Below are 55402 nucleotides of genomic sequence, written 5' to 3' on the forward strand. Positions count from 1 at the left end.
CCGGCGGCCCTTGGCCGCCGGCTTCTCCTGCGTTCGGGGCCGGGATTGCCAGCAGGGCCTCCGGCAGGGCGGGCGCCCTCCGAAAGCCCTGTGGGTCCCCGCGGGGGCCGTTCGGGGCCCAAATGGCACCTAATTGCGCCCGATAAAGGCGCAGGAGCGGCGCAGTTCAGGGTTTTTTCCGCCCAAGCTGGTAAGTTTTCCGACAGGGGCTTTCCGAATACCCCGAAAGCTCGTTTCAATAACCATGTCCAGGAGGACCTAAATTGGCTAAAAACCGTAGTGAACTTGTTGCCGAGGTAGCTGCCAAGGCTGACACCAGCCAGGCTGCAGTCAACAGCGTGCTTGACGCCCTGTTCGACGTCTTCGCAGAGTCCGTTGCTAAGGACGAGAAGATCAGCATCCCGGGCTGGCTCGCCGTAGAGCGCACGAGCCGCGCCGCCCGCACCGGCCGCAACCCCCAGACCGGCGAAACCATCCAGATTGCTGCCGGCCACGGCGTCAAGCTGACCGCGGGTTCGAAGCTGAAGGCCTCCGCCAAGTAACCTCCGCAGGATTCAGGACCGCTGCCGACCATCGGCAGCGGTCCTTTCCGCTTTAACCGGGCCCGCGATTGGCCCTTGTTCTACCGGGGGTAGACAATGGAACACGTGTCAACACTTGCGAAGGGCCCCCGGACGAGCGCGGAGCGCACGAAGAGCGGGACCGGCCCGGGCTTCCTTGCTGCGGCCGGAGTCCTCGTCGTCCTGGCCCTGCTGGCCGCGCTGCTGTTCTCCGGCGCCGCCGCGGCCCGCCAGCTGGGCGACCCCGGCGCGCTGACCCGCTGGGGGCTTCCCTTCGCCAAGGCGGCGAACAACCTTGGAGCCGCCGGAACCATCGGTGCCCTCGTCTTCGCCGTCGTGATCCTGCCCCGGACCGTCGGCGGCGGCCGTCCCGGCCGCACCGGCGCCGCACGGGCCGAGCATCCCGCGTTCACCCGGGCACTGGCGCTCGCCTCGGCCGCGGCGGTGCTGTGGACCCTCGGCGCCCTTGGGGTGCTCGTGTTCACCTACTCGGACGCCGCGGGGCTCCCGCTGAGCTCGGGAGAGACCTTCACGCAGGGCCTTGGCTCCTTCATCACCGATTTCGCGGCCGGCCGGGCCTGGACCGTCACCACCATTGTCGCCGCGGTGGTGGCAACGCTGACCTTCGGCGTGCGCTCCTCCGCGGGGCTCGGGGTGGCCACCGTCCTGGCGCTGCTCGGGCTGCTTCCGGCGGCGCTCGTCGGACACGCGGCCAGCGGCGACGACCACAACGCGGCGGTGAACTCCATCGCCCTGCACCTCGTCGGGGTGTGCCTGTGGTTCGGCGGCATCATCGTCCTTGCCGTCGTCGGCGGGCGCCTCGGCGGCTCCACCCTGCCGGTCCTCAAGCGGTTCTCGGCGCTGGCCGGGTTCGCCTTCGCCCTGGTGTTCCTCTCCGGGATCGTCAACGCCAGCCTGCGCATCACCGAACTGTCCCAGCTGAGCTCGCAGTGGGGGCTGCTCGTCACCTTCAAGGCGGTCGCCACGCTCCTGCTCGGGGGCGTCGGCTGGATGCACCGGCAGTGGGTCATCCCGCAGCTCGAGGACCGGACGGGTTCGGCGGGGTCGCGGCTGAGCGCACGCCGGGTGCTGTGGCAGCTGGTCACCGTCGAACTGCTCATCATGGCGGCGGTGTCCGGCGTGGCCGCGGCCCTGGGCCGGACCGCCCCGCCCCGCGGCGAGGAACTCGAGCCCAACGCCTCACCGGCACGCATCCTCACCGGATACGACCTGCCGCCCGCCCCGACGGTGGCCCGCTGGTTCACCGAGTGGAGGCCGGACTGGCTGTGGATCGCCGTCGCCCTCACCCTCGCCACGGCCTACGTCCTCGGGATGGCCAAGCTGCGACGCCGCGGGGACCGGTGGCCGGCGCTGCGGCTCGCCTGCTGGCTGATGGGCCTTCTCCTCCTGACCTACTTCACCTCCGGCGCGCCGGCCGTCTACGGCATGGTGCTCTTCAGCGCCCACATGGTCGACCACATGGCCCTCACCATGGTGGTTCCGCTGTTCCTGGTGCTCGGGTCGCCGGTCACCTTGGCCCTGAAGGCCCTGACCCCGCGCGGGGACGGCAGCCGGGGCATCCGGGAGTGGATCCTCGTGCTGATCCACTCGCGCTTCTCGCAGCTGGTCACCCACCCGCTGTTCGCCGCCGCGAACTTCGCCGGGTCAATTGTGATCTTCTACTACTCGCCGCTGTTCGGATTCGCCCTGCGCGAGCACGTCGGCCACGAGCTGATGATCACCCACTTCCTCATCACCGGATACATCTTCGTCCTGACGATGGTGGGCACCGACCCCCTGCCCCGGCGGGCGCCCTTCCCGCTGCGCCTGCTGCTCCTGTTCGCCACGATGGCCTTCCACGCCTTCTTCGGCGTCGCGCTCACGGGCTCGGACTCGCTGCTCCAGGCGTCGTGGTTCGGCAGCATGGGCCGGGAGTGGGGCCCCTCGGCCCTCGAGGACCAAGCGATCGGCGGCGCAGTGACCTGGGGCATTGGGGAGGTGCCGACGCTGCTGCTGGCCATCGGCGTCGCGATCATGTGGTCACGGACCGACGCGCGCGACACCCGGCGCAAGGACCGGGCGGCTGACCGGAATAACGACGCCGACCTCGCCGCTTATAACAGTATGTTCGCCGACCTCGCGGCGCGTGATACGGGCGGCCGTGCCGCCGGCACCTCCACTCCCACCTCGCCCAGCCCCGCATCCCGACCGACGCCAGGAGCCACTGAATGACCGAAACCCCGATCCGTACTTCCTACCGCGTGCGGGCCTCGGAACTGGCCGGCCGCAACTGGCTCAACACCGGAGGCAGGCAGCTGCGCCTTGCGGACCTGCGCGGCAAGATCGTCCTGCTCGATTTCTGCGAGTCCTGACAGAAAAGACTAACTCCCGGCTACAGTGGCGGCATGAACGAAATCCCCGTCGGCCCCGCGACTGCCGCCTCCATCTATGTCCGGCGCTCCTCCAGACAGGATCTCGGCAAGAACCAGTCGCTCCAGGAGCAGGAAACTGACTGTCGTCGACTCGCGGCGAGCCTCGGCCTCTCAGTAGTAGAGGTGTACTTGGAGCGTGAGGGGACAGGCGCGTCCCGGCGGTCGGCGAAGGCTCGCCCAGAATGGAAGCGCGCCCTGCACGACCTCGATTCCGGCGAGCGGTTTCACACCTTGATCGTCTGGAGTTTGGATCGGGCCGACCGAAGAGGCGCGGACACGCTCGCCGCACTACTGACTAAACATGCTGCAACCGGTCGCCGCATACTAGGGCTAGACGGCACCGACACCAGCGATGAACGGCAGCGCCTCGTCACGATCATTCGAGGGGAAATCGCCCGAGAGGAGGCTGAGAACACCGCCAAGCGAGTCCTTCGGACCAAGGCCTCGCGACGGGCAGAGGGATCCTGGCTGGGAGGTAGCCCGCCCTACGGGCTTATGATCGCCGACGGCAAGGTCGCTCCTGATCCGGTGACGGCCCCTACGGCTCGATTCATCGCAGAGCAGGCCCTCGCGGGAAGATCACTATGGGCCTTGGCTCGGGAGCTGCAGAAACAGGGGATTCCTTCACCGAAGGGAGGAACCTGGACCGTTGGTTCCCTTTCCGCACTCCTCCGTTCACCAGCCTTTGCCGGGCTTCAGTCAGTCCGACGTCGCTCTGCCTCCGGCGCTTGGCCTGCGATCGCTGACGTCTACTTGGACCCCGACAGCCGCCAACCGGTCAGCGTGGGGGAGGGCATTATCAGTCCCACCGAGAGATCGCTGATCCTTGCCACACTCGCCTCGCGGAGCAGCGAGTACGAGCGAGGCGTGGTGCGCGGGCGGAAGGGGAGCTCGACGATCACCGGAGGGCTGCTGCGGTGCGATGCCTGCGGCTCCCGGTCCTCTGCTTCAAGCTCCAGCAATGGCGGCTCCTACCGCTGCGCCGCCATGGCCCGGGGCCTCGACTGCGACTCTCCATTCACCGCTCCACGCGTCGGCGTGGACGAATATGTCGCCCGTCGGTTCTTGAGCTACCTTGCTGCCCTTGAGCCCGGCGACGGACGCCTGGATCGCATTGCGGAGCGGTGGGCCGTACATGTCGACCCTACAAGCGCCGCTGAGCGGGCTGAGGCTCAGAGTGCCGTCGACGCCGTCGAGGCTGACCTCGCGCGCGCGCGGCGCCTCGCCGTCTCCGGCGTCCTGACGGAGGAGGAGGCCGCTGCCGAGATCAGCCGCCTTCGGACCCTCCTGAAGCGTGCCGGTGAGGCCTTGGGTGCCCTGCCTAGGCCCGAGGTTGACGTGTCGCCGCTGCTCGACCTCGTCGAGTCAGCGGAGGCCTGGGAGGCGCTCCCAGGCCAGGACCGTCGGGATCTCCTCACCCTTGCAATTCGCGAGGTGCGCGTGAGCCGGGCTTCTGGCCGCGGTGTCAGATTTGACCCGTCGAGTCGCGTCTCAATTGCCTGGATTGACTAGTCTGGGCCGCTACATCCGAGTAGCTAGCTGTCTACTGGCCCTCTCCTAAGGCATGACGGCTGCACCCACACACGCCCAGCGAATCAATGCTGTTGCCCTTCGATACGGAGCCACTGCGGAGGACGCTGCATTTCTGGCGCAGCAAGTGCTCGCACGCCGAGCGTACCGGCTTCGGCGTTCGGGTAAGTCCTGCTCAAGATGTGCCTTGGATAAGCCGCTCGCTGCCTTCTCACGGGACCAGCGCGAGCCGGACGGGCTTCGGCGCTACTGCCGGGGGTGCGCCGCCAAGGCCCACGCGGAACGCACCAACAAGCGTTCGGCGTAACCGCGGCCCTCTCCTCTATTAGGGGAGAAGACAAATCCTTAGTGCCGGCGACACGCGCCCCACCTCATGCTCGCGCAGAGTCCCGGTGCTACTGATTGAAACTCATCCCGAAGGGGCATTTGGGAGGCTCATTTCTCGATAGGGAAATGAGCCTGCCCCACCTATTCCGAGCGCTCACCGTTGACCGGTGGGCGCTTTTATTTTGCCCACGATCCGAACGAACGGAAGGAGAGGCCGATGGCCGGACTCAGTACGAGGTGCGCCCTCTGCGGCAGCGTCTTCGAAGCAAGCAGGAGCGACGCCCGCTATTGTTCCGATGCTCATCGCGCCAGGGCACATCGCGAGGCGGCCGACTCGCGCCGGAAAACCGTCACGGAGCTACTCAGCCGCGCAGCAATGATTCGGGACGGCGACGAGACGGCTATCGCCGCCTTACGCCGAGACGCCGAGAGGCTTCTGGCGGCGTAGCCCGGTGCGCCGGGCTCAACACACGCCGGAGTGACGGAGTGACAGTTCTTTCGTCACTTCTGTATCTCCTCTCTAGTAGCTCTCTCTCTTAAGTACGGATACGAAAGTGACGCTAGAACTGTCACTTCGTCACTGAAATGTCACCGCTTGCCCTTCCGGCGCGCTCCTGGCGCGCGAAAACGGGCACCGCCCCCCTCCCGATGAAAGGTCCGCCGAATTATGCCTGTAACTGTTCACACGAGTGCAGCGACTCGCGCCGAGCGTGAAGCCCGCGCCCGCCAGTCCGACCTCGCCGCCTGTCGGCCCATCCTTGCCCACTGGATTTCAGGCTTACCCTCCGGTCGTCACGAGCTCGGCAGCGTTTGGGACGCCTGGTGCGTCGCCGTGCGGAACTCATCCAAGCTGCGCGAGGACCGCCACCCAGCGATGAGGCTCGGCCGGACGAGCTTTTATGGCCTACTCACCGCCGACTACTCCGTCGTCTCACTTGGCTCACGCCGCCGGGCGCTCGTCGTCGAGTAGCGCCCTCACCCCGTCTCGTCGCGTGACGCGCTTCGGCGCAACCCAACACCCCTCAACTGAAAGGCCCACGATGAACACCGACTACCCACAATGGCTCCTCGACGCCACACCCGGCGCCGCTGAGGCAGTCGCGGATATCGACTCGACGACCTCAGCCGTAGCCGAGGCTGCGCGGGAAATGAGCGCCGCTCGAAGGGTCTCGTCTCCTCTCGGGCACTGGATCGGCTCCGGCCCTGCCGATCGCCAGTACGTGAAGAAGGATGATGTCGCGACCGAGGATTACGAGGCCGCCATGAGGCGTACCCGCGAGGCTGAAGCCGCCTATCAGCGGGCAGACAAAGCCCGCGAGCGCGCGACCAAGCGGCTGACCGAACTCATGCGCGCCAGTTCCGCCGAAGACCGGCGTAAGCTGGCCGCCCGTCAGGCCCTCATTCAGCACGAGGTTGTCCGGGCTGCATGGACACTGCTCCAGACGGCCATGGTCGACCGTGATCGGGCCGTGCACTACGCCGGCGCGCCGGGCGCACCCTGGGACGTGCAGGTCCTCAACCCCCGCAGTAAGCGGACCGAGACCGAACAGTTCATGGGCGCCTACATCGACCGTCTCGACCGCCGAGCACTGGAGCTTGTTGCCGACGGCGAGGACGTGCCGGATTACGCCGCCGAGGCACAGAAGGCCATAGACGCGCATAACTCCTGCGTCGCCGAGTTGACCCGTCAGCGCAGCCGCCGCGAACAGAGGGGGCAGGCATGAGTAGCGAACGTGTTCGGAACCTCGTAGCTGACACGCTCTCGGCGATGCCGGTGCCCGAATCCCTCGGTGACGTGAGTCCTCGCACTCAGGCAGTGATCGCCCGCGACGCCGCCTCCCAGGGAGTCGAACCTGAGGCTCTTTGGGCCGCTGTCCGCGCCCAGCACGCGCGGCAGGTCCAGGTGCTCGACGCCGGGGCCGAAGCGCGCGCAGTAGCCCTCCGAGTCCGGCGGGGCAACTGATGGACGAGACCTTGGCCCCAGCGCGTGCGACCTCGCCGCAGCGGGCGGCCCGCCGGCTGATAGGCGCCGCCGTGCGGCGGCAGCTCGCCACCTTAGGCCGGTTCACGGAGGACGCCAACGCGGCGGTCTGCCCCGTCCGTCTCCGCCGCCCCTACTCGGCGGAACAGTGGGTGGGCCTCTCGCACGACGAGAGGCACGCGCATGTAAGGGAGCTTTTCGCCAAGGAGGCCACGCCAGACATTCTGTCGGGCATCGCGCATGACCCACCCGCCAGGGTCCGGGCCTACCTGGCGCTGACTGAGGAGGACCGCGCCCGCGTCGATGCCTACGAAGCGAACCCGGCAGGGCAGGACTTCCCGGTCCTGTCGGCGCCCAAGCGGGATAGCGCTCCCGCGCCCATCCCGTCGGGTGTGCCCTCTTCGGTCTCCTATGTGATTGCATGTGCCGGTTGCGGGGCGTGGCTCCCGGCGGCCTCCCGCCGTCCGGCCGTGCGCTTCTGCTCCCGCAAGGGTGGAGCAGTCGTGCGGAAGCCAAGGATCGTGATCGGCGCTGAGGATCTGGCACGCCGGCCCACACGAAAGCCCAAGCGCCCGCGCGCCGAGGCCTCGTGTGCAGGTTGGACGGCTCAGTCCGTCGCGTGAGTGTATGAGTGGCGGTGCCGAACCGCGCGTCGGTGCCGCCGCTCGTCACTACCCCCCCCTGGCCCCTGACCCCCTCCCCGGCGGTGCCTGCTTCCTCGGTCCGGCAATCCAATCGCCCCTGCCAGCCGGCAGGCTCCCATTTTTAGAAGCACGGGCCCACCGCCCCATTTACACGCTCCAGGAAGGAGCTTCCGTGACCGAAGCACCCCCCGATTGGGATATTCCGGAGGACTGGACCGCTGGCGCCCGCGACGCCTTCCTCAACGTCGTGGAGCAGCGCCCGGACCTCTCCGGCGCCGAACTGGCAGGCCTCGAACAGGCCGCTGCCCTGATCTCGATCGCCGAGAAGCTCGACGAAGCGGCGCAGGGGGCGGGCCTCTTGGTCCTTGGCTCGACGAAACAGCTCGTTGTTAATCCAGGTGTGATCGAAGCAAGGCTCGCCCGCACTTCGGCCGCGTCAATCCTCGCTCGCCTCGTCCCGGTCTCCGCCGGCGCGAAGACCAACTCACAGCGCGGCCGGGAGGCGGCCCGAGCACGCTACTCGGCAAAGTGAGACGTCCAGACAGCGTCCGACTGGCGGACACCGAGCTCCTCCTGCGGCCTTTCTCCGTCAGCGGCCGCCTTCCCGACTGGTCGCCGCAGTCGCCGCCCTCCGACTGGTCACCGGCGGACGCTTGGGCCGCCGCCCTGGCGTACGCCGAGGACGCTGCACCACGCCACACCCGAAGCGTCGCGAAGAGCGCGTACCAGTGCCTCCTTGCCGCCGTTCCGGGCCTGAAGCGCGCCGAGATTGACGAGCGCCTCGCCGGCATCAATCACTTCGTGACCGCCTTCGCACACCCTCGCGAGTACCTCGACGAGGACCCTCCCCCATTCTGAACAACCTCGACAGGAGAGCCCGATGATTGTCGTTTACGGGACCCCAAGACCAATGAAGCAGTGCGTTCAATGCGGCCCTCGGCTGGCTTCCCAGTTCCGGAAGCGACCCGGAAAGAGCATCTGCCGACGCTGCACAAAGCTCAACGGGCGCATCAGGCGCCGCGAAGAACGCCTCGCCGCCGCGGCGGCCCTCACCCCCACATCTTCCAGCCCGAACGAATAGGAATCCTCCATGGCCTTCACATACGACCAGATCTTCGCCGCCGACCCGTCCGACCCGGGCAACGTCGCCCGCAACGGAGGGATAACCATCTTCGCGCCCGGCGACCCCACCCAGACGCCTATCGAGATCACGACCCCGGACGGGACTCCGCTGCCTAACCCGGTCCCTGTGAACGAAAACGGCTTTGGCGAGGCTTTCATGCACGAGACCCTCGATCGCGTCGCCTGGGCTGGCGGAGGCTTCGAGGGCTTCTTCACTTCCTACGAGGGACTGAAGAACGTCGCCGTCGAGGCCCTCGCCGGCGTCCAGGGCATCGCCGCAGACGCAGCGGCCTCCGCTGCCGCTGCCGAAGCCGCAGCGGCCCTCGTCGACGCGCCCGCCGATAGCGCGATCAGCACGGCCATAAACGGGACCGACACGCAGACCCGCGCCGCGCTGGATACCTTCGTCGACGCGGAGCTCGACAGCCGCGACTACGCGACGGCGACCGAGCTGGAGAGCCAGGTCTCGAACCGGGTCGTCGAGGTCCGGACCCTGGAGGAGCTCCAGGAGGCCGTCGCGGTCGGCGGAACAATCCGGGTCGGCTCAGCACCGATTGAACTCACCGCCACTGTGAATGTCTCGAAGCCCTGCCGCATCATCGGCGGGCGATTCACGATGCCGGCCGACGCTAGCCGGTACGGGTTCAGGATCAGTTCTGGCTCGGTCACCCTGGACGGTTTGGATATTACCGGCCCCGGTACGGCGGCGACCCTTTACAACGCGGCGGCCCCTAGTACCTTCGTGTACGCGCTCGGGACGCAGGCCGCGCCGCTGCGGAACGTCAACGTCGTCAACTGCACCATGAGGGGCAGCCAGGCTGACGGCGTGCGGCTGGAGTGGGTGAGCGACTCCATCGTCTCCGAAAACATCGTGGATGACTTCCTTTACGCCGGCGTGATGCTCCTCTCCGTGGATAACGTGACGGTCGCAAACAACTCCGTAACTAACGCCGTGATGAAGGGAAGCGTCGTCAATGTTTACGGCATCGCGGCGACGGACTGGCCCAACACGGTAGCGGCCCGCTCGAAGAATGTCCGGGTTATCGGCAACATGGTGAAGAACATTCCGTGGGAGGGGATCGAGTGCCACGGCGCGGAACGGTTCCAGGTGATCGGAAATACCGTGGTCAACTGCCCGCGCGCTATCGCGCTGGTGGTCGGAAACGCTACCCGGCTGACCTCGCCCATTGACTGCCTAGTGCAGGGCAACATTGTGGACCGAGCCGGGGCCACCTACAACGGAAACGAGCGGGAGGGGATCAGCCTGTACGGGCTGGCCTCCAACCTGGCCGACGCGCATATCCTCGGGAACACAATCCGGGGGTACACGGCCCAGCCGATTGTCCTCTCCGGCTACGCTCCGCTGAAAACCTTGGTCCAGGGCAATTCCCACCCTCACCTGCCATGGACGGACCTGACGGTGTCCTCGCCCTGGGCGGCCAACGCGTCGTTCAAACCTCAGTACATGGTTGAGGGCCGTATGGTCTACCTGCGCGGAATGGTCCAGCAGACAACTGGCGCGACCGGCGATTCCATCGTAGGTACACTGCCGGAAGTCTGCCGGTCGGACCGCAACATCGTCCATTACGGCACCTCCCACGGCGCAGCGATCACCGGCGGAGTCGCCACGCTAAGCGTCGGCAGCCCCGACGGGACGATCAACAACCTCGTCATTCGATCCAAGACGACGACGGACACGTCCTCCTACCCGATCGACGGCAGCTACAGCCGGGCCTTCGCGGGATAGCGAGCCGCCGGAGTCCCCGCCCTCCGCGTGGGGCGGGGCACTGGGCCCACACATGTATGCTCTAATTCTCTGCTCGCTTATTGAGCATGAATGGGGATATGGGGATATGGGGAGTGCATGACCGAAGTAGACCATGCTATTTCGAACGACGGCATTGCCGGGGAAAGCAGGCGGCTCTCTCCGGGCCGACACCGCTGGACTATGGAAGAAATCGTCGCCCTATACTGCCCTGAGCCGGAATTCGGGCAGACGCAGAGACAAATTGTCTGGCAACATTTTGAGCTAGCCACACGATCCCTTCGATCCATTGTCCCTGTTGCGGCGGTTTGGATCGGGGGATCATTCCTGTCGGAGAAGGAACGCCCGGGCGACGTCGATGCCGTCTACATCGTCAGAGGCAAGGCGTACGATAACTTGAGCGACGAGATGAAACAGGCTGTGTCCGTCTTCGCTGGATCTGGAATCCTCAAGGATAACGGCTATGCGGTTGACTCCTACCTATTCGCCTGGCGTCCTCGGCCAAGCTACTCGGCAGACACCGACGGCGAGAGAGAAGAACTACGGTCCCGCGGGTACTGGGATGACTGGCTTCAAAGAGAGAAGATCGACAGGAGCGCTCCTCTTGTCGATGAAGATTCCTTTCCCGTTCGAGGTTACGTGGAGGTGATACTAGATGGTTTCGCTACCGACTAGCCCCGAAGGATTCCTTGCGCTTCTCGCGAAGGAGTCGCCCAATCAGCCGGTCCTGTCCAGTGCAGACCTTGGACGGGTCAGCCGCGAGAGGCACCAAGGCCAGGAAAGCCTGACTCGCGACGCCCCTTCCGTTGGCGCGTTGCGCCTGTCCGGCGCCGGAGTCACAGGGCATGTGGCCGCCTTGGACGATGTCACCCTCCTAGGCTTGTCGCTGCAACGCTTGATCACCGCGATCGGCGCCGCACTGAAGGGCTTCAAGAATGTAAGAGGCCGCGTGCCTAAGGAACTTTCGACCTACACCACATTGGGTTTGCGGGCAGCGCCTCGTCCCGGGTCTCTCATCCTTGACTTGTCACCGAGGATTTCCCCGTCCGAGGAACTCCGAGGTAAAGGCGAAGTGTTCAGTGAATCGGACACACAACTCGTGGACGCCGTCATTGAGAGGCTGAGCCGCTTACTTCAGGCAGCACGCGAACATCAGGGAGGGGCCGACGAGACGGCGTTCAGCTCGGAGATTCGAGAACTTGGACCGCGCGCGGCGAGCGCCCTTCGCGGGTTTGCCCAAGCGACTTCGGCCAGCAACTTCAACGTTGACTTGACTTGGGCGCAGCCTTTACATGAGACGGTGGAATGCAGCCTCACCCCCAGAGACGCACTATGGCTAGAGAAGGTGATTGCGGGCCGAAAGCTTGACGCTGAGCCCATAGTCATCCACGGCGCATTGCAGACCGTCAGCCATGGAAAGAAATGGGATCTGCTCAATTCAGAGTTCGGGAACGTCAGCATTGATGTGACTGATATTGAGGGCCGGCCTTGGTCTGAGTGGAACCCTGACGACCTGGTCGAGGTCGATGCATCTATTACCATTACTCAGTCGCCCGGTCGGGCTATCACAAGGTCAATCGTCGCTCGCACCATTCGCCCTTGGAGCGGTTCGCTGGCTGATATCCAGATACAAGCCGACGACACTGCCGAAACGGACATGCTCCCAATACAGTCAGAAGGACCTTTAGAGGGTCCTTGATTAACCAGAAAAGCCCCGGAGAGCCCAGAGCTCATCGGGGCTTTTCTGTGCCCTTAGATCGGCTCCTGGCGCCTCCCGCGCAACGCCTCACGCGCCGCGGCTACGGTCTTTCAAACCGATCGCCGCGCCGGGCAGCGGCCAGAGCTGCCTCCCTTATCCAGGTCGCCACCGGCCGGCCATCGGCGCCTGCTGCGGCCTCCAGCTCGGCGTCCTCGTCCGGCCGAAAGGCCACGTTCCTTACCTTGTCCCGTGGTTGTTCTACCACTGGGCGGCCACGCTTCTTCTGAGTCGTCATGGTCGGAGTTTAGCAATACGGATTAAATACTTGCATCGCACGAATTTAGCTGTATGGTTTAAATCATCAAGCCGCTAGATGAAGGAGCGAAACCCATGTTCGTACTTCCCGACCTCGCCGAAGGCGCCGAGTTTGTCATCGTCCCCGTCCCCAACGATCCGGGCGAGTTCATTGCGGTGTCCCGAGACGGCACCTACACGCGCTGGACGCCCGACTCCGCTAACGAGACCTACTACGACGTCCCCGCCGAATACACGCTACGCCCAATTCCAGGCGAGGCCGGCGCCTACTTCTCCGTGTTCGCCGACGGCTCCTACACCCGCTGGCAGCCGCCCTACCCCGCGACGGCCGCCGCATGAGGCGCGAGACACCCGTCGTCGGACGCTTCCGCTCCGGCCGCCAGCTCGACGGGCGCGCAGTCGCGTCGAAGGAGTGGCGCATCACGACCGGCGACCCCGAGGTAGCCGACAAGGTCTACGACCTGCTCGGCGGAGACAAGCCCCAGGAATGGGCAGCGAAGGGCGAGGACAACCTCGAAGTCTTCACCGCGACGAGCGAGGTCGAGATCATCCTCGACGGCCCGAAGTCGCTGCGGCAGAAGATGGTCCTCTGGTCCCGCGCCGGCAAGCTCGTCCAGTCCGGCGACGGCCAGGTCCTCGACGACGGCACCCCGGACCCCGACGCCGCGCTCTCCTTCCAGGAGCGCAAGGCGAAGGCCCGCGACGGCATCGGCGCCGAGCCGCAGATCGAGGTCTACTTCCGCATCGCCGGCGAGGAAGAGCTCGGTCTCTTCAAGTTCCAGACGGGCTCCTGGAGCCTCGCCTCGGACCTCGTCTACAACAAGACGGAGGAGGAGATCGAGGACTACGCCGCCGACTCCGAGTCCGGCAAGGTGAAGGCGATCCTGAAGCTGGAGCCGGTCGAGTTCACGGCGAAGAACGGCCCCCGCGCGGGCCAGCTCGTCTCCTACGTGAAGCCGAGCCTCATTATCCGGGGCGCAGCGTGAAGGGCTCGTTACGCCCGTCGTAGCGCGATTGGCGCTCGTGGGGGCGGGCGGCGGAGAATTGCAGTATGACGACAACCGTATCCCGCACCCCGTACCGAGTTCGTGCCTCAGAGCTGAGGGGCCGTGCCTGGCTGAATACGGGTGGGAAAGATCTGACGTTAGAGTCGCTTCGGGGGAAGATTTTGATCCTCGACTTCTGGACCTTCTGCTGCATCAACTGCCTCCACGTCATCGACGAGCTGCGGCCCCTCGAGGATCGGTACTCCGACGTCCTCGTCACGGTCGGCGTGCACTCGCCGAAATTCGAGCATGAGGCCGACCCGGTGGCGCTGGCGGCGGCCGTTGAGCGCTACGACATCCACCACCCGATCCTCGACGACCCGGACCTGCTCACCTGGCAGGCTTACACGGCCCGTGCCTGGCCCACCCTCGTCGTGATCGACCCCGAGGGCTACATCGTCGCCCACCTCTCCGGTGAGGGGCACGCGGCGGGCCTCGACTCGCTCGTCAGCGAACTCGTCGAGGAGCACACAGCCAAGGGAACCCTGCACCGCGGCGACGGGCCCTACGTGCCGGCCGAAAGCACCGCGGGCACCCTGAAGTTCCCGGGCAAGCTCCTGCCCCTGCCCGCCAGCGGGACCTACCTCGCCGCGGATACCGGGCACCACCGCCTCGTCGAACTCGAAGCGGACCTCACGACGGTGCGCCGCGTCATCGGCGCCGGCGCCAGGGGCGCCGCCGACGGCGACGCCGAGACCGCCCAGTTCAACGAACCGCAGGGCCTGGCCCTCCTGCCCGCGGACGCCGCGGAGCGCGCCGGCTACGACGTGGTCGTCGCCGACACCGTCAACCACCGCCTCCGCGGTGTCTCCCTCAGCGACGGGACGGTCCGCACCCTGGCCGGGAACGGCGTGCAGCGGCTCCTCGACTCCGGAAACCACACCAAGCCGGGCCCGGAGCACGCGGCGGCCGAAGCGGACCAGGACGACACGCCGCGGCTGCTCGACGCCCACCTCGGCACCGACGCCCTGAACATCTCGCTGTCCTCCCCCTGGGACGTCGTCTACTCAAGCGCCCTGGGCAGGGTGGTCATCGCGATGGCCGGCACCCACCAGATCTTCACCTTCGACCCGGACACCTCCAGCGTTGACATCCTCGCCGGCACCGGCCTCGAAGGCCTGCTCGACGGCGACGGGTCCACCGCCTGGTTCGCCCAGTCCTCCGGGCTGGCCGAGGACCGCGACGGCAACCTCTGGGTGGCCGACTCGGAAACCTCCTCCCTGCGCAGGCTGAGCGTCAGCCTGACGGGCGGCCGGCCCGCGGTCACGGTCGACACCCCCATCGGCACCGGCCTGTTCGACTTCGGGTTCCGGGACGGCGACGCCGGCCAGGCGCGCCTCCAGCACCCCCTCGGCGTCACGGCCCTTCCTGACGGTTCGGTGGCCATCGCCGACACCTACAACGGTGCCGTGCGCCGGTACGACCCGGCGACCGGGACGGTCTCCACCCTCACCCGCGGGCTGGCCGAACCGTCCGACGTCGTCATCGACCCCGCCCCTGACGGGGGCGAGCCGCTGCTGATCGTGGTCGAGTCCAACAAGCACCAGCTGGTGCGGCTGCCCATCCCCAAGGAGGCCCTGGCCGTCAACGAGGGCGCCTCGCAGAGCCAGCGCCCCAAGACCGCCGTCTCCAGCGGGCCGCTGGCGCTCACCGTGCGCTTCGCCGCGCCCAAGGGGCAGAAGCTTGACGACCGGTGGGGGGATCCTTCCCAGCTGAAGATCTCCGCCTCGCCCGAGACCCTCCTGGTGGCCGGGGCCGGAACCTCGGCGGGACTGACCCGGGAACTGCACTTCTCGGAGGAGGTCCGCGAAGGGGTGCTCCACATCAGTGCCCGGGCCGCCGCGTGCGACGGCGAGCCGGGGGGGACGATCCCGGACCACGCCGCCTGCCATCTGTACCAGCAGGACTGGGGCATCCCGGTGGTGCTCGACGCCGCCGGTGACGCCGAACTGGTGCTGGACCTGCGCGGGGTTAACTGAGCGCGGCCTCCGGCGGGCCGGACGGCCCGCCGGAGGACTCAGTACTCGATCACGGGGGTGACGGTGACCGTCGATCCGTCGATCCGCAGCCGGGCCAGGAACTCGAACGGGCGCTTCTCCGTGACGTCGGAAATGGCGCCGCTGAACAGGTCCTGCAGCCGGGTCGACAGGGTGGCCGAGCCGGCCAGGGGCGCGATGACCCACTCGCCGTCGTGCGGGTCGATCCGGACCGCCGGGTAGTCGGTGATCGACCAGGAGATCTCCCCGGCCAGCCGCTGGCTGGTCTGGAAGTTGAACGGGCAGTTGGTGGGCTGGAAGACGGTCTGGGCAGCGCAGGCGTCGAGGAAGGCCCGGATTTCGGTGTCCACCGCCTCCACGAGCTTCTCCGTGGCCGCGGCCGGCAGCGCCAGCTTCGGTGCCGCGGCCCGGTCGGTCACCGCGACGGCCTTCGCCGGCGCGGTGAAGAACTCGCCCTCGAAGCCCCCTTCGACCCGCACCGGGTACAGGGACGCGAAACGGCCGCTGCCCCCGGGCAGCGCCACCCGGGCACCATTCAGCTTGGCCTCGGTGAGGTTGGCAACCGAGAAATCGACGGTGGGAAGGGTGGACGGAACGAACTCCCAGGTCGAGAAGAAGAACCACTGCGTCCCGGTCTGCTTAAGGGGGAACCGGGTGGTGTGGTCGCTTCCGTCGATGCTGTAGGTCACCGGCACATCGACATGCCCGTTCGTGGTCTCCACCGGGTCCTGCACCCGCACGTCCTCCACCGCCGCCGCGCCGCGGGCCAGGGCCGGTCCGTCGAGCAGTGCAGCATCGGCCGTGGGCGCCGACCCGTTGAGGATGCCCAGGGCCAGGCCGCCGTCCCCCTCCTTGAGCGCCGCAAGGTAGTCCCTCACCTGCTGCTGCGGCCCGTACACTCCGGCGTTGAGCACCACCACGGCCACGAAAAAACCCGCAACCGTCAGCAGGAGCGCCAGCAGCCAGGCTGCCAAGACTCGGACGACGCGGGGGGTCTGCACGCTACAACGTTACCCGCTGCCGGTGCAGGACCCCGCGGCGGTTAAGCGGTTGCGGACGGCAGGACGCCGCCCCACCGGTGGCGGGGCGGCGTCCTTTCATGGTTTGGCGGCCGGGCCGGTCCGGCTCAGCCGGTGGTGTGCTTGCCGCCCGCCGCAGTGGCGCCGCCACGGGAGCTGCTGCCGGCGGGCGCCCCCGCCGGGGAACCACCGTCGTTGTTGCGGCTGGAGAAGCCGGAAGCCGTGCTGTCCCCGTCGCCGGCCTGGGCGTTGGCGATCTCCTCGGCCCGTTCCTGGTTGGCCTCCTCGGTCAGGGCCGCGCCGGCGGCCTCATCGCGGGTGAGGTTGTCGCCGGTTTCGGGGTCAAAGAGGTGCAGCTTGCGGGTGTCCAGCCAGATTTCCGCCTCCCGGCCGCCGCGGATGCGGCTGGCGGCGTCGAGGGTGACGACGACCTGGGGCCGCAGTTCGTCGGCGTCCATCTCCTTGGCCAGGTTGTTCAGCAGTTCCCGGACCTCGGGTGCGGGGTCGAAGTTGATGTACCCGTACTGCTCGTTGCCCAGCCACTCGGTGTGGGAGAGAACGGCATGGAAGGTCGAGCCGTGGCCCCGCTTGGAGTCCTCGACGAGCTTGGCGTCCTCGAAGAACTCAGGCCGCACCCCCACCAGCACTACCTTCTTGCCGGCCGCCTTCCCCGCCTTCTCCGCCGGGATGGCGAGGTCTCCCAGCGCGGTGCGCAGCACGTTGCCCTCGACGGTGGCGGGCAGGAAGTTCATCGACGGGGAGCCGATGAACCCGGCCACGAACAGGTTGCGGGGCTGTTCGTAAAGCTCCCGCGGCGAGGCGATCTGCTGCAGTTCGCCCTTCTTGAGCACGGCGACGCGGTCTCCGAGGGTCATTGCCTCGGTCTGGTCGTGCGTGACGTACACGGAGGTGACTCCGAGCCGACGCTGCATCTGCGAGATCTCCGCACGCATCTGCCCGCGGAGCTTCGCGTCAAGGTTGGACAGCGGCTCATCAAAGAGGAACGCGTCGGCCTGGCGGACGATCGCCCGCCCCATCGCCACGCGCTGGCGCTGGCCACCGGAAAGGTTTGCCGGTTTCCGCTGCAGGTGGTCCGTCAGCTCCAGCGTCGCGGCCGCCTCGCTTACCAGCTTATCGACCTCCTCCTCGCTGTGCTTGCCCTTGGCAAGCCGCAGCGGGAAGGCGATGTTCTCGTAGACGGTGAGGTGCGGGTACAGGGCGTAGTTCTGGAACACCATCGCCAGGTTGCGGTCGCGGGGCGCCTTGTCGTTGACCCGGTTCCCGTCGATCAGCAGGTCGCCGTCGGTGATGTCCTCGAGGCCGACGATCATGCGCAGCAGTGTCGACTTCCCGCAGCCGGAGGGGCCGACGAGGATGATGAACTCGCCGTCGGCGATGTCGATGCTGATGTCGTTGACGGCGGGGAACCCGTCGCCGTACTTCTTGACGAGGTGGTTGAGGGTGATTGAAGCCATGGGAGGAAATCCTTTTCTTGATCCGGGGCGTCAGCCCTTGACGGCGCCCGAGGTCAGGCCTGAGACGATTTGACGCTGGAACGCCAGTACCAGCACGACGACGGGGATGGTGACGATGATGGCCGCCGCGGAAATCGCCCCGGTCGGCTCCTCGAACTGCGAGGCGCCGGTGAAAAACGCCAGCGCCGCCGGCACCGGCCGCGCCACCTCCGTGGAGGTCAGTGAGATGCCGTACACGAAGTCGTTCCAGGCGATGAAGAAGGCGATGATTGCCGTTGTGAAGACGCCCGGTGCGGCGAGGGGAACGATCGCCTTCCGGAACGCCTGCCAGGTGGTGGCGCCGTCGACCTGCGCCGCCTGCTCCAGCTCCCAGGGGATCTGCCGGAAGAACGCGGCGAGGGTCCAGATGGAGATGGGAAGGGTCAGCGAGAGGTAGGGAATGATCAGCCCCGGCCACGTGTCGTACAGGCCGATGGACCGCCACAGGTTGAACAGCGGTGTCACGATCGAGATGACGGGGAAGATCGAGACCGCCAGCGCGGTGGTCAGCACGAGCTTCTTGCCGGGGAAGTCAAGACGGGCAATCGCATAAGCGCACAGGGTGGCCAGCACGACGGCGATGAAGGTGGAAATCAGGCAGATGCCAATCGAGTTGCGCAGGGCGCTCAGGAACAGCCCCTGGGCGTCGCCGACCAGGATCTGCTCGTAGTTGCCGGTGGTTGCCTGCCCTGCCGAGGGCAGGAACTTCCGGTTCGTCAGGTCACTGGGCGCCTTGAACGAGGTGGCGAGGATGGACGCCACGGGGAACAGGGCGTAGACAGCGACGAGCACGCTGACGATGCCCCATAGAACCTTCGATTTTGTACTTGTCATCACTTACCTCCCTGGGCCCCGGCGAGGTCCACCTTGAACAGCTTGATGGCGACGAAGCAGATGATCAGGACGCACAGGAACAGAAGTACGGACACCGCCGAGCCGAGGCCGATCTCCAGCCTGCTGATCGACTGCCGGTAGGCCAGCAGCGAGAGCACCTCTGTGCCGTAGGCGCCGTTGGTCATGATGAACACGTTGTCGAAGATGCGGAAAGCGTCCAACGCCCGGAACAGCACAGCGACCATGATCGCGGCCTTCATGTTCGGGATGATGACCTTGCGCATCTGCTCCCACCAGGTCGCGCCGTCGACCTTGGCCGCCTCGGTCAGCTCATCGGGAACCTGGGCCAGCCCGGCCAGCAGGAGCAGCGAGATGAACGGGGTGGTCTTCCAGATCTCCGAGGCCATGATCACGAACAGTGCCGTGGGCCCCTGGGCGAACCAGTTGAGGTCGGCGTCGATGCCCGGAAGCCAGGCGAACCAGCTGTTCACGTAGCCCGAGTTGATGTCGAAGGCGTAGAACCAGGCGAAGGCCGAGACCACGGTGATGATGCCGTAGGGCACCAGGATCGCCGTGCGCAGCGGACCGCGCACCGCCTTCAGGGCCTTGTGCATCACCAGGGCGAGGGCGAACCCGAGGACGAGTTCGACCGCGACGGTGATAACGGTGATCAGGAGGGTGACGCCGAGGTCCGTCCACCACACGTTATCGGTCAGGATGACCGCGTAGTTGCCCAGTCCAATGAACTCCCGCTCGCCGGGAGCGGTGAGGCGGAACTGGAACAGGGACTCGTAGATGGCCTGGAGGATGGGATACAGGGTCACCGCCAGCATGACAATGAACGCCGGTCCGGCGAGCATCCAGCCGAGCCGGCGCTCGGCGCGGACGCGGTCGCTGTACTGGGCAGTGGCCTTCTTGTCGGAGGGTCCGCCTGGCCCGACGCCCGGTGATGTGTCCGGCTCAAGGTCGGGGCTGACGGGTCTTGCCGGTATTGCAGAAGTCACAGCAGTTGCTCCCCTCGGAGGACGGAGATGATGAATTCGGTTGAATTTTCCGGGGTCGTCTCAGGATTGACGCCGGACGGCGGGGCCCAGGTCTGCTGGATGCCCGTGGAGACCTCGTTGTAGAACGGGGTCTGAGGGCGCGGAGCCGACTGTTCAAGGGACTCCCTGATGGTGTCCGCCATGGGGAAGGTCTCCTCAATCCGTGGATCCTCGTAGGCTTCGGTGTTGGCCGGCGGGTTGCCGTTGGTGACGAAGTATTCGGCCTGATTCTCCGGTGAAACGATGCATTCGATCGCCTCGTAGGCGAGCTCCGGGCTGTCGCTGGCAGCCCCGACGCCGAGGCTGATGCCGCCCAGCGGCGGAGCTGATTCCTCGCCCTCGGTGACCTGGGGGTAGACGCCCCAGCCGATGTCCTCGATCAGTGATGCGTCAAGGGTTCCTGCCTCGACCGCGCCGTTGGTGGCGGGCCAGACGAAGGGCCAGTTCACCATGAACGAGCCGTTGTCTCCCTGGAAGTTGATCATTGAGGTGTTCTCGTCCTGGGTTGCCAGACCGGGACCGCCGAGTCCCTCGTCGCCGATCGTGGAGACGATCCGGGCCGCTTCGACCCCCGCGGGGGAGGTGAGGGCAAGCTCGATCTCGTCGGAGGTCGCCTCCGGGTCGACGATGATCGACTGCCCGCCGGATTCGATTAGGGCGTTCACCCAGACGGTCATCGACTCGGCTTGCGCGCCCTGGACGCCGAGGTATTTGTCCTGCTCGGCGGCGGCGTCGATCAGCTGATCCCAGGTGACCGGCTTGGACATGTCCAGGCCGGCAGCCTCGGCCACCGACTTGCGGTACCAGAGGATCTGGGTGTTGGCCCAGAAGGGAATGGCGACCAGCTCGTCCTTCCAGGTGGCTCCCGCGAGGGCCCCCTCGACAACGTTCTGCGTGGTGCTCTCTGCGACGTCATCGGGCACAGGAGCAAGAAAGCCCGGCTCCGCGAGTTCGGGGATGAACGGCGGGTCCAGGCTCATGATGTCGAGGGAGGAGTCTCCGGCTGCGAGGCGCCGGGCGAGCTGTTCGCGCTGGGAGGCGGCGTCGCTGGGGAGGAGGGAGGTCTCGATCCGGTAGGCGCCCTCGGCCTCCTCGGTGCAGCGCTCCGCGATGTCGGCCTGACCGCCGGCGTCCGGGTTGATGTACCAGGTCAGGGTCTTGGTGCCGTCCGCGGGGCCACATCCGCTCAGGAGCAGCGTGCCTGCCAGCACCGACGCCACGGTGCCGGCGCGCGATCGATTGCGGGTGGAATTTCGTTTCCTTGTCGGCATACCTACCGAGCCTCCACATCTTTGTAGACAACCCAGCCGACGCTTCAAGCGAGGCGTCAGCCCAGACAACCAGCGTGCTTTTTGACCATAAGCCCCGAGCGCGGAATGCGCTAGACAGGAGGCTTATGAATCAAAGTCAGCGGGACGGGTGTGTCAGGGGATGCGGAAAGCGATCGTCAGTGACGGGGGGATAACAGAGGCATAACGGGGTCGGTCCGGCGGCAGCGGCGCGTAGCGGGCGGCGGCGTCCACGGCGTGCATCGCCGCTTAGCGGGCGGCGGCGTCCACGGCGTGCGGCGGGCGCTGCAGGCCTGCGGTCACGGCTTCGGCAGGATCGGTGCCCTGCTGGAGAATCCGGTTGTCGGCGTCGACATGGACCACCGATGGGACGTAGGCCCGGGCTTCCTCGTCAGTCATCGACGCGTAGGTGATGAGGATGACGAGGTCCCCCCGGTGAACCAGGTGGGCTGCTGCCCCGTTGATGCCAATAACCCCGGAGCCGCGCTCGCCGGCGATGGTGTAGGTCTCAAGGCGTGCACCGTTGGTGATGTCGACGATCGACACGAGCTCGCCGGGGAGAATATCGGCGGCATCGAGAAGATCGAGGTCGACGGTCACCGAGCCGACGTAGTGAAGGTCGGCGTGCGTCACCGTGGCCCGGTGGATCTTGGATTTAAACATTGTCCGGTTCATCAGGATCAAGGATACTGCCGCCGGTGAGGCGCCAAGGACGGGATCGCTCACAGCGCACAAGGCACGGGCTGCGGAGGGCCGCGGCAGGGGAAGGGAGAGCGGGCGACGGGAATCGAACCCGCGTATCGAGCTTGGGAAGCTAGCGCTCTACCATTGAGCTACGCCCGCACTGCGGTTGAACCGCTCCATAACCCTACAACATTTCGGCGGGGCCGGCCGCGACCGCCGCACTCCGGCGCGGCAGGCCCGGTTCCGGCGGGGAACGGGCGGTGCCTGCACCTGCACCTGCGCCTGCGCCGGGCGGTCGACCCGCGGTCAGCCGGTCGACCCGCGGCGGGCGAAGCCCACGGTTCGGGCGGTCAGCCGGTCGACCCGCGCCGGGCGCGTTCGATCAGTTCCTTCCACGGCTCATCGAGCCGGCTCTCCGGCAGGGTCACCTCCTGGTACCCGATCACGATGTGATAGACGTAACGGTCGCGCTGGTCCCGGTCCGGCCGGGATTCCTCCTGCTGAGGCGCCTCCGCCGCCCGGCCGGCCAGCGGGAGCCACCGCTCCTCGGCCTCGGCGGGGCTCACCTCAAGGCTCCAGGTCCGGGTCATGCCGGCGAAGCCCCCCGACCGGGAGATCTCGATCCTCACCCGGTCACCTCCACCTTCGCCCACGCCTGCCTCACCGCTTCGTGCTCCTCCGAGTCCTGCCCGAACCGAGCACGGGCCGCTTCCTGCGTCACATCGGCGAAGAGCCGGAAGCCGCTGTTGGCCTGGATTCCGCCGCCGACCGCGGCGTCGAACCAGATCCTGCCCGCCCGCTCCCACGCGAAGCCGCCCAGCTGCAGCGCCGTGAGGTAGAAGGCGTGGTTGGGGATGCCGGAGTTGATGTGGACGCCGCCGTTGTCGGAGGTGGTGATCACGAAATCCGACATGGTCGCGGGCTGGGGATCCCGGCCAAGCACGTCGTCGTCGTAGGCGGTTCCCGGGGCGGCCAGGGACCGCAGGGCCCGGCCCTGCACCTGGTCGGTGAAGATGCCCTCGCCCACGAGCCAGCTTGCCTGCTCCACGGTCTGTCCGAGGTGGTGCTGTTCGACGAGCACGCCGAAGACGTCCGAGAGGGATTCATTGAGCGCCCCCGACTGGCCCTCGTACACCAGGTTGGTCGAGTACTGGGTGAAGCCGTGGGTCAGTTCGTGGCTGATCACCGTCAGCGACCGGGTGAAGCGGCCGAAGACGTCGCCGTCGCCGTCGCCGAACACCATGCGTTCGCCGTCCCAGAACGCGTTGTCGTACAGCTCCCCGTAGTGCACCGTCGCCTCCAGGGGCAGGCCGGCGCCGTCGATGGACGCCCTTCCGAACACCTGGCGGAAGAGGGCATCGGTGGCACCCAGGCCGTCGTAGGCCTCATCGGTGGCCTCGTCCCCGGTTGCACCGTCGCCCTCGCCCCGAACCAGTGTGCCGGGCAGGATTTCCTGCCTTCCGGCGTCGGAGATCCGGCGCTCCAGCGGCCCGCCCACCGCGGTCCGCGGCGGAACCGGCGCCGCGAAAGCCTCCTCCCGGTCGGCCAGCAGGGGGTCGAGCTGCACGAGGGCCCTGCGGGCGGCCCGCGCCGCCACCGCGTGCCGGGGGTCATCCACCGCCGCCAGATGGGCCAGCAGGTGGGGCGGGACGATGCTGCAGTGCGGATGCGGGTGCATGGGCCTCCTCGGTTGGTCCCAACCTAGACCCCGGCACCGACGCCCATCAATGACCCGCCGCCGCGACACCCTCTCCCGTGGCGGTGGACCGCGGTGGAGCTGGTCGTACTGTTGAGCCATGAGTGTCGAGAAGAACACCCGCAGCCTCGAGGCCGGGATCGAACGGGATTTCGCGGACAAGATGAGCTACGGCTCCTACCTGCGCCTTGACCTGCTGCTCGCCGCACAGCAGCCGGTCAGCCGGCCCGAGCACCACGACGAAATGCTCTTCATCATCCAGCACCAGACCTCGGAACTGTGGCTCAAGCTCGTCCTTCACGAACTCGGCGCGGTCCGCCGGTTCCTGCGCGCCGACGACCTGCGCGCCGCCATGAAGGGCATCGCCCGGATCAAGCACATCCAGCGCTCGCTCACCGAACAGTGGTCGGTGCTGGCAACCCTGACCCCTTCGGAGTACGCCGAATTCCGTGGCGACCTTGGCTCGGCGAGCGGCTTCCAGTCCTACCAGTACCGGGCGGTGGAGTTCCTGCTCGGCAACAAGAACGAGGCGATGCTGGCGGTGTTCGCCGACGACGAGGCCGCGCACTCACTGCTCTCGGGCCTGCTCACCGAAAGCAGCATCTACGACGAGTTCATCGCCTACCTCGCCCGGCGCGGCTACGCGGTTCCGGAGGAACTGCTGCACCGCGACGTGAGCACCGCCCACGTCTTCACCCCCGCGCTCGTCCAGGTGTACAAGGAGGTGTACGAGAACGCGGCGGCCAACTGGGATGTCTACGAGGCCTGCGAGGAGCTCGTCGACCTCGAGGACAATTTCCAGCTGTGGCGGTTCCGGCACCTGAAGACCGTTGCCCGCACCATCGGCTTCAAGCAGGGCACCGGCGGCTCCTCCGGCGTCGGCTTCCTGCAGCGGGCGCTGGAGCTGACCTTCTTCCCGGAGCTGTTCGCCGTGCGCACCGAGATCGGCCGCTGACTCCTGTAGTTTTGTAGCGTGCTGTTCTCCGACCGTGATATTCGTGCCGAAATTTCCGCCTCCCGCATCGAGCTGGATCCCTACGACCCGGCGATGGTCCAGCCGTCCAGCGTCGACGTGCGGATCGATCGGTACTTCAGGTTGTTCGATAACCACAAGTACGCCCACATCGACCCGGCCGAGGACCAGCCGGACCTGACCCGGCTCGTCGAGGTCGCCCCGGACGAGCCGTTCATCCTCCACCCGGGCGAGTTCGTGCTGGGGTCGACCTACGAAGCGGTGACCCTGCCCGACGACGTCGCGGCGCGGCTCGAGGGCAAGTCCTCCCTGGGGCGCCTGGGCCTGCTCACCCACTCCACGGCCGGGTTCATCGATCCGGGATTCTCCGGCCATGTCACCCTCGAGCTCTCCAATATGGCGACCCTGCCGATCAAGCTCTGGCCGGGCTCCAAGATCGGCCAGCTGTGCTTCTTCCGGCTGACCTCCCCGGCGGAGCACGCGTACGGGTCGGGCGAGTACGGCAACCGGTACCAGGGCCAGCGCGGCCCCACCGCCTCCCGCAGCCACCTCAACTTCCACAGGACGTCGATCTAGCCCTGTCCTGGGCACCTTCCACCGGGCCCCTTCCACCGGGCCCCTTTCGCCCGGCCGCGCCCTCAATGCGCCGAGTGTGCAGATAACCACCCTCCGGGGCACGTAGAGCGTGGTGATCTACAGTTTCGGTGGGGAGCACGGGCGTCGGTGCCCGCTCCCGGCATCCACATAGCGCGGATCCGACGTCGATGGCCCCGGCATCTTCCGGACACTGGCCGCATGCGCTCTCCACAACCCCTGCCACGGGCCCTCTCCGGCCGCTCCTTCACCCTCGAGGAGGCGAGGTTGACCGGTGTCTCACGACGGCGGACCGAATCCTCCGACCTCACCACACCCAGCCGGGGGATACGGGTGCCGTGGGGCGCAACCCAGGCGCTCGCCGACTCCTTGCGCCCGCTGCTCGCAGTGACCCCGGGGGCGGTTGTCGGGTTTTCGACGGCCGCACGTCTGTGGGGGTTTCCCCTGCCGGGTGACCTCGGGCCCGGCTTTGCCGTCCATCTCATCTGTCCGCACGGGACGTCGGCCCCTCGCCGAAAGGGCGTGCGGGGCCATTCGATGACGCTTCCGCCGACGGAGACGACAACGCTCGACGGTATTGCGGTCACCACCCCGGCCCGGACCTGGTTCGACCTTGCACAGCTCATTCCAGTCGATGCCCTGGTAGCGGCCGGGGACCACGTGGTGAACCGGAACAACAGGATCTTCGCGGAGAAGCGGGACGCCATGGCTTCCGTCGAAGAGTTGTCGCAGCTGCTGACGACCCATCGAGGGACACGGGGAGTGCGCACTGCGCGGGAGGCGTTGCCGCTGCTCCGGGTGGGATGTGATTCCGCACCCGAGACTCTGCTCCGTCTTGCCCTCGTCCGGGCGGAGCTTCCAGAACCTGTGCTGGGATGGGTCATCACCGACGAAGCCGGAGGTCACGTCGTATGGCCAGATCTCGCGTACCCGAAGTACAAGGTCGCCATCCAGTACGACGGCGCACACCACTTCGAGCGGGAGCGACAGGAGCTGGACATCGCGCGCAATGAAGCGACGGTCCGGGCCGGGTGGACCCAGGTCATCATCACCGCACGCCTCATGGACGCTTTCGGTTCAGCAGCGGCGGTGGTGAAGGTGCGGGACGCCCTGATGCGAAACGGCTGGGACGGACGCCGCCTGGTCGAGTGAGTGAAAATCCACGGCGGCCGTTCCGCGGGCGGCGCTGTCCGCGCTGTCTCGCCGTCGTCGTCCTCAGGTTGAAACGGCAGCTCACCACGTTCTGGGCGCTTCGAAGCGTGGTGTGCTGCGGTTTCGGCGGAGTGCCGCCGAAGGCGGTGGCGTGCAGTTTCGGTGCCGGGGAGCAGCGAGCGGACGCTCCGGATGGCGAACGACGGGCGCCTCAGGCCTCCGGGACGACGGCCGGAGCCACCTGCGCCGGAGGCTTCACCGGCAGCAGCAGGAGCAGGCCCACCAGCAGCACGACCAGGATCCCGAGGATGCCGTACCGCTGCGCGCCGAAGATGCCGATCGACAGGGCGAACAGGGTCGGGGCGAGGAAACTGACGGCGCGCCCGGTCGTGGCGTACAGCCCGAACAGCTCCCCCTCGCCTCCCTCCGGGGCCAGCCGGGCAAGGTACGCCCGCGAGGATGCCTGGGCGGGACCGACGAACAGGGTCAGCAGGAGGCCGAACACCCAGAAGGTGGTGTCGCCCGACCACGCCATGCCGAAGAAGGAATACGTCTCGGCACCGAGGATCAGGACCGCGGAGCCGGCGACCAGCAGGCCGATCAGCGAGGCCGCGATCACCCGCTTGGGCCCGACCCGGTCATCGAAGTACCCGCCGACGACGGCGCCCAGCGCGGCGACCACATTGCCTGCGATGGCGAAGACGATCACCTGGCTCAGCTCGAAGCCGAAGGTGCCGGCAGCGATGATCCCGCCGAAGGTGAAGACGGCGGCGAGGCCATCGCGGAAGACCGCGCTGGCCAGCAGGAAGAAAATGGTGTGGGGGCTGGTCCGGTAGATGGCCTTCACCCGCCGGATCAGCAGCCCGTAGGAGGCGAAGAAGCCGAGCTGCGCCGCTTTCGGCTGCCGGGGCACCTCGGGCACGGCGAACATAACGGGCAGGGCGAAGGCGAGGAACCACAGGGCGGAGAAGACCGCCACCAGGCGGATGTTGAGGGCGTCCTCGGTCGAGGACCCGGCCCAATCCACCACCGGCTGGACGAAGGCTACGAGGACGATGACCAGGGCGATGATGCCGCCCACGTACCCCATGGCCCAGCCGAAGCCGCTGATCCGGCCGACGCTGGCCGGAGTGGAGATCTGGGAGAGCATGGCGTTGTAGTTCACGCCGGCGAACTCGAAGAAGATATTCGCGGCGGCGATCAGGGCCACGCCGAGGAGAAGCAGTTCGGGCCGGGGGAAGACGAAGAAGCACAGCCCTGTGAGCAGGGCCACGACCAGGCTGTTCACGCCGAGCCAGAGCTTCCGGCGGCCCCCGTTGTCCGACCGCTGGCCGGTGACCGGCGCGAGAAGGGCGATCAGCAGGCCGGCGGCGGCGAGTCCCCAGCCCAGGGTGGAGGAGGCCCGTTCCTCCCCGCCGAAGGCGTCGGAGGTCAGGTACACGGTGAACACGAACGTGGTCATCACCGCGTTGAAGGCCGCGGAGCCCCAGTCCCACGAGGCCCAGGACAGGACCTGCCGCGAGAGGATCGGAGCGGGCCGGTCCGGTGGCGCCGGATCAGCGCTCTTCACGGGCATCGGCAGCTGCTGGTCCTTCGTCATAGGGTGAATGCTACCGGCGCCCCGACCCGACGCCCGGCCGGCGCGTTCGGCGGGTTTCCGTGCAGCTTACCCCGGGCTCAGGTGAGGTCGCGGGTCTTCTCGAACCGCTCGATCGCCTTCTGCATGGTGCGGTTGGTGAACACCTGGATGGTGGTTCTGATGGCACCTGAGATCAGGGCGAAAGCCAGTGCGGAACGTACGGTGTTCTCAAGTCCCTCGGTGCCCTTGGGTGAGGCCTCCCCGGTGATCTTCTCCCACAGGAAGTCGACAAGCTTGCTGGCGACAATCCCAGCGCCGAGGCCCATTCCGGTACCGAGCAGTTTAATCAGCAGGTGCATTGCGTCTCCTTGAGTTGGCTGAATCTGAAACAAGCGTAGCGGTGCCGGGCCCGGGCGGCACCGCGGCGGAGAACCGCTCGGGCGCCCCTGCCCGGCCCGGGTGTAGACTCGGTCGCGCAAACATACGACAGGGGAGCGCCGACCGGACGCAGCAGAGCTGCCGACGGAACCGGGCGCTGAGAGTGCGGACCACCGCAGACCCTCGAACCTGATCCGGTTAGTACCGGCGAAGGGAGTCGAGTTCTCAGGGCGAACGCCGCCGGCACGCGTGCCGTGGGCGGAGCGCCCTCCCCTCCTGTACCTCAGGAGGATTCCACCATGGCTCTCACCAAGGCCACCACCGGCACGGGCACGTCCCCGCGCCGCTTCCAATGGCGCGTTGTCGACATCGTCGTCGCGTCTGTCCTCGGCGTCGCCGTCGGCGTCATCTTTTTCGCCTGGTCCGCCGGCTACAGCGGCGTCCAGCTGCTGACCAGCGCGTTCCCTCCGCTTACCGGGCTCTACACCGGGGGCTGGCTGATCGCCGGGGTGCTCGGCGGCCTGATCATCCGCAAGCCGGGCGCCGCCATCTACTGCGAGGTCCTCGCCGCCGCCGTTTCGGCCCTGCTCGGCACCCAGTTCGGGCTGTCGGTGCTGCTCTCGGGCTTCGTCCAGGGCCTCGGCGCGGAACTGGTGTTCCTGCTGTTCCTGTACCGGAGGTGGAACCTTGGGGTGGCCCTGCTGGCCGGGCTCGGCGCCGGCATCGCCCTGGCCATGAGCGAGAACATCCTCTACAACGCCCTCTGGTCCGTGGAGTATCAGCTGCTGTACGTGCTGTTCGCCTCGGTCTCGGGCATCCTCATCGCCGGCCTGCTGTCCTGGTTTGCCGTGCGCGGGCTGGCGAAGACCGGGGTGCTTTCCTCCTTCGCCGCCGGACGCACGGCGGACCGGTGACCCCGGGCTCCACCCGCCCGGTCGCCGCCACCGCCGAGGGGTGGGGGTGGCGGCACGCCGGGCGGCCGGGCTTCGCGGTGCGGGGCGTCGACCTGCACGTCGAACCCGGCGAGCGGGTGCTGCTGCTGGGCGCGTCGGGATCGGGCAAATCGACCCTGCTCTCCGCGCTCGCCGGCGTCCTGGGCGACGCCGAGGAGGGCGAGCAGGAGGGCAGGATCCTGCTCGACGGCGAACCGCCCGCGGCCCGCCGCGGCCGGGCCGGGCTGGTGCTTCAGGACCCGGACTCCCAGATCGTGCTCGCCCGGGTCGGGGACGAGGTGGCCTTCGGGGCCGAGAACCTTTCGGTGCCGCGCCCGGAGATCTGGCGGCGCGTCCGGGAGTCCCTCGACGACGTCGGTCTCGACGTTCCGCTCGACCGCTCCACCTCCGCGCTCTCGGGAGGGCAGAAACAGCGGCTCGCCCTCGCGGCGGTCCTTGCCATGCGGCCGGGGCTGCTGCTCCTCGACGAGCCGACGGCCAACCTGGACCCGCAGGGCATCACCGAGGTGCGCGACGCGGTGGTGCGCACCCTCGACCGGACGAACGCGACCCTGGTCGTCGTCGAACACCGGGTGGCGGTATGGGCCGACGTCGTCGACCGGGTTGTGGTCCTCGGTGCGGGCGGCGGCATTCTCGCCGACGGCCCGCCCGCAGCGGTGCTGGGAGACCCGGCCACCCGCTCGGTGCTCGCGGCTGCCGGGGTGTGGATCCCCGGCTGGCGTCCGCCGCTGGCGGAGGTACCGGGAACGCGGACTCCGGGACCGGAGCTGCTGGCCGCCCGCGGGCTCTCCGTGGCGCGCACCCGGCGGGGCCCGGTGGTCCTTGAGGGGGTGGACCTGTCCCTGCCGGAGGGCTCGGCGCTCAGCATTGTCGGGGCGAACGGGTCGGGCAAGTCCACGCTGGCCCTGACCCTCGCCGGCCTGCTGCGCGCCCGCGCGGGAACCGTCACCGCCGCCGATACGCTGGCCCGCGGCGCCGGGCCGGACCCGGCGCGGTGGAAGTCCGCCCAGCTGGTGCAGCGCATCGGATCCGTCTTCCAGGACCCCGAGCACCAGTTCCTCACAGGCACCGTCGCGCAGGAGCTTGAATTCGGGCCACGCTCGGCCCGGATCTCCGCCGCCGAATACGGTCCCCGGATCGAGGCCCTGGCCGAGCGGCTGCGGCTGACCCACCTGCTGCGCGCCAACCCGTTCACGCTCTCCGGCGGGGAGAAACGGAGGCTGTCGGTGGCGACCGTGCTCGCCACCCGGCCCGCTGTCCTGGTGCTCGATGAGCCGACATTCGGCCAGGACGCCGGAACCTGGGCCGAACTGGTGGGCCTGCTGCGCGGGCTCGTCGCGGAGGGACGCATCGTGGTGTCAGTGACCCACGACGATGACTTCACCCGGGCCCTCGGCGGCGGCATCCTCGAGGTGCGCGCCGGCAGCGCCGGGCTGACGGCGGCGGCATGAGCGCGGACCTCTCGGCGCCCGTTCTCAGCGGGGCGGTGCTGCTGCGGGCCAACCCGCTCTCGAAGCTGTTCGCCGCGGCAATCGTGACGGTGGCGGTCATGCTCAGCATCGACTGGGTCAGCGCCGCCGTCGTGCTCTCCGGGGAACTGCTGCTGATGCCCCTGCTGGGGATCAGTGTCCGCAGGCTTCTGCTGCGGATCTGGCCGCTGGTGGCCGCGGCGGCGGTAGGCGGGTACGGCACGGCTCTGCTGGCCGAGAAGACGGGACGCGTGCTCCTTGACGCCGGACCCTTTCTCTTCACCGAGGGCTCGGTGGGCGCCGGCATCGCGGTGGCCCTGCGCGGGCTGGCCGTGGCCCTGCCCGGCATCTTCCTCCTGATCTCGACCGACCCGACCGACCTCGCCGATGCCCTGGGGCAGAAGCTGCGCCTGCCGCACCGGTTCGTCCTGAGCGCGCTAGCCGCGATGCGGCTCGCCGGTCTCCTGCTCGATCAGTGGCGCATGCTCGGTCTGGCCCGCCACGCCCGCGGCGCCGGACCGGATGGGAGCCCTCTCGCCCGCGTGCGGGACTTCCTGGGCCAGTCCTTCGGGCTGCTGGTCCAGGCGATCCGCCGGGCCACCCGCCTCGCCGTGGCCATGGAGGCCCGCGGCTTCGGAGCCGGTCCGCGGACCTGGGCGCGGCAGAGCACGTTCAGTGCCGTCGATCTCTGGGTTGCCGCCGCAGGTACCGCGCTCGCCGCGGCCGCGGTGACCGCCGCGGTGGCGGCCGGGACCTGGAGCCTGCTCCTGACCTGAGGTCCGGAGCCCAGAGCCGGTGCAGGGGAGCCGCGGTCAGAGGAACCGGTCGACCAGCGCCGCGAGTTCCGCGGTGAGCTCCGGTGCCGTGGGGATGGCCGTACCGTCAATTGCCGTCACTGGCGTCAGCAGCCGGATGCTCGAAATCAGCCAGACGGCGTCAGCCTCCAGCAGGTCCTTCGGCTCCAGCGGGCCGTAACCGAGCTGCCAGCCGGTCTCGGCCGCCGCCTTGAACAACGCACCCTGGGAGGTTCCGGGCAGGATTCCGCTCTCTAGCTGGGGCGTCACGAGCGTCTTGACGCCGCCGCGGTGGCGGGCGGTCAGCACCGTGGAGGTGGGCCCCTCGAGGACCTTCCCGTCGGAGGAGGTGAAGATGACGTCGTCGGCGCCGTGTTCCTTCGCGTGGCGGATGGCCGCCATGTTCACCGCGTAGGAGAGGGTCTTGGCGCCCAGCAGCAGCCAGGGGGCGTGCTGGGCGGCGGTGCTGTCATAGCCGCGGTCGAGCAGCAGCACCGAAACGCCGGTTTCCCGCTGCCGGCGCGTGGCGGCCGGGACGGGGGAGACGGAAACCCATGCCGTGGGCCCTGCGCCCTCTAGCCCGCGGGTGGCGATCAGCTTCACCACGGCCTCGGGCTGGCCGGGGGCTGACGCGGCGTACTCCGTGAGCGCGGTGCGGATGGCCCGGCTCCACACTTCCGCGCCAGGAATCTCCAGGCGCAGGGCCTCGGCCGACGACGCCAGCCGTGCAAGGTGCGCCTGTTCCTTGCGGACGCCTCCGTCGACGGCGAGCAGGGATTCGAAGACGCCGTCGCCGCGCGTCGCGCCCTGGTCGGTGGCCATGAGCTGGGGCTGGGACGCATCGACGACGCGGCCGTGCTCGAAGGCTGGATCAAGGAACACCAGAACTGTCATGCCGCCAGCATAACGACCGCGGCGGGTCTCAGTCGGGGAAGCGGGACCCGAGGGCCGACAGCACGCCGAAGGCCTTGGTGCGCACTTCCTCCCATTCCTCCTCGGGCACGGAGTCGGCGGTGATCGCCCCGCCGACGCCGAGCGAGACCCGGGTGGCCCGGCCGTCGTCCTCGAGGACGAGGGTGCGGATGACGACGGCGAGGTCCGCCGCGCCGGTCAGGGAGAAGTAGCCGGCCGCCCCGGAATAGGCGCCCCGCGGAGCCCCCTCCAGCCGGTCGAGCAGGGCCATGGTGCTGATCTTCGGCGCCCCGGTCATCGACCCGGCGGGGAACGCCGCGGAGACGGCCTCCGCGCGTGAGGACCCCGGCCGCAGCCGGGCGTCGATGGTGCTGACCATCTGGTGCACGGTGGCGTAGCTTTCAATGGCGCACAGGCGGCTGACCGTCACGGAACCCGGGACGGCGAAGTGCGAGAGGTCGTTGCGCAGCAGGTCGACGATCATGATGTTCTCCGCGCGGTCCTTCAGCGACGTAGCGAGGTCCCGCCGGAGGGCTTCGTCCTCCGCCGGGTCGGCGGAGCGGCGCCGGGTGCCCTTGATGGGCTCGGCGCGCAGGAACCCGTCGGCGTCGAGCCGCAGGAACCGCTCGGGGGAGGTGCTGGCGAGCACGGCGCCGGGGAAGCGCAGCAGGTGGGCGAAGGGCGCGGGGTTGGCCTCCCGCAGCGCCAGGTACAGCGGCAGCGGGTCGACGGCGTCTTCGAGCCGGGCCTCCAGCACGGTGGTCAGGCAGACCTCGTAGGTGTTGCCCTCCCCGATCTCGGCCTGGGATTCCTGAACCTTGCCGAGATACCCGGCGCGGGTGTCGCGGGCGGTGAAGACGGGGGCCGGTCCGGCCGGCGCGGTGTTCCGGGTGGCGCGGCTTCCCGGGGCCGGGGCGCCGAGCACCGCGGCCCGGGCGGCCTCGAGCCAGCGTCCGCACTCCGGGTCGGCCGTGCCGTCGCCGAGGGTGAGCAGGAAGGTGCACCGCTGCTGGTGGTCGACGACGACGGCGCGCCCGGCGAAGATCAGCGCCGCGTCGGGAAGCGGAGCCGCCGGCAGGGACGTTCCTCCAGTCTCCCGCTTCAGTTCGTAGCCGAGGTAGCCCAGCCAGCCGAGGGCGAAGCCGCACTCATAGCCGGCGGGCGCGCGCATGCTGCCGCGGCCCCAGACGCCGTCGAGCCAGCGGAAGAACTGCCCGGAGATGCGCGCCGTGACGGCACCCGCGGTGACCTCGCTGAGGCCGGCGCGGTGGCGGACCGACTGGCCGTACCGGCCGCCGTCGTCGGCCAGGATGGTGAACCGGCTGCGCTCCGGTGCGGTGGTTAACCCGGCGTCGGAGCTGTCGAGCCACACCGCCGAGGGCGATGAGCCGTACAGTTCGGCGAACACCTCCGGGGTCGAGGGTTCATGCTCCAGGCGCTCGGCGTGGACCCGCAGGCCGCGGCGCCCGGCGCGCTCCGGGGACATGGGGGCGGCCCAGCGCGGCAGCCCGGACAGGGCCAGCCGGACCTCGTGCGGGGTGCCTCTGCCGCTGTGGCCTTGCACGATGAGGTCCGCGTTGCCGGCCGGGTCGTCCTGGGCGAGCCAGGCGAGTTCCTGCTCGGCCCAGCGCTGCCAGAACGGGGCGAACGTGTCGCCGTCCCGGGTGAGGGCGCTGTTGCGGCGGGCGTCGTCGGGCGCCTCGACCCACAGGGCGGCGTCGAGGTATGGCCGGGCGGCGGCGCAGGAGGCCCCGACGCCTTCCACGAGAACGATCTCGGCCGGTTCGGTGCTCCGCAGCGGGCCGTCGGTTCCGTGCTCCCAGTCCCAGGCGTGCCAGGTGGCCGTGCCCCCGGCGGCCAGGGGGCGCAGGACCGACTCGACGTAGCGGTCCAGGCCCCCGGCGAGTCCGTCCCAGCCGGGGTAGATCTCCTCGAGGTGGAACAGGCTCACGCGGTGGTGTTCGCGCAGCAGCGCCGCGAGTTCCACGGCCAGGGTGGTCTTGCCCGCGCCGGAACGCCCGTCCACGGCGAGGATGAGGGGGACGCCGGCGCGGCCGGAATGGGCTTCCATTGCTACTTCCACCGGGTGCCGGGGGGCCGGCGGGGGATGGCGCAGGGAGGGGCATCAGGCGAAGGCAAGGAGCACCCCCACGGTGACGAAAAGGGAGCCGAAGACCCGGTTGAGGGCCTTCTGCCCGCGGTGGCTGCGGGTGTAGCGCTGGAAGGAGCGTGCCGCGGCGGCGTAGAAGAACCACATCACCAGCACGTCGATGGCCACCACCGTTCCCGCAAGCACGCCGTACTGGCCCAGCAGCGGCTTCTGGGGTTCGATGAACTGCGGGATGAATGCCAGGAAGAAGACGACCGCCTTCGGGTTGAGCAGGTTCACCCACAGCCCGCGCCGGAACATGGAGAGCGGGCCCTCCAGACGGCGGGTGGAGGCGGTTTCCTCGGGCTCCGGTGCCGCCAGGAACTTCCGGACGCCGAGATAGATCAGGTACGCGGCGCCCGCATAGCGGATGATGCTGAAGGCCACCGGGGAGCTGGCGACGAGCAGCCCGAGCCCGGCCGCGACGACGAGAATGTGGATCAGGAGCCCGGCCTGCTGGCCGGCGATGCCCCAGATCGCCCGGCGGAAGCCGACAGTGAGCGCGTTGCTCATGGTGTTCACCGCGCCGGCGCCGGGGGTGAAGCTGATGAGGGTGCCGGCGCCCAGGAGCGCGAGCCAGACCGAGGGGTTCACCTGTTCATAGTAATTCGTGGCCGCTGCCGGCCCCGCCTTCGGGCCCGGGTCAGGGGCGGGCTAGGATCTCCGTGCTCGGCATGAGGAAGGTGGCCTCCGGCGCGCGCCCCCACGCGAGCCACCCGGCCGAGATGCGTTCGAGGTCGTCCCGGTCTGCAAGTCCCCGTTCCAGCGCCTGGTCGGCGAACGCCGAGTGAAGCACCCGTGCGGCCCAGGACTCCGAGTGAGCGCGGCGGCGTTCGTCGGTGGCGTAGAGCCAGTTCGAGGAGGAAACCTCGACGTCCTGGAACCCGGCGTCCTGCGCCCAGCCGAGCAGGCGGCGTCCGGCGTCGGGTTCGGCACCGTTGCCGCGGGCGATCCGCTGGTAGAGCTCCATCCACTCGTCCAGCTCCGGAAGCCGGGGGTACCAGGTCATGGCGGCGTAGTCGGCGTCGCGTACCGCCACCAGTCCGCCGGGGCGGGCGACCCGGCGCATCTCGCGCAGGGCCGCCACCGGATCGGCAAGGTGGTGCAGGACCTGGTGGGCGTGGACGAGGTCGAAGCTCTCATCGGGGAAGTCGAGGTCGTAGACGTTCCCGGTCTGGAAGCGCACAGTGGGCAGGTCCGCGGCGAGGCCGGCGGCCTCGGCCACCACCTCGGGCGAGCGGTCGAGGCCCGTCACGGTACCGGGGGCAACGGCGCGCGCCAGGTCGGCGGTGATGCTCCCGGGCCCGCAGCCCACATCGAGCACGTCCATGCCCGGCCGCAGGTGCCCGATCAGGTAGGCGCCGGAATCCGCGAGGGTGCGGGCGGCGTGTGCCTGGGTGACGCTGGGGTGGTGGCCGTGGGAGTACACCTCGCTGTTCATGGTCCGAGGGTAGCGCCCGGTGCCGGTCCGGGCAGCCTCCCGGCGTCATTCTTCGCAGTAATCGTTGCCGCGGTGATGCGCTCCAGCATCGTGCTCAGCAGGGCGAGCTCGTCGTCGCTGAACTGATCGAGCGCCGCCGAAATGTGCTGCGCGAGGGGCGCGAAGAGCCGTGACCCGGCAGCCTGCGCCTTCTCGGTCATCTCCAGGTGCACCTGCCGGCGGTCGATGTCGCTGCGGGCGCGGGTGACGTGCCCGGCGGTGGTGAGCCGGTCGATCAGGGCCGTCGTCGCGGGGGAACTGAGGTTCAGTTCCTCACGCAGCCTGCCCGGAGTGACAGTTGTCCCCGACCGGGCCGCCCCGACGAGGATGCCCAGGGCGTGCAGGTCGGTCCGGTGCAGGGCGTCCTTGGCGCTGACCACATCGACATAGCGCTCGGTCTCCGCCGTGAACTGCTGCAGGAGGGCCAGGATGGCCGCCCGGTTGTCCTTACCCACTGTTGCACCTCGCTTCCCGTTCCTACTCTAGGCCCCTTCCGCATTTATCTCCATCATGGATATACTCGACCGCAGAGATAATTACTTTGGAAGGCCCATCATGAAAAGCACCTGGCTGCGCGTCCTGCTCCCGGCCCTCATCGTCCTGGTCTGGCTGGTCGGCGCCGGCTTCGGCGGCCCCACCTTCGGCCGGCTCGAGGAGGTCTCGAGCAACGACCAGGCGTCCTTCCTGCCCGCAAGCGCCGAGTCCACTGCCGCCGGCGAATTCGAGGAGCAGTTCCGGGACTCCGACGCGGTGCCGGCCGTTCTCGTCGCCGAGTCCGCGCAGGACATCGCGCCCGGTGAGCTCGGCGCCTACGCCGCCGTCGCAGGGCAGCTCGCCGAGGTCGAGGGCCTCGAGGCGCCGGCCGGCGGCGGCCCCACCGTCGTCGGGCCCATCCCGTCGGAGGACCTCGGCGCCGTGCAGTACCTCGCCTTCGTCTCGGCCGACGCCGAACTGGGCGAGGTGGTCGCCGAGCTGCGGGAGGTGCTCAATGCGGAACTGCCAGACGGCGCCACCGGCTACGTCACCGGGCCGGCGGGGTTCACCGCCGACTTGGTCAGCGCCTTCGGCGGCATCGACGGGATCCTGCTCGGTGTGGCGCTGGGCTGCGTGTTCCTCATCCTGCTCGGCGTCTACCGCTCCCTGGTGCTGCCGTTCCTTGTCCTGCTGACCTCGGTGTTCGCCCTGGCCACCTCCATTCTCGTGGTGTTCGCCTTCGCCAAGTGGGACTGGATCCAGCTCAGCGGCCAGAGCCAGGGCATCCTCTCCATCCTCGTGATCGGCGCGGCGACCGACTACGCGCTGCTCCTGGTGGCCCGTTTCCGGGAGAGCCTGGGGGAGGTGCAGTCCACCTGGGAGGCCATGAAGCGGGCCTACCGCGGATCGGTTGAGCCCATCGCGGCCTCGGCGGCCACCGTGATCCTGGGGCTGTTGTGCCTTCTCTTCTCCGACCTGAACTCGAACCGCAGCCTCGGGCCCATCGCTGCCATCGGCATCGTCTTCTCCCTGGCGGCCGCGCTGAGCCTGCTCCCAGCCCTTCTGCTGATCTTCGGCCGCGCCGCCTTCTGGCCGCTGCGGCCGAAGGTGGGGGCCACCGCCCGGAACGCCTCCACCGGCGGGCCCGCGGGCACCGAGGGCCTGCGCGGGCTGTGGCGGGCGGCCGCCGTCCTGGTGGCCCGCCGGTACCGTGCGGTCTGGATCGGCTCCCTGGTCATCCTGGGAGCCGGAGCGCTCGGGCTCACCCAGCTGCAGGCCAGCGGCGTACCGCAGTCGGAAGTGATCCTGAGCTCATCCAACGCCGTCGACGGGCAGGAAGCGCTCGGCCGCCACTTCGACGCAGGCGCCGGCAGCCCGATCGCCGTCATCGCCCCCGAAGAGGACTGGGACCGCGTCCTGGACCTCGTCGGGGACACCCCCGGCATCTCCGAGGCGGCCCTCGCCACCGACCCCGCCGGAGCCGTCGAGGTCAACGACGGCCGGGTGCTGATCAGCGGCACGCTGCAGTTCCAGGCCGACTCCGAGGACGCCGAGAACGTGGTGCGGGACCTCCGCGCCGAACTGGAGCAGCAGAGCCCCGACTCGCTGGTCGGAGGCGTGACGGCGATCGCCGTCGACACCAACGACACCGCGGTGGCCGACCTGGGCAAGATCATCCCCATCGTCCTCGCCGTCATCCTGGTGGTCCTGATGCTCCTGCTGCGCGCCGTCGTGGCGCCGGTGCTGCTGATCCTGAGCGTCGTGCTCTCCTATGCGACGGCCCTGGGCGTCTCGGCGCTGGTCTTCAACAACCTGCTCGGCTTTGACGGGGCCGACGCCTCCGTGCCGCTGTTCGGCTTCGTGTTCCTCGTGGCGCTGGGGGTGGATTACAACATCTTCCTCATGACCCGGGTCCGCGAGGAGTCGCTGCGGCTCGGCACCCGGCCCGGGATCCTGCGCGGGCTGGGCGTGACCGGCGGCGTCATCACCTCCGCGGGGGTGGTGCTGGCGGCCACCTTCGCCGCCCTGGGCGTCATCCCGATCCTCTTCCTCGCGCAGATCGCCTTCATCGTCGCTTTCGGCGTGCTGCTTGACACCATTTTGGTGCGGTCGCTGCTGGTGCCGGCGCTGGCCTATGACCTGGGCCCGCGCATCTGGTGGCCCTCCGCGCTGGCCAAGGGCCAGGCGCCGGCCCACCGCGCCGCCGGGCCCGACACCGGTGAGCACGAGCACCGTGAGGTGGCGGCCCACCGCGCCTGAGTCCGGCCGCCCGGCGGCCTGCCCCGAGGCGGGCAAGGCGGGAGCACCCGCGTCGGCCGACACTCCGGACATCGCCCCGCCCGGAGCCAATGACTGGTCCTGCAAGCCCAGCGCCGAGCACCCGCGGCCCGTGGTGCTGGTTCCCGGCACCTTCGAGAGCATGGCGAAGAACTGGTCGACGCTCTCGCCCCGCCTGGCGGCCGAGGGCTACTGCGTCTTCGCCCTCAACTACGGCACCACCAACGGCGTCGACGCCACCGGGCCCATTGCCGACTCCGCCGGAGAGCTCGCCTCCTTCGTTGACGGGGTGCTGGGCGCCACCGGGGCCCAGAAAGTGGACATGGTGGGGCACAGCCAGGGCGGAATGATGCCCCGGTACTACCTCGGGTTCCTCGGCGGAGCGAAAAAGGTCAATCACCTCGTCGGGATTGCCCCGTCCAACCACGGAACCGAAGGGGTTATTGCGCCGACGCCGGACCAAGTCCCTCTGGGGACCGGCGACGCGGGTTTCCTCTGCCAGGCGTGCGCGGACCAGGAGGCGGGGTCGGCCTTCCTTGCGAAGCTGAACTCGATCGGCGACACGGTCAACGGGCCGTTCTACACCGTGCTTTCCACGAAGTACGACGAGGTCGTCACTCCCTATCCGAGCCAGTTCCTCAGCGGGCCGGCCCGGCAGGTTACGAACATCACCCTTCAGGACAAGTGCCCGCTCGACCCGATCGAGCACGACCAGGCGCCCAACGATCCAGTGGTACACCAACTGGTCAGCCACGCCCTGGCCTCCAAGGGCCCGGCGAGCCCCCTGTATCAGCCGGAATGTTTCCCGACATTTCAAAGTTGAGCAGGGCAGGCTCAACTTTGGTTTGACTCTCGACGAGGGCGGAGTACAGTTGAGTGAAGAACGCTCAATCTACGCGCCCGGCGGTTGAGCGGCCAGCATATTCCCGGGCTGTCGAAAGGAAACTTGCATGTCACGTGCAGTAGGCATTGACCTCGGAACCACCAACTCAGTTGTTTCAGTCCTCGAAGGCGGCGAGCCCACCGTTATCGCGAACGCCGAGGGCGCGCGCACCACGCCCTCCATCGTTGCGTTCTCCAAGGCCGGTGAGGTGCTGGTCGGCGAAATCGCCAAGCGCCAGGCCGTCAACAACATCGACCGCACCATCGCGTCGGTCAAGCGCCACATGGGCACCGACTGGTCCATCCCCGTCGACGACAAGAAGTACACCGCCCAGGAAATCTCGGCCCGCATCCTTCAGAAGCTGAAGACCGACGCCGAGTCCTACCTTGGCGAGAAGGTGACCGACGCCGTCATCACCGTTCCCGCGTACTTCAACGACGCCGAGCGCCAGGCCACCAAGGAGGCCGGCGAGATCGCAGGCCTGAAGGTGCTGCGCATCGTCAATGAGCCCACCGCCGCCGCGCTCGCGTACGGCCTGGACAAGGGCAAGGAAGACGAGCTCATCCTCGTGTTCGACCTCGGCGGCGGAACCTTCGACGTCTCCCTGCTCGAAGTCGGCAAGGACGAGGACCAGTTCTCCACCATCCAGGTCCGCTCCACCTCCGGTGACAACCGCCTGGGCGGCGACGACTGGGATCAGCGCGTCGTCGACTTCCTGCTCGCGCAGGCCAAGGCCAAGGGTGCCGACCTGTCCAAGGACAAGATCGCCCTGCAGCGCCTGAAGGAGGCCGCGGAGCAGGCCAAGAAGGAACTCTCTTCGGCCACCTCGACCAACATCTCCCTGCAGTACCTCTCCGTCACCCCGGAGGGACCGGTGCACCTGGACGAGCACCTCTCCCGCGCCAAGTTCCAGGACCTCACCAAGGACCTGCTCGACCGCACGAAGAAGCCGTTCCACGATGTGATCTCCGAGGCAGGCATCAAGGTCTCGGACATCAACCACATCATCCTGGTCGGCGGCTCCACCCGCATGCCCGCGGTCTCCGAGCTGGTCAAGGAGCTCGCCGGCGGCAAGGAGCCCAACAAGGGCGTCAACCCCGATGAGGTCGTCGCGGTCGGCGCCGCACTGCAGGCCGGTGTGCTGAAGGGCGAGCGCAAGGACGTCCTGCTGATCGACGTCACCCCGCTCTCCCTCGGCATCGAAACCAAGGGCGGCATGATGACCAAGCTCATCGAGCGCAACACCGCCATCCCGACCAAGCGGTCCGAGACCTTCACCACCGCCGACGACAACCAGCCGTCCGTGGCGATCCAGGTCTTCCAGGGCGAGCGCGAGTTCACCCGCGACAACAAGCCGCTGGGCACCTTCGAGCTGACCGGCATCGCGCCGGCCCCGCGCGGAGTGCCGCAGGTCGAGGTCACCTTCGACATCGACGCCAACGGCATCGTGCACGTATCCGCCAAGGACAAGGGCACCGGCACCGAGCAGTCGATGACCATCACCGGTGGTTCCTCCCTTTCCAAGGAAGACATCGACCGCATGGTCCGCGAGGCCGAGGAGCACGCAGCCGAGGACAAGGCCCGCCGTGAGGCAGCCGACACCCGCAATGCCGCCGAGCAGCTCGCCTACTCCGTCGACAAGCTCATCGCCGACAACTCGGACAAGCTGCCCGAGGAGGTTAAGACCGAGGTTCAGGCCGACGTCGACGCCCTCAAGAAGGCGCTCGAGTCCCAGGACAACGAGGACGAGGTGAAGACCGCGTTCGAGAAGCTGCAGGCCTCCCAGTCCAAGCTCGGCGAAGCCATCTACGCCTCCGCCCAGCAGGACGGACAGAGCGGCCCCGGAGCATCGGCCGACGGATCCGGCCCCGCCCCGGCGGAGGACGATGACATCGTTGACGCCGAGGTTGTCGACGAAGAAAAGAAGTAACCATGCCGCACCACGGAAATGAAGAAGAGTACCAGTCAGAGCCAGTGAGCTTCCGGGACAACCGCAAGATCGACCCTGAAACGGGCGCCGTCCGTGGGCAGCAGAAGGACGCCGGCGACCCGGCACCGGCCGAGCCGGTGTCCGGGGCGGCCGGGGAGCAGGCGCCCCCGGCGCCGGCCGTCCCGGACTCCGCCGACGGCGACGCGCTCGCCCAGGCGGAAGCCATCCTCAACGAGGCCGGCGAGGGCGAGGACGCGCCGGTGACGGAGGTCATCGCCGAACTGCGCAACGACCTGCTCCGGCTGCAGGCCGAGTACGTCAACTACCGGCGCCGCGTCGAGCGGGACCGCGACGTTGCACGCGACCAGGCCGTCATCGGCGTTCTGAACTCGCTGATGCCGGTCCTCGACGACATCGACGCCGCGCGCCAGCACGGCGACCTTGCCGACGGACCGTTCGCGGCGATCGCTGGCAAGTTCGAAAACGCCCTCAAGGCGTACGAGCTGACCCGCATCGACGAGACCGGCGTGGCGTTCGACCCGAACATCCACGAGGCGCTCATCCAGCAGCCCAGCGCGGACGTTCAGGCCGACAGCGTCAGCCAGGTACTCCGCGCCGGCTACCGCAAGGGCGACCGCGTGCTGCGGGCGGCGCAAGTGATCGTCGCAGTACCGGAGTAAGCTCCGTCAATGCTGGCCGGGTCCCCGGACGGCGGCAACGAAACTTCCCGCTCGCAGAGCTCGCCGGAAGTATTAAAGCCGCCTTCCCCGGGAACCCGGCCAGCGTCGGCAGTGCCTCCTGCAGGTACTGTTCCCTACATCGTTAAGAAGCAGTGAAAGGAGACTCCAATTGGCTAGTCAGGATTGGGTCGATAAGGATTTTTACAAGATCCTCGGTGTCTCCAAGGACGCGACCGACGCCGACATCAAAAAGGCGTACCGCAAACTCGCCCGCAAGCACCACCCTGACCAGAACCAGGGCGACGCCGGGTCCGAACGCATGTTCAAGGACGTCTCCGAGGCGTACTCCGTGCTGTCCGACTCCGAGCAGCGCCAGCAGTACGACGCCATCCGCGCCATGGGCGGCGGCGCCCGCTTCACCGCCGCCGGCGCCGGGGCGCCAGGCGGCAGCGCCGGCTTCGAGGACATCTTCGGAAACCTCTTCGGCCAGAGCGCCGGGCCCCGCACCCGCGGCGGCAACAGCTACAGCAACCTCCCGCCCGAGTTCGCCGACCTCTTCGGCGGCGGCGGCGGGTTCGGCGGTGGCTTCGACGCGCCGCCGCGCAAGGGCGCCGACCGCACCGCCAGCACCACCATCTCCTTCGCCGGGTCCATCAAGGGCACCACCATTGGACTGCGCGAGCCCTCCGGGGAGGTCATCGACGTCCGCATCCCGGCCGGCATCAAGGACGGCCAGAAGGTGCGGGTGCGCGGACGCGGCCAGTCGGGGCCGGCGGGCAGCGGCGACCTCATGGTCACGGTGAACGTCAAGGATCATCCGCTCTTCCAGCGCGACGGCGACAACATCAAGGTCCACGTGCCCGTGACCTTCCCTGAGGCCGCACTCGGCGCGCAGATCGAAGTGCCGACCATCACCGGCGACCTGGTCAAGATGAAGGTCCCGCCGGGTACCCCCTCGGGCAGGACGCTGAGGCTCAAGGGCCGCGGGGTGTCCACGCCGAAGGTGACCGGGGACCTGCTTGTGACCATCGACGTCGTGGTGCCCCAGAACCTCTCCAAGGAGGCCGCCGCCGCGGTTGAGGCGTTCGCCGCCGCGACCGCCGACGCCAACCCCCGCGCGGGCCTGGCGGCCAAGGCCCGGCTCTAACCGCACACCCGTCCCCCGCACGCGGCACCCGGAAGGAGACCATCATGGATAGTCAGATGCCGATCTATGTCATCTCGGTCGCCGCCGAGCTGGCCGACATGCACCCGCAGACGCTGCGCCAGTACGACCGGCTCGGCCTCGTCACACCGAGCCGGGCTCCCGGGCGCGCCCGGCGGTACTCCCAGAAGGACGTCAGCACCCTCCGCGAGATCCAGCGGCTATCCCACGAAGGGGTTTCCCTCGAAGGGATCCGCCGCATCCTCGAACTCGAGAACCAGGTGTCGGCGCTGCAGCAGAGGGTCCGGGAACTCAGCTCCGAACTGGCGCAGCGCCGCGGTCAGCCCGATCCCAGCCGGGTGTTCGCCGCCGGGCTGGCCGGCGACGTCGTCACCTTGGCCCGGGGCCAGCGCCCGCGGGCCCGCAGCCAGGCCGTCATGGTCTGGCGCCCGGACATCGCCCGCAACTGAGCGGACGGCACGGCCCGGTGGATTTCAGCGGCCAAAATCTGGAAATCGCCGCACCCGCAGGGCACACTAGAGGCATGCTCCGCTCCCGCTCCCGCTCCCCGAGGACCCTGTACTGATGGACGGATTTCTTCAGCTGCTGATGGTGTTCGGCATCATCCTGCTCATCATGGGCCTGACCTCCACCGCGCTGCTCTGGCTGGCCGTCCGGCGGATCCGGCGTTCAGGACTGATGCGGCGCGCGGCCGACAACGGCGTCCTGACCCTTCACTCCCTCGCCATGGACCGGACCGTGCGGGAGCCGGCCCGGCTGGCCCTGGAGCTCCGCCGCTCCAACCAGGCCAACCGGCGGGCCCTCGCCGAGGCCGTGCAGCGCGGCTGGCCGGTGGGCAACCTGCCCGCCGCCGCCGAAGAGCTCGAACGGGCCGCCGCCTCCGTCGGAGACCACCTGCGCATGGCCGACCGGGAGCCGAACCGGGCCCTGAAACGGGAACTGACGGCGGACCTCGCCCGCCATGTGCGCTCCCTTGAGGGACTCTCGGTTGACCTCCGGCGCTGCCTGCTGCGGGGTTCAGGCTCCATGGACCGGCTCGAGCTGGAACGCAGCGGCGCCCGGCTGACCATGGAGATCAGCGCCATGCATTCATGGCTTACCGCCTACGGGGTCCGGAGGGCGTCATGACGGCGCCGCTCCGCCGCTCCTAGGCCCCGGCAGGGCAGCGATGTCCCTTTCCCGGCGCATCTCGCGGATCGTCCGCGCCAACAAGGCCGCCGCCCAGCCCGTCGAGGACCCTCGGGTGACCGCAGCCAACGCACAGCGGGCGCAGCACGCAGCCCTGGATCAGGCACGGCGGGGAGCCGCCGATGTCGCCGCGCACCGGCGCCGCCTCGAAATCCTGGCCGGCGAGGCTGCCGCGCGGGTGCGCCACTTCGAGGCGCACGCCGCCGCCGCGGTCGCCCGTGGCGATGACAACGCCGCCCGGGAAGCCCTGCGAGCCCAGCTGGGTGCCGCGAAGCACCTGCAGACCCTCAGCGGGCAGCTTCAGGAGATCGACGTTCAGGCCCGGCGGCTCGCCGCCGACGTCGCACGGCTTGAGGAACGGATGTCCGACAGCTGGCTCCGGCACCAGGCCCTGCTGGCCCAGCAGGCCGCGGCCGAGGCCTCGGTGCGGGCCCAGGAGGCACTGCGCGCCTCGGCGGGCCCGATCGGGGGCGGGGAGCTCGCCGCCCGGGAAGCCGAGCGGGAGGTGCGCCGCCTGCAGGCACTCGCCGCCGCCCGTGAGGAACTGGCCTGGTCGGATCCTTCCTCACAGCGGGTCCAGGAGGCGTTCGAGGAGCTCGAGGCCGACTCCGCTGCGCGCCTTGAGCTGGCCCGGCTCAAGGAACAGCGGGCTAGAGGCTTTCGTCCCGGGCCGCAGTAAGGGCCTGCAGCACCGCGTCGTCAATATCGTCGACTGTCTTCAGGCGGATCCGCCAGCGGAACGGATCGTCCTTGGCCGCCCGCGCCGGCTCGGCGCGCGGATCGTTCGGGCGGGCGAAGCGCAGGAACACGTCGACGGCGGACTTCGTCGCCGGGGTGACCTGCGCGAACTTCCGGCGCGCCGTCTGCAGTGAGATGTAGGTCTTGCGCATCTGCACCTCGACGCCGTCGGTGTCGAGTGCCCAGGCGAGGAGCCGGTCCCCGATGGGCCGCAGCGCCTGCCGGTCCGCGTACTGGCCCTCGTACAGTTCGTCTCCGGATCGAAGGATGAAATCCGGGTAGCCGAACATCGCCCAGTCCACGCTCATCAGGCTGTAGCCGGTCACCCCCTGGGCTTTCAGCCAGGCCGCGAGCGCCGCCCGGGAGTCGACGCCGGCGCCGCGGGCGGCCTCCACCCACTCCTCAACGCTGCGGCCCGTGGTGCGCTGGAGCCGTTCCGCATTCGTGTCGGCCATCGCCTGCCAGGTCTTAATCTCGCCCATTGCCCCAGCGTAGCCGGACCGCCCTCAACCCTGCGTTGGTACACTCGCCGCATGGAGCTGAACGGATCCCACTTCCTTGTCGTCGGTGCCACCGGAGTGCTGGGATCAGCGCTCGCGCGCGGCCTTGCCGCCCGGGGAGCCCTCCTGACCCTGAGTGGACGGTCGGAGGCCAAGCTGGCCGCCCTTGCCGGCGAGTTGGGCGGTGCCGCTGCCGGCACCGTCGCGGCCGACCTCGGCCGGCTCAGCGCACCCTCGGATATCGCGGCGGCCGCCTACGGACGGGAGCTGAACGGCATCATCTTCGCCGCCGGCGTCGTCGCCTTCGGGCCGGCCGTGGAGGTCGACGACGACACCCTGGATGAGCTGATGCTGGTGAACCTGCTCGGGTACATGCGCCTGATGCGCCAGCTGGCGCCGCGGCTGGCCGAAGACTCCGTCGTCGTCCAGCTCAGCGCCGTCGTCGCCGAGCGGCCCACCGCGGGCATGGCCGCCTACTCCGCCACCAAGGCGGCACTGAGCGCCTACGGCAAGGCACTCAGCCTCGAACTGCGCCGCCAGGGATCCCGGGTGCTGGATGTGCGCCCCCCGCACACGGAGACCGGCCTGACCGAACGGACCCTCGCGGGCACCGCCCCGCGGCTGCCGCAGGGCAAGGATCCGCAGGCCGTCGCCGAGCGCATCATCGCTGCCATGGTGGACGGCGAGAAGGACTTGGCCTCTACGGCGTTCTGAGCCGCCGGACCCGGATGCGGTGTCGAAGGCCGGCCAGCGGCTCATGCCACGACCTTGATGTTGACGGACCGGGTGTTCGGGGACGACATCAGGCTGAACGCCAGGAAGGAGTAATGCTCGGCGCTGCGGGCGGTCGAGATGTCGCAGGATGCGATCGCCTCCTGCATGCCCACCGCCGTCGGGGCGAAGTCATCCTTTCCCGCAGGGTCACGGGCGGCCGGGACAGGGTCGGGAGTATCCACGGCGACAGGGTGAAAGGGCTGACCTGGATGTATGTTCGAGGCCCAGCTCGCTAAAGGATGCGCGGATCGTTACGCCGGCGGCCTTGGCGTCATACGGGCAGGGACTCTGGCCTCCACCGCCGGCTCGGTGTAGAACAGAACGACGGCGGCGGTCCGCCGCACGAAGCTGCCCGGCCGGACTCGGAAAGGATCCAGCGAATGAGCGAAGCGACAGGGATCGTTCCCACGGCGGCGCCCTCGGGCACCGGCTGCGTCGAGTGCCTCGGCAGTCAGGGGTGGTGGCTGCACCTGCGGCGGTGCGCCCAGTGCGGGCACATCGGGTGCTGCGACTCCTCGCCGAGCCAGCATGCGAGCCGGCATTCGGCGGAGTCCGGCCATCCCATCATCGCCTCCTTCGAGCCGGGTGAGGACTGGTTCTGGAACTATGAGACCGGTTCCTACACGCAGGGAATGAAGCTTGCGCCGCCCCAGCACCGCCCGTTGAAGCAGGGCTCGCCGGGGCCGGCAGGGGCTGTTCCCCGCGACTGGGTCACAAAGCTCCACTGAACCGCTCCACTGAACCGCTCCACTGAACCGCTCCACTGAACCGCTCCACTGAACCGCTGCACTGAACCGCTCCACTGAACCGCTGCACTGAACCGCTGCAGGGACGCGCTCCGGGCGGTGCCGCAATGCGGACCTACCCGGTGGGCAGGTCCGTGCGGCGGTAGGTGAGGTCAAAGACCATGCGTCCGGCCTCGAGCGCCTTGTTCTCGAAGCTGGTCAGCGGGCGGCCCTCGAACCGCGGAGCCCAGCCGCCCAGGGTGTCGGTGCCCTCGTTGATTCCGGTGTTGCCGGTGCTGACGGGGTCTTTGCCTTCACGGACCGGGGCGCCGCCGACCACCGATTCCACACCGCTCTCCCATACCTGGGTGAGGGGGCTCATCTTTCCGGTGCGCTCGCCGGCGTGGAGGTTGCCGAACATCGGCGAGGCGTTGAGGGCCGAGCGCATCTGCACGGCGTAGTCGGACCAGTCGGTGGCCAGCCGGAACAGTCCCCCGGGTTCAAGCACCCGGGCGGCGAGCTCGACGAAGCTTTCCTTCACCAGGCGCCGCTTCCGGTGGCGCACCTTGTGCCAGGGGTCCGGGAAGTAGACCCAGAGTTCGCTGAGCGAGGCCGGCTCGAGCATTCCCGCCAGGGCCTCGGGGGCGTTGACCTGGGCCACCCGGACGTTGGTCAGGCCTTTCTGGCTGATCCGCAGCATCGTCTGGGCAAGCCCGGGGCGGTACACCTCTAAGGCCAGGAAGTTGCGGTCCGGGTTCAGCTCGGCCGCATGGGTGATCGCCTCACCGAGCCCGGAGCCGACCTCCACCACGAGCGGGGCGTGCCGGCCGAAGGCAGCGGTCGCGTCGAACCGGTACTCCGGGTCCACCGACGTGTCGGCGGACACGCGCGGCACGTCGATCAGGTAGTCCCCGGCGAGTTCGGCCCACGCCTCGCGGCGGCGGCCCTGGAGCCGGGAACCGCGTCGAACGAAGGACACGGGGTGGCCGCGGGGCGGTTCGGGTGTTTCGGGATCTGCCGGGGTGGTTGCCGGGGCGTTGGGCTCGGTGCTCATCACCCTCAAGGCTACCGCCCGGTGTGCCCGGCGCGGGGCGGCCGGGCGGTCAGCCGATGCCCGCCGCGGCGAGGGACGCCAGCCGGGACAGCGCCAGTTGGGCGTACAGGGCGGCGCCGTCGGCCAGGACATTGTCGTCGAACACCGCCAGGGGCGAGTGGTTGAACGGTGCCGACTGAGGGTCGGCGCCCGGCGAAGTGGCGGCGAGGAAGACAAAGCTGCCGGGGACCGCCTCCAGGATGCGCGAGAAGTCCTCGGAACCGCTCAGGGGCTGCTGCATCTCCGAGTACCGGCCGGGGCCGAAGAGCGCGTCAACCTGCTCCTGCGCGTGGAGCGTCTCCGAGAAGTTCGTCACCGTCAGCGGGTACTCGGTCTCGTAGTCGACGTCGGCCTCCAGCCCGTGCGCCTCGGCGATGCCGCGCACCAGGCGCGGGGCGATGGCGGCCATCTTCTCCCGGTTCTCCGCCGAGAAGGTCCGCACGGTGGCCTCGATCCGGGCCGTGTCGGGAATGATGTTCCGCTTCGTGCCCGCCCGAAGCACCCCTACGGAGATCACCACCGGGTCGAACATATTGAACTGCCGGGTCACCATCACCTGCAGCTGCGTGACGATTTCGGCGGCCACGGTGACCGGGTCCTTCGCGGTGTGCGGGGCCGAGCCGTGGCCGCCGGCGCCGCGGACCGTCACCATGAGCCCGTCCGAGGCCGACATCAGCGTGCCGCCCCTGCTGGCGAAGATCCCGTTGGGCAGCAGAGAGGAGGTCACATGGAGTCCGTAGGCCGCATCAGGCAGTCGGCCGGAGGCCTCGAGGACGCCCTCGCGGATCATCACCGCCGCGCCGTCGTACCCCTCCTCACCGGGCTGGAACATGAGCACGACGTCGCCGGCCAGCTCGTCCCGGTGGGCGGCGAGCAGGCCGGCGGCACCGGCGAGCATCGAGGTGTGCAGGTCGTGCCCGCACGCGTGCATGACGCCGTCGATGGTGGAGGAGAACTGCTCTCCGGTGCGTTCCTGCACCGGGAGGGCGTCCATGTCGCCGCGCAGCAGCACGGTCGGCCGCCGGCCGGCCGAGGCGGCGGTGCCGCGCAGCACGGCGGTGACGGAGGTGGTCTCCGTGCCCAGGGTCACCTCGTACGGGAGGCCCTCAAGGGATTCGAGGACCTTCTGCTGGGTCCGCGGCAGCGACAGCCCGATCTCGGGTTCCCGGTGGAGACGGTGCCGCAGATCGGTCAGGCCGCCGTGGAGCTGGCGTGCCTCCTCGAGCAGGCTGGCGGGGGTTGCGGTCATGAAGGTCCTCCCGGTGGATTCTGTCGATGATTCCCCTGGTGTGGGTCCTCACACCCTCCCAGACGGTGCCGGAAAACGGGAGGGGTGAAGCGCCTCCGGGGCGGTGCGCGTCAGTCGGGGGCCGTTCCGGCTGGTAAGGTGGAAGGACATGCCTGCGTATCCCGGAGGCCGGAGACGGCCCCGATACCCGCAGCCTGCGTCGATGAGCGCTTTCTTTTGTCCCGCATCCAGCTTCCCGTATGGAAGCGCGGTGGACACTGTCTGACTTTTCTTCGGCGAACCCCTGTGCCAACCGGCGCCGGGGAAGATGAGAAGAAAGTTCGTGTATATACATGACTACTTTTGCCGCCCTTGGTGTGCCCAAAGCGCTGGTTTCGAACCTGACCGCGCAGGGAATCACCGAACCTTTCCCCATCCAGGTGAAGACCCTCCCCGACACCCTCGCGGGACGCGACGTCCTCGGCCGCGGCCGCACCGGCTCGGGAAAGACCCTCGCTTTTGCCCTTCCCATGGTGTCCCGGCTCGCCGAGCAGGAGGCCGCCTACCGGCGCAAGCCCGGACGCCCGCTGGCACTGATCCTCGCCCCGACCCGCGAGCTGGCCACCCAGATCAACAACACCGTTGAGCCCTTGGCCAACGAGCTGGGCCTGAACACCACCGTCATCTACGGCGGGGTCTCCCAGCAGCGCCAGGAGAAGGCACTGCGGGCCGGCGTCGACATCGTCATCGCCTGCCCAGGCCGCCTCGAGGACCTGATGCGACAGAAGCTCATCACCCTTGAATCGGTGGAGATCACCATCCTCGACGAGGCCGACCACATGGCCGACCTGGGCTTCCTGCCCGTCGTGAAGAAGATCATGGACACCACGCCCACCGAGGGCCAGCGCCTGCTGTTCTCGGCGACGCTCGACAACGGCGTGGACAAGCTCGTCAACCGCTACCTGAGCAAGCCCGTCACCCACTCGGTCGACGACCCCCAGGCCGCGGTCACCACGATGGAGCACCACGTGCTGCTCATCGGCGACCAGACCCAGAAGAAGCAGCTGATCGTCCAGCTTGCCTCCGGCACCGGGCGCCGCCTGCTGTTCATGCGCACCAAGCACCACGCCCGCAAGCTGGCCAAGACCCTCACCGACGCCGGCATCCCCGCCGTCGATCTCCACGGCAACCTCTCGCAGAACGCCCGTGACCGGAACCTTGCGGAGTTCTCCAGCGGCGATGTGCGCGTCCTCGTGGCGACCGACGTCGCCGCCCGCGGCGTGCACGTCGACGACGTCGAACTCGTCGTCCACGTCGACCCGCCCACCGAGCACAAGGCCTACCTCCACCGATCGGGCCGCACCGCCCGCGCCGGGTCCTCGGGCACCGTCGTGACGATCACCCTGCCGGAGCAGAAGTCGGAGGTGCAGAAGCTGATGCGCGCCGCCGGCGTCGACGTCGCCTTCGAAAACGTCAAGGCAACCTCGCCGCTGGTCGGCAAGCTGATCGGTGACGTCGCAGAGAAGATCGATCCGCGCACCCGCGCCGCACTGATCGCCCAGCGGGACACCGCCCGCGGCGAGGGCACCTCCACCGGAGCCAACGCCCAGCGCAAGCGCGCCCGCCGCGGCGCCGCAGCACCCGCCGCCGGCGGACGCGGCGGCAGGGGTGGCCGTGGACGTGTCGCGGCCGAGGCGCAGCCCGCCCAGGGCAACCGCGCCGACCGCCGCAAGGACCAGCCGCAGGCACCGCGCTTCGGCACCGAGGCAGGCGCCGGCGCAGGCCGCCGCCGCTCCGCCGAGGGCCGTCCCGCAGCCGACACCGCCGGAACCCGCAGCCGCCGTCCCGCAACGGGCCAGCGCGCCGCCGACGTCGCCCCGCGCCGTCCGGCGGCCGCCGGCGGAACGTCCTCGGGCCAGCGCAGTCACGCACCGGCCGCAGCGGGCCGTCCCGCCAGCGCCGGGCGCTCCGGTGGCTCGCGCAGGGCGAGTGCGCCGGCGTCGAACGACCGCCGCACGCGCTAAGCTCCGCTGATCCGCCAGCTGAAAGGCCCCTTCCCGTGCGGGAAGGGGCTTTTTCTGCTGTGCGGGGCGTCTCGCTGCGTTGGGGGGCCCGCCGAGTTTGTAGATAACCACGCTCCCGCGGGGTCGAAGCGTGGTGAACTGCAGTTTCGGGGGTGAGGAAGCGTGGTGAGCTGCAGTTTCGGGGGTGAGGAAGCGTGGTGAGCTGCCGTTTTGTCGGGGGCCGAGGGGCCGCGGTGCAGATCCCCCGACGCCGCACCCGGCAATGCGCGACAATGGGCCCATGAATACACTCCTGAACGTGATCTGGCTGCTCTTCGGCGGTATCTGGCTGGCCCTTGGCTACTTCGCCGCCGGAATCCTGTGCTGCGTCCTGATCATCACGATCCCTTTCGGAATCGCCTCCTTCCGGATCGGCCTCTACGCCCTTTGGCCGTTCGGGCGGACGGTAGTAGACCGCGGCGGGCAGGTGTCCTTCTTCTCCACCCTGGGCAACGTCATCTGGCTGCTCGTCGCGGGGATCTGGATCGCCATCGGGCACGTCCTCACAGCGATCCCCATGTTTGTGAGCATCATCGGGATTCCCCTGGGCATCGCTAATCTCAAGCTCATTCCCGTGTCACTGATGCCGCTGGGCAAGGTCATCGTGGAGACGCGCGGCACACGAATTCCCCAGTACCGCTGACCCCGGGCCGGACCCCGCCGAGTTGGCAGCTCACCACGCTTAGGCAGGATCGAAGCGTGGTGAGCTGCTCTTTCGGCGGAGGTGGGTGGTGCAGAGCGTGGTGAGCCGCACCTTCGGCGGGGGCCGGGTTTCTAGGAGCCGGCTCCCCGAAGGAACGCCTCCATGAGCGGCCCGCCCGAGGTCGAGCCGAGCTCGCCCTCTTCGACAAAGACCGCGACGGCGAGGTCACCCTGCAGTGCGACGATCCACGCATGGGTGCGCGGCGGGGTCTCGCTGCCGAACTCCGCGGTCCCGGTCTTCGCGTGCACGGGATCGCCTGGAACGCCGGCGAGCATACCGGCACCGCCCTCGGTGACCACGGCGCGCATCAGTGCCCGCAGAGTGGCGGCCTCCTCCGCGGTCAGTTTGCTGGGTTCGACCGGCGCGCTGGACGGGGATGCCTCTCCCGAAGGCTCGGAGGACGGGGACGCCGACGAGGATGCCGACGGCGCGGAGCCCGAAGACGACGCCTCGTCCTGCCCGCCCGCCAGCACCGTCGGGGTGACCCTGGCGCCCTTGCCGACGCTCGCGGCCATCGTCGCGAGCGCCAGCGGCGAGACGAGGATTTCGCCCTGCCCGATCATCGACGCGGCGTGCGCGGTTCCCTCCGCCTCGGCGGGAACGACGCCGAAGAAAGCCGGCGTGCCGATTGAGGCTTCGATCCCGATGCCGAGGTCAGCGGCTGCCGAGGCGAGTTCCTGCTGGGACACCTGATCGCGGTTGGAGATGAACCCGGTGTTGCAGGACTGCGCGAAGCTCTGGAGCAGTGGGATCGTTCCGGTGAACTGCGCCGGGTAGGTGCTCGCATTGTTGAAGCTGCGCCCGTCGACGGTGAGCTCGGCGGGGCAGTCGGTGGGGGACTCCGGGGTGAGGCCCTTGCGCAGCAGCGCGAGGGTGGTCGCGATCTTGAAGGTGGACCCCGGCGGGTACTGCCCGAGCAGCGCGGTGGGCAGGCCTTCACTGCCGGGTCCGTTTGCGGCGGTCAGGACTTCCCCGGTGCTGGGGCGGATGGCGACAATCGAGGACGCCGAGGGCTCCTCGGCGAGGACCTCCTCGGCAAGGGTCTGTAGCTTCGCGTCGAGCGTGGTGGCGAGCGGCTTTCCATCCACCGGGGACTTGGCGAACAGCGACCGGGGTGTCAGGGTGTTCCCGTCCCCGAGAACCGCGGTGATTCTTACCCCGGGGGTTCCGGCGAGCAGTTCGTTGTGCTGGCGCTGCAGGCCGGAAAGGCCGGTGATATCCCCGGCCTCGAGCTTCCCGCCGGACTGCTCGATCAGTTCGGCCGTCGGTTCCCCGACGGTGCCCAGCAGCTCACGGGCGAAGGCCCGGGTCGGCGCCAGTTCACGGAAATCCTGAAGGGCAACGGCCCCCGGAATGGCGTCGATGGCGGCGCGGTCGGCTGCGAGCGGGGCGTCCTCGCGCAGCACGATGGCCTCGACGAACGCCTCCGCGCCGGCGGCGGCCACCTGCTCCGCGTAGGACGCCGGATCGATCTCCACGAGTGCGGCGAGTGCACGCGCCGCGGCGTCGTGCCCGTCTTCGGGGGCTTTGGTCTTGTCGATGCCGACCCGCAGGACCGTGCGCTCGGTGACCAGCACCTCGCCGTCGGCGCCGGTGATGTCGCCCCGGTCAGCAGGAATTTCCTCACGGGCGAGGTGTTCATCGACTCGCAGTTCCGGGACGAAGATGGCCGGGTCCCATTCGGCCTGCCACTCGTCCTCCTCCCGGGAGAGCTCCACGGACGTCGAGTAGGTCCAGTCCTCGTCCGAGGCGTCGACATCCCACACATAGTCGAGGGTGGCCGTCGCGGTGTCCTCACCAGTTGACTCCACGCCGTCTACGGCCACTCTGGGCTTCAGCGGTGCGAGTGCCTCGGTGATGGAGCCCAGGTCCGTGGTGACATCCTCGGCCCTGACCGCGGTGAAGGCCGAGCCCCCGACGTCGAGCTTGGACAGGCCCGCGGCGAGCCTTTTCGCGGCATCGGCAGCGCTTGGCCGGTCGTCGGCGCAGGCGGCGAGCGAGGCCGCCAGGACGGTGGTGGTCAGGACGGCGGTCAGTCGATGAAATTTCCCCATCGGGCCATTATGGCCGACAGCGGCCCCTCTCCGGACCGGGCTCGAAAGAACGACGGCAGGCCGGGCGGTCACCGGCCGTTTCGCTGGAGGCGAATCGGGCATAAGAACCGGCACGAGAAGGTTGAGTCAGGTACACTCAACTTAGGTTTTGGAAGGTGTTCCGATCAGGAACATCGTCGATAGCGAAGGATGGGTCCATGGACGCAAAATTCACCACCAAGAGCCAGGAGGCTCTTTCGGCTGCGGCAATGAACGCTTCGACGGCGGGCAACGCCCAGGTCGAAACGCCGCACTTCCTCAAGGCGCTGATGGACCAGCGGGAGGGCATCGCCGTGGCACTGCTCAAGGCGGCCGGCGCCTCGCCCGACGACATCAGCGTGCAGGCGAGCACGGCCATCCGCGCACTGCCCTCCTCCTCGGGATCGAGCGTGGCCCAGGCCCAGTTCTCCCGGGGCGCCCTCCAGGTGATTTCCGCTGCCCAGCAGGAGGCCGAAGCGCTGGGGGACCAGTTCGTCTCAACCGAGCACCTGCTGCTCGGGATTGCCGCCGACGCCGGACCTGCCGGAAGGATTCTGCGCGAGGCCGGAATTTCCCGCGACGCGCTCGCGGCCGCGCTCCCCGGCGTCCGGGGCGACCGCAGGGTGACCTCCGCCGACCCGGAAAACACCTTCCAGGCCCTCGAGAAGTTCGGCGTCGACCTTACCGATCTGGCGCGGGCGGGCAGGCTCGACCCGGTGATCGGACGTGATTCGGAGATCCGCCGCGTCGTGCAGGTGCTCTCGCGCCGCACCAAGAACAACCCGGTGCTGATCGGGGAGCCGGGCGTCGGCAAGACGGCCGTCGTTGAAGGCCTCGCGCAGCGCATGGTCGCCGGGGACGTTCCGGAGTCCCTCCGTGGCAAGTCCCTCATCAGCCTCGACCTCGGCTCGATGATTGCCGGCGCAAAGTACCGGGGCGAATTCGAGGAGCGGCTGAAGGCCGTGCTCGAGGAGATCCG

At 68.7% G+C, this 55402-nt stretch carries 55 protein-coding genes, 1 tRNA gene and 1 riboswitch (1 of these 57 cut by a window edge); of the genes, 35 read left to right on the plus strand and 21 right to left on the minus strand.

Annotated elements, in window-relative coordinates; all coding sequences use genetic code 11:
- The first annotated feature begins 263 nt into the window (after window positions 1-263).
- The 16 genes from GVV77_RS15535 to GVV77_RS15610 all read left to right on the plus strand — a co-directional run bounded on the left by GVV77_RS15535 (window position 264) and on the right by GVV77_RS15610 (window position 15400).
- Window positions 264-542, plus strand: a complete 279-nt coding sequence (locus tag GVV77_RS15535) for an HU family DNA-binding protein (RefSeq protein ID WP_120167571.1) — start codon at window positions 264-266, stop codon at window positions 540-542.
- 96 nt (window positions 543-638) lie between these two features.
- Complete coding sequence (locus GVV77_RS15540) at window positions 639-2792, plus strand: bifunctional copper resistance protein CopD/cytochrome c oxidase assembly protein (protein ID WP_159619865.1); 2154 nt, start codon at window positions 639-641, stop codon at window positions 2790-2792.
- A complete protein-coding gene (locus GVV77_RS15545; RefSeq protein ID WP_159619867.1) occupies window positions 2789-2932 on the plus strand; it encodes a thioredoxin domain-containing protein in 144 nt (47 codons plus the stop codon). The genes GVV77_RS15540 and GVV77_RS15545 overlap by 4 nt, the downstream gene beginning before the upstream one ends.
- Before the next feature lie 33 nt (window positions 2933-2965).
- On the plus strand, window positions 2966-4504 hold the full coding sequence (locus tag GVV77_RS15550) for a recombinase family protein (protein ID WP_159619869.1): 1539 nt from the start codon (window positions 2966-2968) through the stop codon (window positions 4502-4504).
- Between the two features lie 1177 nt (window positions 4505-5681).
- On the plus strand, window positions 5682-5819 hold the full coding sequence (locus GVV77_RS15555) for a hypothetical protein (protein ID WP_159619871.1): 138 nt from the start codon (window positions 5682-5684) through the stop codon (window positions 5817-5819).
- 70 nt (window positions 5820-5889) lie between these two features.
- Entirely contained in the window at window positions 5890-6573 is a 684-nt protein-coding gene (locus GVV77_RS15560) for a hypothetical protein (RefSeq protein ID WP_159619873.1), read from the plus strand.
- Window positions 6570-6812, plus strand: coding sequence for a hypothetical protein (locus GVV77_RS15565; protein WP_159619875.1), 243 nt, complete (start codon window positions 6570-6572; stop codon window positions 6810-6812). Before GVV77_RS15560 ends, GVV77_RS15565 begins: the two co-directional genes overlap by 4 nt.
- The gene (locus GVV77_RS15570) at window positions 6812-7453 is read left to right on the plus strand and encodes a hypothetical protein (protein ID WP_159619877.1); all 642 of its coding nucleotides are present in this window, start codon (window positions 6812-6814) and stop codon (window positions 7451-7453) included. Before GVV77_RS15565 ends, GVV77_RS15570 begins: the two co-directional genes overlap by 1 nt.
- Window positions 7454-7646: 193 nt before the next feature.
- Window positions 7647-8006, plus strand: a complete 360-nt coding sequence (locus GVV77_RS15575; RefSeq protein WP_159619879.1) for a hypothetical protein — start codon at window positions 7647-7649, stop codon at window positions 8004-8006.
- Complete coding sequence (locus GVV77_RS15580; protein ID WP_159619881.1) at window positions 8003-8332, plus strand: hypothetical protein; 330 nt, start codon at window positions 8003-8005, stop codon at window positions 8330-8332. The genes GVV77_RS15575 and GVV77_RS15580 overlap by 4 nt, the downstream gene beginning before the upstream one ends.
- 232 nt (window positions 8333-8564) lie before the next feature.
- Window positions 8565-10343 (plus strand): right-handed parallel beta-helix repeat-containing protein, encoded by a 1779-nt coding sequence (locus GVV77_RS15585; protein ID WP_159619883.1) that lies wholly within the window; start codon window positions 8565-8567, stop codon window positions 10341-10343.
- A 117-nt stretch (window positions 10344-10460) separates the two neighbouring features.
- Window positions 10461-11036, plus strand: coding sequence for a DUF6932 family protein (locus GVV77_RS15590; protein ID WP_159619885.1), 576 nt, complete (start codon window positions 10461-10463; stop codon window positions 11034-11036).
- The gene (locus GVV77_RS15595; RefSeq protein WP_159619887.1) at window positions 11017-12060 is read left to right on the plus strand and encodes a hypothetical protein; all 1044 of its coding nucleotides are present in this window, start codon (window positions 11017-11019) and stop codon (window positions 12058-12060) included. The genes GVV77_RS15590 and GVV77_RS15595 overlap by 20 nt, the downstream gene beginning before the upstream one ends.
- Before the next feature lie 390 nt (window positions 12061-12450).
- Window positions 12451-12714: a hypothetical protein gene (locus GVV77_RS15600; RefSeq protein ID WP_159619889.1), complete on the plus strand. Its 264-nt coding sequence runs from the start codon at window positions 12451-12453 to the stop codon at window positions 12712-12714.
- Window positions 12711-13361, plus strand: a complete 651-nt coding sequence (locus GVV77_RS15605; protein WP_159619891.1) for a recombination directionality factor — start codon at window positions 12711-12713, stop codon at window positions 13359-13361. The genes GVV77_RS15600 and GVV77_RS15605 overlap by 4 nt, the downstream gene beginning before the upstream one ends.
- A gap of 65 nt (window positions 13362-13426) precedes the next feature.
- A complete protein-coding gene (locus GVV77_RS15610; protein WP_159619893.1) occupies window positions 13427-15400 on the plus strand; it encodes an NHL domain-containing thioredoxin family protein in 1974 nt (657 codons plus the stop codon).
- 38 nt (window positions 15401-15438) lie between these two features.
- On the opposite strand, the gene GVV77_RS15615 is transcribed toward GVV77_RS15610, so the two are convergent.
- From GVV77_RS15615 to GVV77_RS15655, 9 genes are all read right to left on the minus strand, one after another.
- Window positions 15439-16419, minus strand: a complete 981-nt coding sequence (locus GVV77_RS15615) for a hypothetical protein (protein WP_159619895.1) — start codon at window positions 16417-16419, stop codon at window positions 15439-15441.
- Between the two features lie 125 nt (window positions 16420-16544).
- Window positions 16545-17912: an ABC transporter ATP-binding protein gene (locus GVV77_RS15620; protein WP_246199863.1), complete on the minus strand. Its 1368-nt coding sequence runs from the start codon at window positions 17910-17912 to the stop codon at window positions 16545-16547.
- 30 nt (window positions 17913-17942) lie between these two features.
- A complete protein-coding gene (locus GVV77_RS15625; RefSeq protein WP_159619897.1) occupies window positions 17943-18785 on the minus strand; it encodes a carbohydrate ABC transporter permease in 843 nt (280 codons plus the stop codon).
- Window positions 18785-19789, minus strand: coding sequence for a carbohydrate ABC transporter permease (locus tag GVV77_RS15630; RefSeq protein ID WP_246199864.1), 1005 nt, complete (start codon window positions 19787-19789; stop codon window positions 18785-18787). The genes GVV77_RS15625 and GVV77_RS15630 overlap by 1 nt, the downstream gene beginning before the upstream one ends.
- Window positions 19786-21099, minus strand: a complete 1314-nt coding sequence (locus GVV77_RS15635) for a sugar ABC transporter substrate-binding protein (protein ID WP_159619899.1) — start codon at window positions 21097-21099, stop codon at window positions 19786-19788. The genes GVV77_RS15630 and GVV77_RS15635 overlap by 4 nt, the downstream gene beginning before the upstream one ends.
- Before the next feature lie 267 nt (window positions 21100-21366).
- A complete protein-coding gene (gene panD, locus GVV77_RS15640; protein WP_159619901.1) occupies window positions 21367-21792 on the minus strand; it encodes an aspartate 1-decarboxylase in 426 nt (141 codons plus the stop codon).
- A gap of 97 nt (window positions 21793-21889) precedes the next feature.
- Window positions 21890-21960 (minus strand) — tRNA-Gly (locus tag GVV77_RS15645).
- 191 nt (window positions 21961-22151) lie between these two features.
- A complete protein-coding gene (locus GVV77_RS15650; RefSeq protein WP_159619903.1) occupies window positions 22152-22430 on the minus strand; it encodes a protealysin inhibitor emfourin in 279 nt (92 codons plus the stop codon).
- On the minus strand, window positions 22427-23479 hold the full coding sequence (locus GVV77_RS15655; RefSeq protein ID WP_159619905.1) for a M4 family metallopeptidase: 1053 nt from the start codon (window positions 23477-23479) through the stop codon (window positions 22427-22429). Before GVV77_RS15655 ends, GVV77_RS15650 begins: the two co-directional genes overlap by 4 nt.
- A gap of 118 nt (window positions 23480-23597) precedes the next feature.
- Here GVV77_RS15655 and GVV77_RS15660 point away from each other — a divergent pair, with 118 nt between their 5' ends.
- The 3 genes from GVV77_RS15660 (at window position 23598) to GVV77_RS15670 (ending at window position 26216) form a co-directional block, all read left to right on the plus strand.
- On the plus strand, window positions 23598-24452 hold the full coding sequence (locus GVV77_RS15660; RefSeq protein ID WP_159619907.1) for a tryptophan 2,3-dioxygenase: 855 nt from the start codon (window positions 23598-23600) through the stop codon (window positions 24450-24452).
- Between the two features lie 18 nt (window positions 24453-24470).
- Window positions 24471-25046: a dCTP deaminase gene (gene dcd, locus GVV77_RS15665; protein WP_120167593.1), complete on the plus strand. Its 576-nt coding sequence runs from the start codon at window positions 24471-24473 to the stop codon at window positions 25044-25046.
- Between the two features lie 219 nt (window positions 25047-25265).
- The gene (locus GVV77_RS15670) at window positions 25266-26216 is read left to right on the plus strand and encodes a hypothetical protein (protein WP_159619909.1); all 951 of its coding nucleotides are present in this window, start codon (window positions 25266-25268) and stop codon (window positions 26214-26216) included.
- A gap of 211 nt (window positions 26217-26427) precedes the next feature.
- Here the strand turns inward: GVV77_RS15670 and GVV77_RS15675 are convergent, their stop codons facing one another.
- Both GVV77_RS15675 and GVV77_RS15680 read right to left on the minus strand, forming a co-directional pair.
- On the minus strand, window positions 26428-27792 hold the full coding sequence (locus GVV77_RS15675) for an MFS transporter (protein WP_159619979.1): 1365 nt from the start codon (window positions 27790-27792) through the stop codon (window positions 26428-26430).
- Window positions 27793-27893: 101 nt separating this feature from the next.
- Window positions 27894-28154, minus strand: a complete 261-nt coding sequence (locus tag GVV77_RS15680; RefSeq protein ID WP_133403667.1) for a DUF4235 domain-containing protein — start codon at window positions 28152-28154, stop codon at window positions 27894-27896.
- Between the two features lie 119 nt (window positions 28155-28273).
- Window positions 28274-28406: riboswitch (TPP riboswitch) on the plus strand.
- A gap of 66 nt (window positions 28407-28472) precedes the next feature.
- On the opposite strand from GVV77_RS15680, the gene GVV77_RS15685 reads away from it, so the two are divergent.
- Genes GVV77_RS15685 through GVV77_RS15695 form a run of 3 tightly spaced genes read left to right on the plus strand, consistent with a single transcriptional unit; the run spans window position 28473 to window position 31371 of the window.
- Window positions 28473-29087 (plus strand): ECF transporter S component, encoded by a 615-nt coding sequence (locus GVV77_RS15685; RefSeq protein WP_159619911.1) that lies wholly within the window; start codon window positions 28473-28475, stop codon window positions 29085-29087.
- Window positions 29084-30577 carry an ABC transporter ATP-binding protein gene (locus tag GVV77_RS15690; RefSeq protein ID WP_159619913.1) on the plus strand — a complete coding sequence of 498 codons (1494 nt, stop codon included), beginning with the start codon at window positions 29084-29086 and terminating at the stop codon, window positions 30575-30577. Before GVV77_RS15685 ends, GVV77_RS15690 begins: the two co-directional genes overlap by 4 nt.
- On the plus strand, window positions 30574-31371 hold the full coding sequence (locus GVV77_RS15695; RefSeq protein ID WP_159619915.1) for an energy-coupling factor transporter transmembrane component T family protein: 798 nt from the start codon (window positions 30574-30576) through the stop codon (window positions 31369-31371). Before GVV77_RS15690 ends, GVV77_RS15695 begins: the two co-directional genes overlap by 4 nt.
- Before the next feature lie 36 nt (window positions 31372-31407).
- Here the strand turns inward: GVV77_RS15695 and GVV77_RS15700 are convergent, their stop codons facing one another.
- The 5 genes from GVV77_RS15700 to GVV77_RS15720 are packed head-to-tail and all read right to left on the minus strand — an operon-like array spanning window position 31408 to window position 36385.
- A complete protein-coding gene (locus GVV77_RS15700; protein ID WP_159619917.1) occupies window positions 31408-32283 on the minus strand; it encodes an aminodeoxychorismate lyase in 876 nt (291 codons plus the stop codon).
- A 28-nt stretch (window positions 32284-32311) separates the two neighbouring features.
- Complete coding sequence (gene pabB, locus GVV77_RS15705; protein WP_159619919.1) at window positions 32312-34372, minus strand: aminodeoxychorismate synthase component I; 2061 nt, start codon at window positions 34370-34372, stop codon at window positions 32312-32314.
- Between the two features lie 54 nt (window positions 34373-34426).
- Window positions 34427-35044 (minus strand): LysE family transporter, encoded by a 618-nt coding sequence (locus GVV77_RS15710; RefSeq protein WP_159619921.1) that lies wholly within the window; start codon window positions 35042-35044, stop codon window positions 34427-34429.
- A gap of 49 nt (window positions 35045-35093) precedes the next feature.
- A complete protein-coding gene (locus GVV77_RS15715) occupies window positions 35094-35891 on the minus strand; it encodes a methyltransferase domain-containing protein (protein WP_159619923.1) in 798 nt (265 codons plus the stop codon).
- Window positions 35888-36385, minus strand: a complete 498-nt coding sequence (locus tag GVV77_RS15720; protein WP_159619925.1) for a MarR family winged helix-turn-helix transcriptional regulator — start codon at window positions 36383-36385, stop codon at window positions 35888-35890. The genes GVV77_RS15715 and GVV77_RS15720 overlap by 4 nt, the downstream gene beginning before the upstream one ends.
- 100 nt (window positions 36386-36485) lie before the next feature.
- Here GVV77_RS15720 and GVV77_RS15725 point away from each other — a divergent pair, with 100 nt between their 5' ends.
- The 8 genes from GVV77_RS15725 (at window position 36486) to GVV77_RS15760 (ending at window position 45206) form a co-directional block, all read left to right on the plus strand.
- Window positions 36486-38663, plus strand: coding sequence for an MMPL family transporter (locus GVV77_RS15725; protein WP_159619927.1), 2178 nt, complete (start codon window positions 36486-36488; stop codon window positions 38661-38663).
- Window positions 38623-39504 carry an esterase/lipase family protein gene (locus GVV77_RS15730; protein WP_201293258.1) on the plus strand — a complete coding sequence of 294 codons (882 nt, stop codon included), beginning with the start codon at window positions 38623-38625 and terminating at the stop codon, window positions 39502-39504. The genes GVV77_RS15725 and GVV77_RS15730 overlap by 41 nt, the downstream gene beginning before the upstream one ends.
- Before the next feature lie 127 nt (window positions 39505-39631).
- The gene (gene dnaK / locus GVV77_RS15735; RefSeq protein WP_159619931.1) at window positions 39632-41494 is read left to right on the plus strand and encodes a molecular chaperone DnaK; all 1863 of its coding nucleotides are present in this window, start codon (window positions 39632-39634) and stop codon (window positions 41492-41494) included.
- A 2-nt stretch (window positions 41495-41496) separates the two neighbouring features.
- A complete protein-coding gene (locus GVV77_RS15740; RefSeq protein ID WP_159619933.1) occupies window positions 41497-42174 on the plus strand; it encodes a nucleotide exchange factor GrpE in 678 nt (225 codons plus the stop codon).
- A gap of 169 nt (window positions 42175-42343) precedes the next feature.
- A complete protein-coding gene (locus GVV77_RS15745; protein ID WP_159619935.1) occupies window positions 42344-43321 on the plus strand; it encodes a DnaJ C-terminal domain-containing protein in 978 nt (325 codons plus the stop codon).
- A 44-nt stretch (window positions 43322-43365) separates the two neighbouring features.
- Window positions 43366-43788 carry a heat shock protein transcriptional repressor HspR gene (locus GVV77_RS15750; RefSeq protein ID WP_159619937.1) on the plus strand — a complete coding sequence of 141 codons (423 nt, stop codon included), beginning with the start codon at window positions 43366-43368 and terminating at the stop codon, window positions 43786-43788.
- 115 nt (window positions 43789-43903) lie between these two features.
- Complete coding sequence (locus GVV77_RS15755) at window positions 43904-44467, plus strand: hypothetical protein (RefSeq protein WP_159619939.1); 564 nt, start codon at window positions 43904-43906, stop codon at window positions 44465-44467.
- A 40-nt stretch (window positions 44468-44507) separates the two neighbouring features.
- Window positions 44508-45206: a PspA/IM30 family protein gene (locus tag GVV77_RS15760; protein ID WP_159619941.1), complete on the plus strand. Its 699-nt coding sequence runs from the start codon at window positions 44508-44510 to the stop codon at window positions 45204-45206.
- Here GVV77_RS15760 and GVV77_RS15765 read toward each other — a convergent pair.
- Window positions 45178-45747, minus strand: coding sequence for a DUF5655 domain-containing protein (locus GVV77_RS15765; RefSeq protein ID WP_159619943.1), 570 nt, complete (start codon window positions 45745-45747; stop codon window positions 45178-45180). The two genes, GVV77_RS15760 and GVV77_RS15765, sit on opposite strands and share 29 nt — an antisense overlap.
- Before the next feature lie 51 nt (window positions 45748-45798).
- On the opposite strand from GVV77_RS15765, the gene GVV77_RS15770 reads away from it, so the two are divergent.
- Window positions 45799-46479: an SDR family NAD(P)-dependent oxidoreductase gene (locus GVV77_RS15770; protein WP_159619945.1), complete on the plus strand. Its 681-nt coding sequence runs from the start codon at window positions 45799-45801 to the stop codon at window positions 46477-46479.
- Window positions 46480-46520: 41 nt separating this feature from the next.
- Here the strand turns inward: GVV77_RS15770 and GVV77_RS15775 are convergent, their stop codons facing one another.
- Complete coding sequence (locus tag GVV77_RS15775; RefSeq protein WP_159619947.1) at window positions 46521-46721, minus strand: hypothetical protein; 201 nt, start codon at window positions 46719-46721, stop codon at window positions 46521-46523.
- A gap of 198 nt (window positions 46722-46919) precedes the next feature.
- Between GVV77_RS15775 and GVV77_RS15780 the strand changes: the two genes are divergently transcribed.
- The gene (locus GVV77_RS15780) at window positions 46920-47267 is read left to right on the plus strand and encodes a UBP-type zinc finger domain-containing protein (RefSeq protein WP_159619949.1); all 348 of its coding nucleotides are present in this window, start codon (window positions 46920-46922) and stop codon (window positions 47265-47267) included.
- 133 nt (window positions 47268-47400) lie between these two features.
- Here the strand turns inward: GVV77_RS15780 and trmB are convergent, their stop codons facing one another.
- Both trmB and GVV77_RS15790 read right to left on the minus strand, forming a co-directional pair.
- Complete coding sequence (trmB, locus tag GVV77_RS15785; protein WP_159619951.1) at window positions 47401-48318, minus strand: tRNA (guanosine(46)-N7)-methyltransferase TrmB; 918 nt, start codon at window positions 48316-48318, stop codon at window positions 47401-47403.
- Window positions 48319-48367: 49 nt separating this feature from the next.
- Window positions 48368-49606 carry a M20 metallopeptidase family protein gene (locus GVV77_RS15790; RefSeq protein WP_159619953.1) on the minus strand — a complete coding sequence of 413 codons (1239 nt, stop codon included), beginning with the start codon at window positions 49604-49606 and terminating at the stop codon, window positions 48368-48370.
- Window positions 49607-49938: 332 nt separating this feature from the next.
- On the opposite strand from GVV77_RS15790, the gene GVV77_RS15795 reads away from it, so the two are divergent.
- Both GVV77_RS15795 and GVV77_RS15800 read left to right on the plus strand, forming a co-directional pair.
- Complete coding sequence (locus GVV77_RS15795; RefSeq protein WP_159619955.1) at window positions 49939-51609, plus strand: DEAD/DEAH box helicase; 1671 nt, start codon at window positions 49939-49941, stop codon at window positions 51607-51609.
- Between the two features lie 280 nt (window positions 51610-51889).
- On the plus strand, window positions 51890-52291 hold the full coding sequence (locus GVV77_RS15800; RefSeq protein WP_159619957.1) for a YccF domain-containing protein: 402 nt from the start codon (window positions 51890-51892) through the stop codon (window positions 52289-52291).
- A 131-nt stretch (window positions 52292-52422) separates the two neighbouring features.
- On the opposite strand, the gene GVV77_RS15805 is transcribed toward GVV77_RS15800, so the two are convergent.
- Complete coding sequence (locus GVV77_RS15805) at window positions 52423-54405, minus strand: penicillin-binding transpeptidase domain-containing protein (protein ID WP_159619959.1); 1983 nt, start codon at window positions 54403-54405, stop codon at window positions 52423-52425.
- Between the two features lie 197 nt (window positions 54406-54602).
- On the opposite strand from GVV77_RS15805, the gene clpB reads away from it, so the two are divergent.
- Window positions 54603-55402, plus strand: partial view of an ATP-dependent chaperone ClpB gene (clpB, locus tag GVV77_RS15810; RefSeq protein WP_159619961.1) — the beginning only. Its footprint extends 1813 nt past the window's final position; 800 of the gene's 2613 nt are visible here — the first part of the coding sequence; it begins with the start codon at window positions 54603-54605; the stop codon falls past the right edge of the window.

Source organism: Arthrobacter zhaoguopingii, from assembly GCF_009828605.1.
In the GTDB taxonomy this organism is placed as follows: domain Bacteria; phylum Actinomycetota; class Actinomycetes; order Actinomycetales; family Micrococcaceae; genus Arthrobacter_D; species Arthrobacter_D zhaoguopingii.

Excerpts from the sequence above, each read along its gene's own strand:
- GVV77_RS15540 (WP_159619865.1), top strand. The coding sequence starts at position 639 with ATGGAACACGTGTCAACACTTGCGAAGGGCCCCCGGACGAGCGCGGAG.
- GVV77_RS15545 (WP_159619867.1), top strand. The coding sequence starts at position 2,789 with ATGACCGAAACCCCGATCCGTACTTCCTACCGCGTGCGGGCCTCGGAA.
- GVV77_RS15550 (WP_159619869.1), top strand. The coding sequence starts at position 2,966 with ATGAACGAAATCCCCGTCGGCCCCGCGACTGCCGCCTCCATCTATGTC.
- GVV77_RS15560 (WP_159619873.1), top strand. The coding sequence starts at position 5,890 with ATGAACACCGACTACCCACAATGGCTCCTCGACGCCACACCCGGCGCC.
- GVV77_RS15565 (WP_159619875.1), top strand. The coding sequence starts at position 6,570 with ATGAGTAGCGAACGTGTTCGGAACCTCGTAGCTGACACGCTCTCGGCG.
- GVV77_RS15570 (WP_159619877.1), top strand. The coding sequence starts at position 6,812 with ATGGACGAGACCTTGGCCCCAGCGCGTGCGACCTCGCCGCAGCGGGCG.
- GVV77_RS15585 (WP_159619883.1), top strand. The coding sequence starts at position 8,565 with ATGGCCTTCACATACGACCAGATCTTCGCCGCCGACCCGTCCGACCCG.
- GVV77_RS15590 (WP_159619885.1), top strand. The coding sequence starts at position 10,461 with ATGACCGAAGTAGACCATGCTATTTCGAACGACGGCATTGCCGGGGAA.
- GVV77_RS15595 (WP_159619887.1), top strand. The coding sequence starts at position 11,017 with ATGGTTTCGCTACCGACTAGCCCCGAAGGATTCCTTGCGCTTCTCGCG.
- GVV77_RS15600 (WP_159619889.1), top strand. The coding sequence starts at position 12,451 with ATGTTCGTACTTCCCGACCTCGCCGAAGGCGCCGAGTTTGTCATCGTC.
- GVV77_RS15605 (WP_159619891.1), top strand. The coding sequence starts at position 12,711 with ATGAGGCGCGAGACACCCGTCGTCGGACGCTTCCGCTCCGGCCGCCAG.
- GVV77_RS15610 (WP_159619893.1), top strand. The coding sequence starts at position 13,427 with ATGACGACAACCGTATCCCGCACCCCGTACCGAGTTCGTGCCTCAGAG.
- GVV77_RS15620 (WP_246199863.1), bottom strand. The coding sequence starts at position 17,912 with ATGGCTTCAATCACCCTCAACCACCTCGTCAAGAAGTACGGCGACGGG.
- GVV77_RS15625 (WP_159619897.1), bottom strand. The coding sequence starts at position 18,785 with ATGACAAGTACAAAATCGAAGGTTCTATGGGGCATCGTCAGCGTGCTC.
- GVV77_RS15635 (WP_159619899.1), bottom strand. The coding sequence starts at position 21,099 with ATGCCGACAAGGAAACGAAATTCCACCCGCAATCGATCGCGCGCCGGC.
- panD (WP_159619901.1), bottom strand. The coding sequence starts at position 21,792 with ATGAACCGGACAATGTTTAAATCCAAGATCCACCGGGCCACGGTGACG.
- GVV77_RS15655 (WP_159619905.1), bottom strand. The coding sequence starts at position 23,479 with ATGCACCCGCATCCGCACTGCAGCATCGTCCCGCCCCACCTGCTGGCC.
- GVV77_RS15660 (WP_159619907.1), top strand. The coding sequence starts at position 23,598 with ATGAGTGTCGAGAAGAACACCCGCAGCCTCGAGGCCGGGATCGAACGG.
- GVV77_RS15670 (WP_159619909.1), top strand. The coding sequence starts at position 25,266 with ATGCGCTCTCCACAACCCCTGCCACGGGCCCTCTCCGGCCGCTCCTTC.
- GVV77_RS15675 (WP_159619979.1), bottom strand. The coding sequence starts at position 27,792 with ATGCCCGTGAAGAGCGCTGATCCGGCGCCACCGGACCGGCCCGCTCCG.
- GVV77_RS15680 (WP_133403667.1), bottom strand. The coding sequence starts at position 28,154 with ATGCACCTGCTGATTAAACTGCTCGGTACCGGAATGGGCCTCGGCGCT.
- GVV77_RS15685 (WP_159619911.1), top strand. The coding sequence starts at position 28,473 with ATGGCTCTCACCAAGGCCACCACCGGCACGGGCACGTCCCCGCGCCGC.
- GVV77_RS15695 (WP_159619915.1), top strand. The coding sequence starts at position 30,574 with ATGAGCGCGGACCTCTCGGCGCCCGTTCTCAGCGGGGCGGTGCTGCTG.
- GVV77_RS15700 (WP_159619917.1), bottom strand. The coding sequence starts at position 32,283 with ATGACAGTTCTGGTGTTCCTTGATCCAGCCTTCGAGCACGGCCGCGTC.
- pabB (WP_159619919.1), bottom strand. The coding sequence starts at position 34,372 with ATGGAAGCCCATTCCGGCCGCGCCGGCGTCCCCCTCATCCTCGCCGTG.
- GVV77_RS15715 (WP_159619923.1), bottom strand. The coding sequence starts at position 35,891 with ATGAACAGCGAGGTGTACTCCCACGGCCACCACCCCAGCGTCACCCAG.
- GVV77_RS15725 (WP_159619927.1), top strand. The coding sequence starts at position 36,486 with ATGAAAAGCACCTGGCTGCGCGTCCTGCTCCCGGCCCTCATCGTCCTG.
- dnaK (WP_159619931.1), top strand. The coding sequence starts at position 39,632 with ATGTCACGTGCAGTAGGCATTGACCTCGGAACCACCAACTCAGTTGTT.
- GVV77_RS15740 (WP_159619933.1), top strand. The coding sequence starts at position 41,497 with ATGCCGCACCACGGAAATGAAGAAGAGTACCAGTCAGAGCCAGTGAGC.
- GVV77_RS15750 (WP_159619937.1), top strand. The coding sequence starts at position 43,366 with ATGGATAGTCAGATGCCGATCTATGTCATCTCGGTCGCCGCCGAGCTG.
- GVV77_RS15755 (WP_159619939.1), top strand. The coding sequence starts at position 43,904 with ATGGACGGATTTCTTCAGCTGCTGATGGTGTTCGGCATCATCCTGCTC.
- GVV77_RS15760 (WP_159619941.1), top strand. The coding sequence starts at position 44,508 with ATGTCCCTTTCCCGGCGCATCTCGCGGATCGTCCGCGCCAACAAGGCC.
- GVV77_RS15765 (WP_159619943.1), bottom strand. The coding sequence starts at position 45,747 with ATGGGCGAGATTAAGACCTGGCAGGCGATGGCCGACACGAATGCGGAA.
- GVV77_RS15770 (WP_159619945.1), top strand. The coding sequence starts at position 45,799 with ATGGAGCTGAACGGATCCCACTTCCTTGTCGTCGGTGCCACCGGAGTG.
- GVV77_RS15780 (WP_159619949.1), top strand. The coding sequence starts at position 46,920 with ATGAGCGAAGCGACAGGGATCGTTCCCACGGCGGCGCCCTCGGGCACC.
- trmB (WP_159619951.1), bottom strand. The coding sequence starts at position 48,318 with ATGAGCACCGAGCCCAACGCCCCGGCAACCACCCCGGCAGATCCCGAA.
- GVV77_RS15790 (WP_159619953.1), bottom strand. The coding sequence starts at position 49,606 with ATGACCGCAACCCCCGCCAGCCTGCTCGAGGAGGCACGCCAGCTCCAC.
- GVV77_RS15795 (WP_159619955.1), top strand. The coding sequence starts at position 49,939 with ATGACTACTTTTGCCGCCCTTGGTGTGCCCAAAGCGCTGGTTTCGAAC.
- GVV77_RS15800 (WP_159619957.1), top strand. The coding sequence starts at position 51,890 with ATGAATACACTCCTGAACGTGATCTGGCTGCTCTTCGGCGGTATCTGG.
- GVV77_RS15805 (WP_159619959.1), bottom strand. The coding sequence starts at position 54,405 with ATGGGGAAATTTCATCGACTGACCGCCGTCCTGACCACCACCGTCCTG.